This window comes from Metallosphaera sedula DSM 5348 (assembly GCF_000016605.1).
GTDB lineage: Archaea > Thermoproteota > Thermoprotei_A > Sulfolobales > Sulfolobaceae > Metallosphaera > Metallosphaera sedula.
In genome coordinates, this window is record NC_009440.1 from 1,710,001 (window position 1) to 1,767,671 (window position 57,671).

Annotated in this window: 57 protein-coding genes, 2 tRNA genes and 1 rRNA gene (2 of these 60 only partly in view); 37 read left to right on the top strand and 23 right to left on the bottom strand. The window is 48.0% G+C overall.

All coding sequences use genetic code 11. From position 1 onward, the window contains the following. Together MSED_RS09020 and MSED_RS11845 are read left to right on the top strand one after the other, a co-directional pair. Position 1, top strand: a 23S ribosomal RNA gene (locus MSED_RS09020) (it extends 3,057 nt beyond the left edge of the window). Between the two features lie 172 nt (positions 2-173). Continuing rightward, a complete protein-coding gene (locus tag MSED_RS11845; protein ID WP_048806936.1) occupies positions 174-1,298 on the top strand; it encodes a DUF3782 domain-containing protein in 1,125 nt (374 codons plus the stop codon). A gap of 249 nt (positions 1,299-1,547) precedes the next feature. Here MSED_RS11845 and MSED_RS09035 read toward each other — a convergent pair whose 3' ends face one another. Both MSED_RS09035 and MSED_RS09040 read right to left on the bottom strand, forming a co-directional pair. Beyond that, on the bottom strand, positions 1,548-2,000 hold the full coding sequence (locus MSED_RS09035; protein ID WP_012021711.1) for a hypothetical protein: 453 nt from the start codon (positions 1,998-2,000) through the stop codon (positions 1,548-1,550). Between the two features lie 29 nt (positions 2,001-2,029). Next, a complete protein-coding gene (locus MSED_RS09040; RefSeq protein WP_012021712.1) occupies positions 2,030-2,374 on the bottom strand; it encodes a hypothetical protein in 345 nt (114 codons plus the stop codon). A gap of 79 nt (positions 2,375-2,453) precedes the next feature. Between MSED_RS09040 and MSED_RS09045 the strand changes: the two genes are divergently transcribed. From MSED_RS09045 to MSED_RS09075, 7 genes are all read left to right on the top strand, one after another. Next, a complete protein-coding gene (locus MSED_RS09045) occupies positions 2,454-3,797 on the top strand; it encodes a glycosyltransferase family 2 protein (protein ID WP_048060140.1) in 1,344 nt (447 codons plus the stop codon). A 117-nt stretch (positions 3,798-3,914) separates the two neighbouring features. Beyond that, positions 3,915-5,384: an MFS transporter gene (locus MSED_RS09050; RefSeq protein ID WP_012021714.1), complete on the top strand. Its 1,470-nt coding sequence runs from the start codon at positions 3,915-3,917 to the stop codon at positions 5,382-5,384. An 80-nt stretch (positions 5,385-5,464) separates the two neighbouring features. After that, positions 5,465-6,094 (top strand): helix-turn-helix domain-containing protein, encoded by a 630-nt coding sequence (locus MSED_RS09055; protein WP_048060141.1) that lies wholly within the window; start codon positions 5,465-5,467, stop codon positions 6,092-6,094. Between the two features lie 144 nt (positions 6,095-6,238). Continuing rightward, positions 6,239-7,681, top strand: a complete 1,443-nt coding sequence (locus MSED_RS09060) for an aldehyde dehydrogenase family protein (RefSeq protein WP_012021716.1) — start codon at positions 6,239-6,241, stop codon at positions 7,679-7,681. A 67-nt stretch (positions 7,682-7,748) separates the two neighbouring features. Continuing rightward, positions 7,749-8,693 (top strand): 3,4-dihydroxyphenylacetate 2,3-dioxygenase, encoded by a 945-nt coding sequence (hpaD, locus tag MSED_RS09065; RefSeq protein WP_012021717.1) that lies wholly within the window; start codon positions 7,749-7,751, stop codon positions 8,691-8,693. Continuing rightward, on the top strand, positions 8,690-10,171 hold the full coding sequence (locus MSED_RS09070; protein WP_012021718.1) for a 4-hydroxyphenylacetate 3-hydroxylase family protein: 1,482 nt from the start codon (positions 8,690-8,692) through the stop codon (positions 10,169-10,171). The genes hpaD and MSED_RS09070 overlap by 4 nt, the downstream gene beginning before the upstream one ends. 31 nt (positions 10,172-10,202) lie before the next feature. Next, positions 10,203-11,057: a fumarylacetoacetate hydrolase family protein gene (locus tag MSED_RS09075; protein WP_012021719.1), complete on the top strand. Its 855-nt coding sequence runs from the start codon at positions 10,203-10,205 to the stop codon at positions 11,055-11,057. A gap of 336 nt (positions 11,058-11,393) precedes the next feature. Here the strand turns inward: MSED_RS09075 and MSED_RS09080 are convergent, their stop codons facing one another. Both MSED_RS09080 and MSED_RS09085 read right to left on the bottom strand, forming a co-directional pair. Further along, complete coding sequence (locus MSED_RS09080) at positions 11,394-12,125, bottom strand: SDR family NAD(P)-dependent oxidoreductase (protein WP_012021720.1); 732 nt, start codon at positions 12,123-12,125, stop codon at positions 11,394-11,396. Positions 12,126-12,130: 5 nt separating this feature from the next. Beyond that, a complete protein-coding gene (locus MSED_RS09085) occupies positions 12,131-12,817 on the bottom strand; it encodes a TatD family hydrolase (protein WP_012021721.1) in 687 nt (228 codons plus the stop codon). Between the two features lie 78 nt (positions 12,818-12,895). On the opposite strand from MSED_RS09085, the gene MSED_RS09090 reads away from it, so the two are divergent. Both MSED_RS09090 and MSED_RS09095 read left to right on the top strand, forming a co-directional pair. Next, on the top strand, positions 12,896-13,996 hold the full coding sequence (locus MSED_RS09090; RefSeq protein ID WP_012021722.1) for an extracellular solute-binding protein: 1,101 nt from the start codon (positions 12,896-12,898) through the stop codon (positions 13,994-13,996). Next, positions 13,993-14,760: an ABC transporter permease gene (locus tag MSED_RS09095; protein ID WP_012021723.1), complete on the top strand. Its 768-nt coding sequence runs from the start codon at positions 13,993-13,995 to the stop codon at positions 14,758-14,760. The genes MSED_RS09090 and MSED_RS09095 overlap by 4 nt, the downstream gene beginning before the upstream one ends. Before the next feature lie 103 nt (positions 14,761-14,863). On the opposite strand, the gene MSED_RS09100 is transcribed toward MSED_RS09095, so the two are convergent. Next, positions 14,864-14,960 (bottom strand) — tRNA-Pro (locus MSED_RS09100). Between the two features lie 182 nt (positions 14,961-15,142). Between MSED_RS09100 and MSED_RS09105 the strand changes: the two genes are divergently transcribed. Then, entirely contained in the window at positions 15,143-15,349 is a 207-nt protein-coding gene (locus MSED_RS09105; RefSeq protein WP_012021724.1) for a hypothetical protein, read from the top strand. On the opposite strand, the gene MSED_RS09110 is transcribed toward MSED_RS09105, so the two are convergent. The 3 genes from MSED_RS09110 to thpR are packed head-to-tail and all read right to left on the bottom strand — an operon-like array spanning position 15,309 to position 17,707. Continuing rightward, a complete protein-coding gene (locus tag MSED_RS09110) occupies positions 15,309-15,926 on the bottom strand; it encodes a serine/threonine protein kinase (protein ID WP_048060351.1) in 618 nt (205 codons plus the stop codon). The genes MSED_RS09105 and MSED_RS09110 overlap by 41 nt on opposite strands. Further along, entirely contained in the window at positions 15,914-17,152 is a 1,239-nt protein-coding gene (cca, locus tag MSED_RS09115; protein ID WP_012021726.1) for a CCA tRNA nucleotidyltransferase, read from the bottom strand. The genes MSED_RS09110 and cca overlap by 13 nt, the downstream gene beginning before the upstream one ends. A gap of 12 nt (positions 17,153-17,164) precedes the next feature. Beyond that, the gene (gene thpR / locus MSED_RS09120; RefSeq protein ID WP_012021727.1) at positions 17,165-17,707 is read right to left on the bottom strand and encodes an RNA 2',3'-cyclic phosphodiesterase; all 543 of its coding nucleotides are present in this window, start codon (positions 17,705-17,707) and stop codon (positions 17,165-17,167) included. A 39-nt stretch (positions 17,708-17,746) separates the two neighbouring features. Here thpR and MSED_RS09125 point away from each other — a divergent pair, with 39 nt between their 5' ends. Next, the gene (locus tag MSED_RS09125) at positions 17,747-18,274 is read left to right on the top strand and encodes an AAA family ATPase (protein WP_225938925.1); all 528 of its coding nucleotides are present in this window, start codon (positions 17,747-17,749) and stop codon (positions 18,272-18,274) included. After that, positions 18,271-18,702, top strand: coding sequence for an RNA-binding domain-containing protein (locus MSED_RS09130; RefSeq protein WP_012021729.1), 432 nt, complete (start codon positions 18,271-18,273; stop codon positions 18,700-18,702). The genes MSED_RS09125 and MSED_RS09130 overlap by 4 nt, the downstream gene beginning before the upstream one ends. Here MSED_RS09130 and rnz read toward each other — a convergent pair. The 3 genes from rnz to prs are packed head-to-tail and all read right to left on the bottom strand — an operon-like array spanning position 18,686 to position 21,399. Further along, entirely contained in the window at positions 18,686-19,561 is an 876-nt protein-coding gene (gene rnz / locus MSED_RS09135; RefSeq protein ID WP_012021730.1) for a ribonuclease Z, read from the bottom strand. The two genes, MSED_RS09130 and rnz, sit on opposite strands and share 17 nt — an antisense overlap. A gap of 54 nt (positions 19,562-19,615) precedes the next feature. Then, positions 19,616-20,530 carry a TRM11 family SAM-dependent methyltransferase gene (locus tag MSED_RS09140; RefSeq protein WP_012021731.1) on the bottom strand — a complete coding sequence of 305 codons (915 nt, stop codon included), beginning with the start codon at positions 20,528-20,530 and terminating at the stop codon, positions 19,616-19,618. Then, on the bottom strand, positions 20,527-21,399 hold the full coding sequence (gene prs, locus MSED_RS09145) for a ribose-phosphate diphosphokinase (protein WP_012021732.1): 873 nt from the start codon (positions 21,397-21,399) through the stop codon (positions 20,527-20,529). Before prs ends, MSED_RS09140 begins: the two co-directional genes overlap by 4 nt. A gap of 51 nt (positions 21,400-21,450) precedes the next feature. Between prs and MSED_RS09150 the strand changes: the two genes are divergently transcribed. The 6 genes from MSED_RS09150 (at position 21,451) to MSED_RS09175 (ending at position 25,087) form a co-directional block, all read left to right on the top strand. Continuing rightward, a complete protein-coding gene (locus MSED_RS09150) occupies positions 21,451-22,215 on the top strand; it encodes an ATP/GTP-binding protein (protein ID WP_012021733.1) in 765 nt (254 codons plus the stop codon). 46 nt (positions 22,216-22,261) lie between these two features. Continuing rightward, complete coding sequence (locus MSED_RS09155; protein WP_012021734.1) at positions 22,262-22,996, top strand: DNA polymerase sliding clamp; 735 nt, start codon at positions 22,262-22,264, stop codon at positions 22,994-22,996. Continuing rightward, entirely contained in the window at positions 22,965-23,927 is a 963-nt protein-coding gene (priS, locus tag MSED_RS09160; RefSeq protein WP_012021735.1) for a DNA primase small subunit PriS, read from the top strand. Before MSED_RS09155 ends, priS begins: the two co-directional genes overlap by 32 nt. Positions 23,928-23,982: 55 nt before the next feature. Continuing rightward, a complete protein-coding gene (locus MSED_RS09165; protein ID WP_012021736.1) occupies positions 23,983-24,366 on the top strand; it encodes a hypothetical protein in 384 nt (127 codons plus the stop codon). Between the two features lie 209 nt (positions 24,367-24,575). Next, complete coding sequence (locus MSED_RS11850) at positions 24,576-24,785, top strand: hypothetical protein (RefSeq protein WP_012021737.1); 210 nt, start codon at positions 24,576-24,578, stop codon at positions 24,783-24,785. Beyond that, complete coding sequence (locus MSED_RS09175) at positions 24,782-25,087, top strand: hypothetical protein (protein ID WP_012021738.1); 306 nt, start codon at positions 24,782-24,784, stop codon at positions 25,085-25,087. The genes MSED_RS11850 and MSED_RS09175 overlap by 4 nt, the downstream gene beginning before the upstream one ends. Positions 25,088-25,149: 62 nt before the next feature. On the opposite strand, the gene MSED_RS09180 is transcribed toward MSED_RS09175, so the two are convergent. Next, positions 25,150-25,237 (bottom strand) — tRNA-Ile (locus tag MSED_RS09180). A 130-nt stretch (positions 25,238-25,367) separates the two neighbouring features. Here MSED_RS09180 and MSED_RS09185 point away from each other — a divergent pair. From MSED_RS09185 to MSED_RS09195, 3 genes are all read left to right on the top strand, one after another. Next, complete coding sequence (locus MSED_RS09185; RefSeq protein WP_012021739.1) at positions 25,368-27,740, top strand: protein kinase domain-containing protein; 2,373 nt, start codon at positions 25,368-25,370, stop codon at positions 27,738-27,740. A 66-nt stretch (positions 27,741-27,806) separates the two neighbouring features. Further along, entirely contained in the window at positions 27,807-28,310 is a 504-nt protein-coding gene (locus tag MSED_RS09190) for a hypothetical protein (protein WP_012021740.1), read from the top strand. Between the two features lie 30 nt (positions 28,311-28,340). Then, positions 28,341-29,237 carry an ornithine cyclodeaminase family protein gene (locus MSED_RS09195; protein WP_012021741.1) on the top strand — a complete coding sequence of 299 codons (897 nt, stop codon included), beginning with the start codon at positions 28,341-28,343 and terminating at the stop codon, positions 29,235-29,237. A 106-nt stretch (positions 29,238-29,343) separates the two neighbouring features. Here MSED_RS09195 and MSED_RS12525 read toward each other — a convergent pair whose 3' ends face one another. The 7 genes from MSED_RS12525 to MSED_RS09220 all read right to left on the bottom strand — a co-directional run bounded on the left by MSED_RS12525 (position 29,344) and on the right by MSED_RS09220 (position 31,971). After that, the gene (locus MSED_RS12525; protein WP_230842345.1) at positions 29,344-29,805 is read right to left on the bottom strand and encodes an AAA family ATPase; all 462 of its coding nucleotides are present in this window, start codon (positions 29,803-29,805) and stop codon (positions 29,344-29,346) included. 2 nt (positions 29,806-29,807) lie between these two features. Then, positions 29,808-30,005 carry a hypothetical protein gene (locus tag MSED_RS12530; protein ID WP_225938838.1) on the bottom strand — a complete coding sequence of 66 codons (198 nt, stop codon included), beginning with the start codon at positions 30,003-30,005 and terminating at the stop codon, positions 29,808-29,810. 181 nt (positions 30,006-30,186) lie between these two features. Further along, positions 30,187-30,450 (bottom strand): hypothetical protein, encoded by a 264-nt coding sequence (locus tag MSED_RS12535; protein ID WP_225938837.1) that lies wholly within the window; start codon positions 30,448-30,450, stop codon positions 30,187-30,189. A 109-nt stretch (positions 30,451-30,559) separates the two neighbouring features. Beyond that, positions 30,560-30,721 carry an RNA-protein complex protein Nop10 gene (locus MSED_RS09210; RefSeq protein ID WP_012021742.1) on the bottom strand — a complete coding sequence of 54 codons (162 nt, stop codon included), beginning with the start codon at positions 30,719-30,721 and terminating at the stop codon, positions 30,560-30,562. Continuing rightward, complete coding sequence (locus MSED_RS09215) at positions 30,718-31,488, bottom strand: translation initiation factor IF-2 subunit alpha (RefSeq protein WP_012021743.1); 771 nt, start codon at positions 31,486-31,488, stop codon at positions 30,718-30,720. Before MSED_RS09215 ends, MSED_RS09210 begins: the two co-directional genes overlap by 4 nt. 1 nt (position 31,489) lies before the next feature. Next, a complete protein-coding gene (locus tag MSED_RS12045; protein WP_012021744.1) occupies positions 31,490-31,687 on the bottom strand; it encodes a 30S ribosomal protein S27e in 198 nt (65 codons plus the stop codon). After that, positions 31,684-31,971: a 50S ribosomal protein L44e gene (locus MSED_RS09220; protein ID WP_012021745.1), complete on the bottom strand. Its 288-nt coding sequence runs from the start codon at positions 31,969-31,971 to the stop codon at positions 31,684-31,686. The genes MSED_RS12045 and MSED_RS09220 overlap by 4 nt, the downstream gene beginning before the upstream one ends. Before the next feature lie 254 nt (positions 31,972-32,225). Here MSED_RS09220 and MSED_RS09225 point away from each other — a divergent pair, with 254 nt between their 5' ends. The 9 genes from MSED_RS09225 to MSED_RS09265 all read left to right on the top strand — a co-directional run bounded on the left by MSED_RS09225 (position 32,226) and on the right by MSED_RS09265 (position 46,044). After that, the gene (locus MSED_RS09225) at positions 32,226-34,442 is read left to right on the top strand and encodes an STT3 domain-containing protein (RefSeq protein WP_012021746.1); all 2,217 of its coding nucleotides are present in this window, start codon (positions 32,226-32,228) and stop codon (positions 34,440-34,442) included. Positions 34,443-34,545: 103 nt separating this feature from the next. Beyond that, a complete protein-coding gene (slaA, locus tag MSED_RS09230; RefSeq protein WP_012021747.1) occupies positions 34,546-38,628 on the top strand; it encodes an S-layer protein SlaA in 4,083 nt (1,360 codons plus the stop codon). 37 nt (positions 38,629-38,665) lie between these two features. Further along, on the top strand, positions 38,666-39,916 hold the full coding sequence (slaB, locus tag MSED_RS09235; RefSeq protein WP_012021748.1) for an S-layer protein SlaB: 1,251 nt from the start codon (positions 38,666-38,668) through the stop codon (positions 39,914-39,916). 141 nt (positions 39,917-40,057) lie between these two features. Beyond that, complete coding sequence (locus tag MSED_RS09240) at positions 40,058-41,308, top strand: glycosyltransferase family 4 protein (protein ID WP_012021749.1); 1,251 nt, start codon at positions 40,058-40,060, stop codon at positions 41,306-41,308. A gap of 116 nt (positions 41,309-41,424) precedes the next feature. Further along, positions 41,425-42,333 (top strand): NAD-dependent epimerase/dehydratase family protein, encoded by a 909-nt coding sequence (locus MSED_RS09245; protein ID WP_012021750.1) that lies wholly within the window; start codon positions 41,425-41,427, stop codon positions 42,331-42,333. Then, positions 42,330-43,538 carry a UDP-glucose dehydrogenase family protein gene (locus MSED_RS09250; protein WP_012021751.1) on the top strand — a complete coding sequence of 403 codons (1,209 nt, stop codon included), beginning with the start codon at positions 42,330-42,332 and terminating at the stop codon, positions 43,536-43,538. Before MSED_RS09245 ends, MSED_RS09250 begins: the two co-directional genes overlap by 4 nt. Beyond that, positions 43,539-44,306, top strand: coding sequence for a sugar phosphate nucleotidyltransferase (locus tag MSED_RS09255; RefSeq protein WP_012021752.1), 768 nt, complete (start codon positions 43,539-43,541; stop codon positions 44,304-44,306). A 333-nt stretch (positions 44,307-44,639) separates the two neighbouring features. Beyond that, positions 44,640-44,801: a hypothetical protein gene (locus tag MSED_RS12370; protein WP_155464954.1), complete on the top strand. Its 162-nt coding sequence runs from the start codon at positions 44,640-44,642 to the stop codon at positions 44,799-44,801. Between the two features lie 385 nt (positions 44,802-45,186). Continuing rightward, entirely contained in the window at positions 45,187-46,044 is an 858-nt protein-coding gene (locus tag MSED_RS09265) for a hypothetical protein (protein ID WP_225938836.1), read from the top strand. Positions 46,045-47,060: 1,016 nt separating this feature from the next. Here the strand turns inward: MSED_RS09265 and MSED_RS12540 are convergent. Next, positions 47,061-47,195: a hypothetical protein gene (locus tag MSED_RS12540; protein WP_264080538.1), complete on the bottom strand. Its 135-nt coding sequence runs from the start codon at positions 47,193-47,195 to the stop codon at positions 47,061-47,063. Between the two features lie 493 nt (positions 47,196-47,688). Between MSED_RS12540 and MSED_RS12200 the strand changes: the two genes are divergently transcribed. Then, complete coding sequence (locus MSED_RS12200; RefSeq protein WP_144418778.1) at positions 47,689-48,660, top strand: hypothetical protein; 972 nt, start codon at positions 47,689-47,691, stop codon at positions 48,658-48,660. Positions 48,661-48,762: 102 nt separating this feature from the next. Here the strand turns inward: MSED_RS12200 and MSED_RS09275 are convergent, their stop codons facing one another. Together MSED_RS09275 and MSED_RS09280 are read right to left on the bottom strand one after the other, a co-directional pair. Continuing rightward, positions 48,763-49,809, bottom strand: coding sequence for a glycosyltransferase (locus tag MSED_RS09275; RefSeq protein WP_012021755.1), 1,047 nt, complete (start codon positions 49,807-49,809; stop codon positions 48,763-48,765). A gap of 237 nt (positions 49,810-50,046) precedes the next feature. Beyond that, positions 50,047-52,854 carry a hypothetical protein gene (locus tag MSED_RS09280; protein ID WP_144418779.1) on the bottom strand — a complete coding sequence of 936 codons (2,808 nt, stop codon included), beginning with the start codon at positions 52,852-52,854 and terminating at the stop codon, positions 50,047-50,049. Between the two features lie 281 nt (positions 52,855-53,135). Here MSED_RS09280 and MSED_RS09290 point away from each other — a divergent pair, with 281 nt between their 5' ends. Then, positions 53,136-53,840, top strand: a complete 705-nt coding sequence (locus MSED_RS09290; protein WP_012021757.1) for a glycosyltransferase — start codon at positions 53,136-53,138, stop codon at positions 53,838-53,840. A 120-nt stretch (positions 53,841-53,960) separates the two neighbouring features. Here MSED_RS09290 and MSED_RS09295 read toward each other — a convergent pair whose 3' ends face one another. Next, positions 53,961-54,656 (bottom strand): hypothetical protein, encoded by a 696-nt coding sequence (locus tag MSED_RS09295; protein ID WP_012021758.1) that lies wholly within the window; start codon positions 54,654-54,656, stop codon positions 53,961-53,963. Between the two features lie 447 nt (positions 54,657-55,103). Between MSED_RS09295 and MSED_RS09300 the strand changes: the two genes are divergently transcribed. From MSED_RS09300 to MSED_RS09315, 3 genes are all read left to right on the top strand, one after another. Beyond that, positions 55,104-55,715: a helix-turn-helix domain-containing protein gene (locus MSED_RS09300; protein ID WP_012021759.1), complete on the top strand. Its 612-nt coding sequence runs from the start codon at positions 55,104-55,106 to the stop codon at positions 55,713-55,715. Positions 55,716-55,898: 183 nt separating this feature from the next. Beyond that, a complete protein-coding gene (locus tag MSED_RS09305) occupies positions 55,899-57,323 on the top strand; it encodes an APC family permease (RefSeq protein WP_012021760.1) in 1,425 nt (474 codons plus the stop codon). Positions 57,324-57,666: 343 nt separating this feature from the next. Continuing rightward, positions 57,667-57,671, top strand: partial view of an FAD-binding oxidoreductase gene (locus tag MSED_RS09315; RefSeq protein WP_012021762.1) — the 5' end (the start) only. The gene runs 1,225 nt beyond the window's last position; 5 of the gene's 1,230 nt are visible here — the first part of the coding sequence; it begins with the start codon at positions 57,667-57,669; the stop codon falls past the right edge of the window.

Consider the following 57,671-nt stretch of genomic DNA (forward strand, 5'->3'; position numbering starts at 1 on the left):
CGTCTCTAGGTGGCTGGGTGTAATTGGTCACAGCTAGCCTCTTCTCGTTTTCTTGTTTTCTTCTCTTTTACTTCACGTTTTAGTAGCGTGTGTTTGCCTTTTCAAGAGGTACATGCTCGTAGTTCTGTTTGTCGTTCATAATGTTTTATACCCTGCATCTCCAACTAACTTGTATGATATCAAAGGATGAGATACTGAGGCTGTTGAGGGAGGATCCAGACTTTAGGAAGCAGGTAGAGGAGATATTAGGGATTGACGTTATCCGCTCCGAGTATCAGGAGATGAGGAAAACCTTAGCTGAGATTGTGGCCTCACTAAGGGCCCTCACTGAAAGCTCAATGGCACAGGCCGAAGCTCAGAAGAGGATGGCCGATGGGATGACGAAGCTCGAGGAGAAAATGGCGGAACTAGCAGAGGCACAACGCAAGACTCAAGAAGCCCTCCTGAAGCTCGAGGACAGAACCTCTAAACTCGAGGAGAAGATGGCAGAGCTCGCGGAAGCGCAACGCAAGACTCAAGAAGCCCTCCTGAAGCTCGAGGACAGAACCTCTAAACTCGAGGAGAAGATGGCAGAGCTTGTTGAGTCCCAACGCAGAATGCAGGAGGCATTCCTCAAGCTCGAGGACAGAACCTCTAAACTCGAGGAGAAGATGGCAGAGCTCGCGGAAGCGCAACGCAAGACTCAAGAAGCCCTCCTGAAGCTCGAGGACAGAACCTCTAAACTCGAAGACACAACCTCCAAGCTCGAGGCGAAAATGGTCGAGCTCGCTGAGGCACAACGCAAGACTGAGGAGGCCTTAGCTATCATGACTCAATCGTTAACGCAGGTGAAAAAGGGACAGGAGGAACTCGCAATGAAAGTGGAGAGAATGGAGAAAACCGTTAGCAACATTGGGAAAAGATGGGGAGAGGACTACGAGGAACTGGTGAGGGGCTTCTTTAGGGACTTCGTAGATCAGGAGGGGTTAGACTTCAGTTACGTGAACAGGTTTACCTACAAGGACAAGGACGGTAAATATGGTAAGAAGGGAGCGAGGTATGAGGTGGACATCCTGGCTAAGAATGGCAAGGTTTACCTAGTTGAGGTCAAGTCCTTCGCCGAGAATGACGATATAGAGTGGTTTGATGTAAAGACCGACGTGATAATAGATGTCCTAGGGATTAAGAATTTCGTCAAGCTCTTCCTCGCTGTCAGCGTTGATAAGGATGCATTGGAGACTGCGAAGGATCTGGGGATAAGGCTAGTTTACGGCGACGTGTATGAAAGAAAGAAGTCAACCTCAGATAGTGAACTCTAGATTGTACTAGACTCAGGGTGCCTGCGATACACTAGGCCTTAAGGGGGAACGTGTCACAGATGAGAGTTGACTTGATTCAGGCTTACGTTTAACACTTATGTACTGATATGGAGAAAGAAGTTGATTTTAATCTCCACAAAAGAAAGCCTAGGTGAACTCAATGGACTGAAGAACCCTCTGGATCAAAACTCGTTAAGATGAGGGTTCCAATGACAGGGAGGGCTAAGGAAGGTGGGCCTTACCGCGTGGTTAAGGTTCTTCTCGTTTTTCTTTCCTCACTACCCCAACAACAAGGATGACGCCTCCCACTACCCCAATCACCAACCCCAGGAGGCTAAGTATACCTAGGAGGGCGACCGGAGATGCCAGGTTAACCACCACTATCTGCACCTTTACGGGCGTGGTGTAGTTGTTGTTTACCAACACTGTCCCTGGTCCACTGGAAATCGCCACAAACAGGTTGTTAAACACGGACTCAGTTATCACGTTCCCCTGGATCTCAACATTCAAGGGAATAGGCGGTGAGGCGGTCACGGTAATGACTTCTTCCTTGTAGGAGAAGCTCTGTTCCGCAATCTCTCCAGGTTGAAGTGTTCCAGACACCCTTAAGGTATTAAGGGTTATACCCACGGTTGAACCGAAATACATTACCACAGCTACGAGTAGTAGTATTAAACCCGCAAGGACTAGATTTCTTCTCATGTAGTAAGGTTCTATCCAAAGCTAATAACCTAGGATCTTGCACCTCGACCCCGGTCACCTGCTCCCCTCTCCATCCCAAACATCACTGAGAAGTTTGCTAGAACGCCCAGTGCGAGAAATAGGTGTACCAGGAGAATTACCTGGTTTAGGAATATTCCCAAAACCCCATTCACCAGTACAAGCCCCACGTTACCTAGGGACATTCTCCTTTGAACCCCTGAGGTTTTCCAGCTGGAGATCAGGCAGACCAGCAACAATAGCCCCCCAGACACCGCGTGAAGGGGCAAGGTTATGAGCCCTAGTCCAAGGAGGGCCCCATCCATTATCTGCAGTATTGATAGCCCCGCTCCCACGAAGAACAGCCACTGGCCCATTGACTCACGTATGAGATCTGGTTAATAACTTTGTGACTGTTTGGATAAAGGTTAAATCTTTCCCTGCATTCTTCTAACTATGCAGATTTTATCCGAGATATTCGAAAATTTTACTGTTGACGTCTATAATGAAACTATCAAAGAATTGAAAAGAACCTCGAGATGGGAGTTCCTTGGGATGTTGGGCTCATCGCCCCTAATGGCGTCTCTCTTCCCGGGATGGCAGTTCAAGACTGCCCTGGATGCCGTGAAGTTGGGGTGGTACTTCGCCCTGCCCAAAGTGGGAGAATTTGGGGCCTCCAAGCTTGTTCTCGAGAAGGAGAAGCCCTTCATTGACGTGAATGAGCTTAAGGGGTTTAGGTACGACGGGTTAGTTATCAATCAGGTTGTTACCTCGGGCAAGAACTTGAGGACCGTGGAGAGGACCGTGAAGTCCATTCATCATTGGTATGGCGAGGTGGAGAGGAGGTACTCTGTGAGGATACCCCACGAGGTCTGGATTGTGGTTGACGAGGGAAGGGAGGCAGGTTTGAGGGGGTTAGACGCTAGGGTGGAGGTAGTTCCAGCAGAGTATAGGACCAGGAATGGGTCCATGTTCAAGGCCAGGGCACTCCAGTACGCCGTGGAACAGAGGGGAGGCACTGGATCAGGCACGTGGGTTTACTACCACGATGAGGAGACCGTGTTTGGGGAGGACAGCGTCCTAGGAATTGCCGAATTTGTTCAAGGGGACAGGGACGTTGGGGTTCATCCCATAGTTTACCCGGTTAACTGGAGAGGCGACGTGTTATCCACGATTGAGACGTTGAGGACGTCCAATGACGTGGTGAGCCTTTCCCTGTCCCCCAGGGGAATGTGGCACGGCTCTGGTTTCATGGTTAGGGGAGAGGTGGAGAGGGAGATTGGATGGGACTTTGGCCCAGTGAGGGCTGAGGACCTCCTCTTCCACCTGAGGGCATCACGGAGGTTCAGGTACGGAGTCATGAAGGGTTTCGTGTACGAGATACCTCCGCAGAACTTAATGGACTTCATGAGGCAGAGGAGGAGATGGATACTGGGGATACTTGACGGGTTCAAGGACGGAAGGATGGATGTAAGGAATAGGGTGAAGTACCTTCTGGGTTTAACTAGCTGGTACTCCTCCGCGTTGGGTTTCCTGGTGCCCCTATTCGTGTACATGAGGGATGCAAGCGCACCTCTTCCCATTGGACCATATCTAACCGGGCCCATCTGGTTCACCCTGCTCCTCATGTTAAAGGACGGCTTTGTGCTCACTAGGAGGTATGCTGGCCTCAGGGGACGGGACCTTCCAAGTTTCATGGTGAAGGGATTAGTAGGGCTCATGCTTGAGGCCATAGCCCCTTGGTATACCCTGTTTACAGGATGGAGGGATCACGGGTTCCACGTCATAGATAAGGGATAGTTACAAGACAAGTATTTGTAATCTTGAACCGATTCCCACTTTAACTTTAATGGTACTTCATGAAATCGGTTTAATTTACCTGATATTATTTTCCCGTTCAATTCCGCTTGAGTTGGAATGGAGGAGAAGAACGCATCTGAGATTATAGCCAGGCTGGACAGGTTACCAGTCTGGTCTCTTCCCGCCACCTTCATTGCTGTTTTAGGTACAGGTTTCCTTTTCACGTTTTTTGATATCTTTGATATTAACGTCTCATTTATCCAGACAGCTCTTACAACCTTTGGCGTGAGTTCGCCGTCATCTCCCGAGATCCCCCAACTACTTGGACCCGTAGTCCTCTGGAATCTGGTGGGGTATGTAATTGGGGCCCTTGCCTTAACCCCTCTTGCGGACAGATATGGGAGGAAGAGAATGCTCATGATTACCATGGCCATCACAGGGCTGGGGTCACTGTATAACGCGCTCTCCCCAGATTACCTGAACTATTTGCTCGCTAGGACCATTACAGGGATAGGTGTGGGGGCAGATCTGGCCATAGTTAACACGTATATAAACGAGGTATCTCCCGTAAACGGAAGGGCGAAGTTTACATCCTTGGTTTTCCTTTTCGCTACCCTAGGAGCGTTTCTAGGCCTATGGCTTGGTCTCCTGATCACTACTCCGCCAGCACCTTTCCCCCTAGGGCTTCCATTTGCGTTGGGGACAACCGGGATTTTCGCAACCGCTGGTTGGAGAATCATGTACGGAATAGGTTCCCTCCTCGCCCTGATAGGCCTCCTACTCAGGGTGGAGCTACCCGAGTCTCCGAGATGGCTTGCGTCTAAGGGGAGGATTATGGAGGCCTCAAAAATCGTGGAGAGGATGGAGGAGGCAGCTAGAAAGAAGATAGGAGAACTGCCTCCAGTACCGCAACACATTGAGGTCAAGACTATCACAGAGGTTTCATACAAGGAAGCCTTGAGGACAATTCTAGGGAATAGGGTTTACCTGAAGAGATGGATCATTGTAATGTCCATGTGGTTCTTTGGGTATATCACGGTGTATACAAACGCTGCAGGGCTAACCACTATTCTCTCGTCCTTAGGGTATCCATCATCCGAGGCAGGCATGATAGCATCGCTTGGGATACTTGGTTTCGTGGCTGTACCGGTTCTTCTAATCCTGTTTGGGGACAGGCTAGAGAGAAAGGTGTGGGTTCCAATCTCCGCGGTAATCATGTTGTTGGGCGGGGCAATCATGGCTGAGGCTGGGCATAACTTCTTCCTTGAGGTTTTGGGGGCATTTGTTCTCTTCTTCGGGAATAACCTGTGGATTCCCATCTCCTACGCCTGGACTACGGAAAACTTTCCCACAAGAGCTAGGGTTACTGGCTTCGGATTGGCCGATGGAATAGGGCATATTGGAGGAGGAATAGGTGCCTTCCTCGTGGCATTACAGATTGGTAACATAGTCTCTCATGGTGTAACAAGTAACACACCCCTGGAGGTGTTCATGTTAATGATATCGTTCCAGCTCTTATCTGCGTTGATATCCCTGGCAGGAATCAGGACAGCAAAGAGGCGTCTCGACGAGATATCCCCTCACTGATTCTTAACAATTATAATATTTTTAATACATATATAATAAGGAAAAGACTTTTAAAGTTCAAGTAGTTCATATAGTATGATATGGGATCATTAAAGATAATGACCATTTCAGTCCAACATGAGGGTTGTTGGACTAGTAATTTGGGCGATGTTGATGCGAGCACCGTGAACTACCAAGTTTATCCGGAAAGGGATTACCTTAGGTCAAGGATAACGGTTTACCCTAAGGATAAATCCGTGGTCTTGAGAATGAAGAGGTCTAGGGGAGTGCTTAAGATTAACAAGGCAACCTCGTACGGCGATGTGTACTTTGTGGACTTTCTTAACAGGTACAGGGATTCCCTAGCCGGTTGGCTATATGATAAGGAGGTAATGTTCCTGTTTAATAGGATCTGGAGGGGAACTGAAACCTGGGGCTTCGTGATTCCCAGGGACAGGGTATCTGAGATATTGGGTGAAGTTTCCTCCTATGGTAAACTGGTGAACTACACGCTGGAGGACTTCAAGCTCAACCTTGGCCCTAGACTATCTCCCGCGGAAAGGCGGGCGTTAAAGACTGCCTTTTCCAGGGGATACCTAGACTATCCAAGGAAGGCAGATGCGGACACGGTAGCCATGGAGTTGGGTCTCAGCAAGGTCACCTTCCTCCATCACCTGAGGAACGCGTATAGGAAGTTGACGGTACATTACCTTAACTCGGACTTGAGCTAGCGTCTTGCTAGGATATTATTGATGCGATACTACAGTTGATCTTGTTCTAGGCTTGACGTGATAAGACAGGGAAAGGCAAGGTTCAATATGAAATCCGTATCATAAAAATCCTTTAGTTTCCCGGTATAGTATTATTTGGTTTCTATGATTCCAATTATTCTAGGCGGAGAGAAGGTAGTAACTCAGGCAAAGATAACCGTGATGGATCCGGGGAAAGGAAAACCCCTGAACGAGGTTTCCGTTGCTGGAAGGGAAGAAACGAGACACGCCATAGAGCTAGCTGACCAGGCCTTCGATCACTTCTCTAGGCTCGCATTGAAGGAGAGAACAAAGATTCTTGAGAGGGCGGCTGAAATCATGGAGAAGAGGAGCGAGGAACTGGCTAGAACCCTGACAGCCGAGTCCGGGAAGCCCATCAGGGATGCTAGGGTTGAGGTAACTAGGGCAATCCATCTCTTCAGGTCAGCAGCGCAGGAAGTTAGACTAGTTCTTGAGGGAGCTACGTTCAGGGTAGACGGATATGAGTATCCTCCCGGTAACGAGAGGAGAATGGTGATGTCTGTGAGAGAGCCACTGGGAGTGGTTGGGGCAATCCTCCCCTTCAATTTCCCGGCAAATAGTTTCGCACACAAGGTTGCACCGAATTTAGCGGTCGGAAACACCGTGGTAGTAAAGCCCTCAACCTCAACCCCCATTACGGGAGTCCTACTGGGGGAGATCCTGTATGAGGCAGGACTTCCCAAGGGTGTGTTAAGCGTTCTGCCAGGGGGTGGAGATACCGTGGGGGCAGAGATAGTGGAGAACAGGAGGGTGAAAGGAATCACGTTTACCGGCTCAACTCCCGTGGGGACGTCCATTGCCTCAAAGGCCGTGACAACGGGAAAGAGGGTTATGATGGAGATGGGCGGATCTGATCCAATCGTAGTGTTCAAGGATGCCGATCTCGAGAGGGCGGTCTCAATATCCGTGAGGGCCAGGTTTGAGTATGCAGGGCAGAATTGTAATGCCGGGAAGAGGATACTGGTTCAGGAGGAGATTTACGAGAAATTCCTCAAGGAGTACGTGAATAGGGTGAAATCCCTGCGGGTTGGTGATCCCATGGACGAGAGCACTGAGATGGGACCTGTTATCTCGGCGAGCGTGGTTAAGGACCTGGAGAACGCGGTGTTAGACTCCGAGACGAAGGGAGGGGTGATTCACAGGGGTATGGCGGGCACTGGCGGTTATTATTTTGCTCCCACAGTGGTCGAGAACGCTAACTTGGACATGGTCATCATGAAGAGGGAGATCTTTGGTCCCGTTGCACCAATAGCTAAGTTCTCTGATTGGAAGGAGGCCGTGGAATTGGCAAACTCGACCGAATATGGCCTGCAGGCCTCTATCTTCACCTCAGATTTGAAATTGGCACTAAAGATGAGCCGGGAAATCAGGGCCGGAGCAGTGATAGTGAATGACAGTACCAGGTTGAGGTGGGACTCCCTTCCCTTCGGCGGGGTAGGTCTCAGCGGGATAGGGAGCAGGGAGGGGGTGAGAAGTACCATGTTAGCCATGACAGAGGAGAAGCTGATCTCCTTGGACCTCTCCTAGGGCCTGAAGGCGGATAGTGAAACCCCTTTCATCTTGAGTTTAAGAAAAACGTCTTCCCTTTTCACCTATGCTGGACATATTACGCGTCTCCCATGTAGTTTACAGGGTCACTGATCTGGACAGGGCCCTCTTTTTCTATAGGGACCTCCTGGGCTTCGTGGAGACGGAGAGAAATGGAAACGAGGCTTATTTACGCGGAGTTGAGGAGGGACAACATCACAGTCTTGTTTTAAGGAAAGCTGACTCCCCCGGTTTATCCTACGCCTCCTTGAGGGTGAGAAAACCCGAGGTTCTGGATCAGGCCAGGGAGAAGTTCGATGAGATTGGCATAAGGTACAGGAGAATGAAGGAAAGGGGAGTGGAGGAGGCAATCCTCTTTGAGGACCCGCAGGGTCTACCTATTCTCCTGTATCACGACATGGAGTACGTGGGAGATAGAAGGCTCAAGTTCCACGAGTACAGGGGAGTGACCCCCGTAAGGATAGATCACATCAATTTCATGGTAAGGGACCTAGACGTTGAGGTTGAGTTCTACACCAAGGTCTTTGGATTCACTGAGACCGAGACGTTCCTGGATAGGGATGGGAAAAAGATGGTCTCCTGGATGACCAAGATCGGTCACTCGCACGAGATTGCCATCGCCAGAAGTTCCAGGAACGTTCCGGGGTTTCATCACGCAACCTTCTACGTTCATGACGTGAGGGATATCATAAGGGCTGCGGACCTAGTCTCCTCGGCTCAACTTTGGGACAGCCTAGAGAGGGGACCTGGAAGGCACGGGGTTACCCAGGGGTTTTACGTTTACCTCAGGGATCAGGACAGGAATAGGATAGAGTTCTTCACGGGCGATTACTTCGTTCTAGATCCCGATAAGTGGAAACCCATAGCCTGGACCTGGGACCAGCTGAGGTACAGGTCAGACTTCTGGGGAAGGGAGGTGCCAGAGACCTGGCTCAAGGAGTGGGTTCCCGTGGAGGATATCACGGGTAAATTACGGGGGTGGAATAATTGATCCGAAAGGGAATAGATTTCATAAAAAGCATGAAGGAAGGACACCACGGGGAGATATACTATAATGGGGAGAAGGTAAGTGACGTAACAGAGCATCCCGCATTTAGGGCTGCCATACACACGGTCTCAGACTACTACGACCTTCATTGGAAGGATGAATACAAGGAATACCTGAGGGTGTATAACCCTGACGTGGGGGAGGAGACCAGTATAACCTTCTTCAGGCCAAGGAATAAGGAGGAGTTGAGAAGGCTGAGGATGGGGATAAGTAAGATTTACGACTTCTATAGGGGATTCTTCGGTAGGAGTCCAGATTACCTAAACGTATGGACCATGTTATTCTACGCACATGCTGACGACTACTTCGGTAAGGTGTTTGGAAATAAGATGATGGAGAACGTGATAGAGATATATAGGGAGGCAGCTAAACAGGACCTTTTCTACACGCACGCCATTGTCGCCCCGATGTATGATAGATCCAGACCACCCTCACAATGGGAGGACCCCTACATACAGGTGGGCGTGGTCAGGGAAACCACCGAGGGACTCGTGGTGAGGGGCGCCGCGCTACTATCCACTGCAGGTCCCTACTCCGAAAGGTTGTGGTACCTGCCCAACATCAAGAGGGACACCGACCCCAGGTATTCCGTGTTCTTCTCACTTCCCACGGAAAGTAAGGGTGTAAAGTTCATCTCCAGGAGGGGGTTCCATCCCAAGGAGGAGTTCGGCGAGTTTGAGTACCCGATTACCTCTAGATATGAGGAACCTGACGCCATTATGGTATTGGACAACGTTTTGATACCTTGGGATAGGGTGATCTTTTACAAGAAACCTGAGGAGATAGAGGGGTTCATGTGGCATACGGTGAACCTGAGGGGATGGTTCAACTGGCACTTCGTGATTCAGCACTACTCCAGGACGAAGTTCTTGGCAGGCCTGGCCATAGCCATTGCTGAGGCCGTGGGGATTAACAATTTCATCAATGTGCAGGAGAAGTTGGGAGAGATCCTAATCTACCTAGCAATGTATGAAGCTGGGATGGTGGCATCAGAGGAACTAGGGGAGCAATTACCTGGAGTATATAGACCGAATCCGCAGATAGCCATAGCCACTAGCTCCATGGGAATGAAGGCATTACCCAGGATAAACGAGATACTTAGGTCCATAAGTGCTGGATCTTCTATCCCCGTTCCAGCGGGAATTAGGGACTTTGAAAACCCCGAGGAGAGAGCTCTCCTGGACAAGTACCTAGCGTCCAAGGGGTTGCCAGCCCTAGAGAGGGTGAAGCTGTTCAATATTCTCTGGGACACCATAGGTTCTGAGACCGGGATGAGGTATGAGCAGTACGACAGGTTCAGTAGGGGAGATCCCACAATTAGGTGGGCTCAGATGTATACCGAGGTGTATAAGGACAGAAAGCAAGAGTTTGTGAAGATGGTGAGGGACATCATGGATCAGATGCCAAACCCTAAGGCATAATTTTTATCATGACAATCTCTATGTGATGGGGATGAAACTCGTTTCGTTTATTCAGGAAGGAGAAAGGAAGTTCGGTTACCTGAAGGGAGATTCCATTATCCTAACACAGGAACTTGCGGGAAAGGAAACGGGCGAAGAGGTTAAGGTTAACCAGGTTAAGTTAACTGCTCCCCTAGTTCCGTCGGCCATATTTTGCACACTGGTGAACTCGCCCAGGATGCTGGGTGTGGAGAGCAAGGAGGAGGCCAGGGAGATGCTGGGTTCCCCAAAGTTCTTTCTGAAACTTCCGCAGTTGGCCATAGGACCTGGAGATACCATTCTGGCCCCCAAGTCTGGCGTGAGGCCTGAGGTCGAGATAGGGGTAATCGTGAGCAAGCCCCTCAAGATGGCCACCAGAGATGAGGCTAGGAATGCGGTACTAGGTTACACTGTGTTTAATGACGTTACGGCTCCAGGTGAGATGAAGGAGGACATGTATTACGCGTACAGGCGAGATCCCATGGATGGAAAGGTGAAGAAGATGGCCGTGAGGGGATCCCATTTCAGGAACAAGAACAGGGACACCTTTGCCCCAATGGGACCGTGGATTGTGACTCCGGATGAGTTAAGCGACCTATCTGGGTTGACCATGAGGAGCATTTATGGGGATGTGGTGGTCCAGGAGGGGAAGACCGACGAACTAATCTTTGGGGTGGAGGACCTTCTCGTGGAGGTGTCCAAGGTGCTCACGGTCCCCAGGTTAAGCTTGATCTCAACCGGGACCATAGGTTACAGGGGCGCTGAAGAGGCGTCAGAGTACAAGTTTCAGGCCATGGAGGCCAACCTAGTTGTGGAGGTCGAGAAGATAGGGAGGCTGGAGAATCCGGTGAGGGTGGAGAGATCGTGATCTTAGTCGCACTACGCTTCGTATCAACACCCCTGAACTCCTCCCTCACAGGGGATCCGAAATCCTGTACTCAGTCTCTCCACAATCCCAACATAGGATCTAGAAAATTCCCATGATCCAGAGATCATATTCGAAGTCCCTTTCCCATATCTCAAGTCTCTTCTTAGGACGAAGGTCAAATATCAACTGTAGTTACATCAGTTACTGGTGATACACCAGTGAATAGCTTTCACCCGCTCGAGGAAGATCCCGGGTTCTTTTTTATCACGATGATGGAACTCGAGTTATGAAGCAGGTTTGCAGAAGTTAAAACTCCTCGTCTCTTGAGCCGGGAAGCTAAACAGAAAACTTGTCCACGAGCCTATAGGTTAACTCTTGCATTACGTTAGCTAGCTTAAGGAAATAGGGATCTAGCTTGAGTTTAGAGGGAACGTAGATCTCCCTCTTCCCCGTTCTTATTCCCTTTAAAATTGCCTTGGCCACCTTTTCTGGTTCCACAGCGTACTTTGGTGTTATTTCCCTCCCCTTAAAGGACGGGTGAGAGGAGAAGTTGGTCTTGACGGGACCAGGGTAAACTCCAGATACCTTAACTCCGTACTTTCTGGCTTCAGCCCAAAGTCCGTTGGTGAAGCTAGCTAGTCCAGCCTTGGTTGCGGAATACACCAGGAGAACCGGAGAGTTAACGTAAGCTGCCTCAGACACCACATTAACTATGGAGCCCGATCTCCTCTTGACCATCACAGGATAGATACTTTTCGTGACGTAGATCGGGCCTAGGAAATTGGTTTTAACCATGTATTCCTCTTCCTCCAACGAGGTTTCCAGGAAGGAGCCATACACCCCAAAGCCAGCGTTGTTCACCACAGCGTCTATTTCCCCAATCTCGTTCCTCACCTTCGCGATCAGGGACTCGACCTCAGCCCTATTGGATACGTCTAGCCTGAACCTGTAGTCGCCAACCTCTGGCTCGGTCCTAGATGTGGCCACGACCTTGTATCCTTCCCTCATGAGAAGTTGTACCGTGGCCTTCCCTATCCCCTTTGATGCCCCAGTAACTAAAGCTAGCATGTGTCTCACTCTCGCGGGAGGATATTAGAACTTGTCCCAAATGCTTTAACAAAATTTCTCTCTATCACTCTCTCAAGTTCTCCCTCATCGACTCCCTTCCTCTTGGAAATGAATTGCAGTGCATCCTTCACCATGTTGGGCTCTAGAAGTCTTCCTCTGTACACGTAACCTCCGTCGCTTTCGGTGAGGATTATTTCCAGGGGGGCAACGTCGAGAATTTTCTGGTGCTTCTCCTGGAAGGTGACAGACGGGTTAATCGTTATGAAGTAACCTGCTCCCTCAATGTCCTTGAGGAGGGTTTGTGGGCCAGTATACCAGTGAAATATCGCCCTCTTTACCCCATGTCTTAACGCCAGATTGAAGGCATCCTCCCAGGCATCTAGGGCGTGGATGTTCACGGTCTTATCTGGGAGGAGAAACTCCTGGAAATACTTGATCTGAACCTCCCTACTTGCCTTAGATAGTCTGTAATCTAATCCAACTTCTCCTATGAAGTCTGCCCTTTCCACGAGTTCCTTGACCCTCTCGAGTTCACCGTTTCCAGCATTCCATGGATGAATTCCGACACCGCGTAGGACCCCTTTCATGTTAAGGGTCTTCATCGAGGTCTTAAGGTCCATGGAGACCGCAGCGACTACCACGTTATATTTCCCGTCTAGTTCAGAACAGTGACAGTGGGCATCATATAGCATGGGATTTACTCGGTTTTAACCATTTAATCTTAATATGAAAGCTGGAAAATATTTATAAATGGCAATATCTCATTCATTTTGATAGCCTTGAACAAGGGTTTAGTTATTGGTATAGTTGTGTTAGTAATAATTGTAGTAGGAGTTTTAGCATATGTGGAGATTGGAATGCCGAAACACGTAACTCCCTCGCCAACTACCAACACAACTACTACGACCACGACGACTACCACTACCTCTCAAACCCCGCTCTACATATGGGTAGCTGATGCCTACACGGCAGAGGCCCAATATCTAGGTTCGTCGTTCCAGAACGCCACAGGCATAACTGTGCCCACTCCCAAGGGAGGCGGATCCTTCGGGCTAGCGAGGGAGATCGCGTCCGAGGGTCCCAACGCCCAGGTTAGCGTCTTCCTTCCTGTGGCCCTCTCAGCTGCATCTCCCTCATACCTGGGAAATTACTCCTCCGGCTGGGCAATAGCCTTCGTAGCAGACCAGCTCACCATAGCTTACACTAACTCCAGCATAAACAATCCGTACGCACAAGAAGCCCTCAATTACGCCAAGGAGGCAGAGGCCGGAAACACGTCAGCGTGGTACAACTTCTTCCAGATACTGAGTAGCGGTAAGGTTAAGGTTGGTATCTCAGATCCCAACACAGACCCCGCTGGTTTTAGGGCGTGGATTACCCTAGAGTTAGCTGGATATGAATATGCCAACAACACTTTCCTATTCTACAATGAAATGCTGAACAACAAGGGTAACGTGACCGCGTCCAACGCAGCTGAGCTGGTATCGCCGTTGGAGGCGGGACAGATCAACTTCCTATTCATTTACAAGTCGGCTGCCATAGCCAAGGGGTTGGAGTATATACAACTTCCCAATCAGATTAACCAGGGAGATCCTAGTTACTCGAGCCTTTACTCTAAGTTTGAGTACAATCTATCCACAGGACCGGTTTACGGTTCCCCCATCTACCTCTTCATCACTGTACCCAAGAACGCAAATAACCAGGCCGAGGCTCTTGAGTTCGTGACGTACGTGATTGAGAACTCCCAGTCCCTAAGTAAGTTCGGCCTACTTCCGCTGTCTCCTGCAATCCTGTTCAACTCTACGGCAGTTCCTCCTCAGATAGCCTCTTTACTCTCCCAGGGTAAACTGGTTGAAGGAGGTACGCTTTGAACTGGATAAAGGTAATCTCGATTTTTTCTGCTCTTCTCCTCTCAGTTCCGGTTCTCTACATTCTCATTGAAGGTTTCGTGGTTAGATCTCCACAGGCCTTCTCATCCTCTTTTCTGGAGGGAGTGGAGCTCTCGCTCATTTCATCTGTAACGGCAGCCATCATAGACGTGGTGGTCTTCACTCCCCTGGCATACTATCTATCGAGGGGAAGGGATCCAGTAGTGGACACCTTGGCTGACGTCCCGGCCTCGATCCCGCATCCGATCGTTGGAGTCGCGCTTGTGTTCCTGGATGCAAGTTATTCTCCGGTGGGAAAGTTTCTCCAGGCCCTTGGGATAAACTTCTTCGACACTTTTCAAGGCTTGGTGGCAGCCCTAGTGATAGTTTCAGCCCCGATTTACGTTAGGGGAATGAGATCCTACTTTGATGCCTTACCTAGATCCTACGAAAACTACGCCATGAGCTTGGGGGCAGGACCCCTCAGAACCTTCGCGTATGTGGTTCTGCCCGAGTCCCTCAGGGGAGTGGTTTTGTCGGCGTTAACCAGCATGTCCAGGGCATTGAGCGAGTTCGGTTCCATAGCTATTATCGCATATTACGTTCTAGGTCAGCCCTTCAATGGCGTCTCGCCAGCATCAATACAGATCTATAACTATTACGGATATTACGGACCGCAGGTGGCCATCTCCGCCTCCGCGGTAATGATATTGGCAGGCCTGATTCTGCTGATAGGCATAAAGATTCTAGGGTTAAGGTTGAGATAAGAAACCAGTCCTAACCTGAGAAGTTTTAGTAAATGTCGGCTTTGTGGAATTTACTCTGTCCCATGCTGAGAATGAGTTGCCTTAGAGAACAGAATTGTGAAGGTGGGGCCGCCGGGATTTGAACCCGGGACCACCAGCGCTCTGGTGGTTAGGGAGTTATCCCCAGGCTGGCATCCTAATCCAAGCTAGACTACGGCCCCTCTACTTATGTGCTTCTTGCCTCGCTTATAAATCAATCTACTAGTAATACCAAAAAGTTTCAATCAACTCTCCGTGTCTTCCCAACGGTAATTATAGATTAAAATAAGGGACTTCCACCCCGGTATCACGTGCCGATACTTTAAGAGGGATTACGAATATAGAGTAGGATAGGTGGAAAATTTTGGCGATTGTTTATAAATGCAAGGGATGTGATAGCGAACTCTACAAGTTCGAGAAGGTAGGCCAGGACTTTTATGGGGTGAGGACCCCCTCAGAAATAAGCTCAATCTATGGAGGAAAGTGCCCCAAGTGTGGGAAGAAGCTGAACCCTCCATCCGTAGACGACGTTAACCTGAAGTTGAGGGATAGGAAGTCTGGATCCTTTTGAGAACCTCATCTAGATCAATTTCACCTTTCTTGTAAGCCCTAGCTAAGTCGTGAAAACCGAACGCGTTTAAGATCCTGTTCACATTGAAGGGCTTCTCCTTCACGGACACGGAATCGTAGTCGAGGATGTAGGTTCTTCCCTGGGTCACGATCACGTTCTTCCAGGGGTGAACTAGCTCCTTGTGTTCCAGGTTAACACTCTCAAGGTACTTGGCCCTAAGCAGGAGATCCGTAATTACTTCCGTGCTCTCGACGTAGTCCAGATGCCTACCCTGGACATACTCCATGAGAATGAAATTCCTTCCGAATTTCACTACCCTAGGGGCAGATCTCTCAGCCCTCATCTGTAGTCTAGCCTCAAGTTCCAGGCTCTCCTTCGGGGAGTCGGTCCTCCTAATCTTGAGAGCTAGGCCGTCCTCTGTCAGGACCACAACCCCAGTCTTTCCCTTCCCCAGGACCTTGTATTTCCCAAGGGTTGTCCCCCCGATCGAGTATGCCTTGGTTAGTCCAAACGAGACCAGCTCCTCTTCAATCTCGGGAGAGTAGGTAGGGAAAATGAACTTCGCTATTTCAACCAGAGTGGCCTTTTCCTTAAGAAAGCCCTCGTGCAATCGTCGCTGGCCTCCGTGAGTTTATACTGTCTTACCGAGTACTTATACTTGAGAGAGATAGAGTTAAGGATTATCCTCTCAGGGTCGACCTCCTTCCTCCTCTTCAACGCGTAAAGTTTGCCGTCATCACCCACCCAAACGTGCCTGTTAGAGAGGATGAACTCAGTGGAGCTCTCAAGGTAGAAGGGAGGTCCCTGTCCCAGGTGATGATCCCCTATCTGCGTTGACTCCACCTGAACCAATAGCCTTACCCTCTCGTCCTGGCACCACCCCACATCTACTACCCTGAAACCTGCGTTGAGCAGTGAATTCCTGATCTTCTCCACGCTCCTTCTTATCTGTCCCCAAAGAACGTCGTCAACGTAGGGCTCCAGTAGCTTGATCTCTGCAACCAGGACCTCTCCTAGGACGGGTTGCGGTTCAGGCGAGGGAGGATAGAAGAAGTCAAGCGAGGCTTCCTTAAGAAACATCCTAGAGGCAATCGACATTGTTGCTAGACTTTTCATGGATACGGCAGCAGCGGCGTTCCTCCTGGGGTCTACGGGATCTGGGATAACCAGGGGTGAGTTGAATTCCTTGGTTTCCCTCTCCAGAACTATCTCGGTACCGGGTTTCCAGGTTGACGCGCCCTTTAACACGTTCAGGAATGAGCCGTAGTAGATCGTGAGCAACTCAGCAACATATCCAGAGAAACCCATTACTCTTATCTCGGCGCCGTAAACCCCTATCCCCTTCAGGAACCTCTTTAGGAGTCTAACCTGGTCCTTTCCCTCATCGCTTAACCTGCTCGTAACGTACCTTGTGTGAAAGGGGGTTCTATCTACAGCCGTGATGGCCTGATCCCCACTCTCGACCCTGAGCGCAGGAACAACGTCCACTTCAACACCGTCCACTTCAACTATGACATATGGGTGCTCAGCATAAGCCAGCCTCGTCCTTAGTCCCTGAAGTCTGTCCAGGATTTCCCTCAAGGCTTCTCGGGCTAGGTACTCCTTCCCAACGCTTCTAGGGTAGAACACGAATAGGTCCACGTCAGTGTCTCCCTTCAGCCATGTACCCTTCCTGAAGGAGCCGTGAACCTCGGCGTCAAGGTCCTTGAGCCTGGAAATCACCAGGTCCACGGCACTCTGAATCCTGATTGTGTCCTCAGGTCCCGGTTTCACTCTCCTCAAGACTTCCTCGAGTATCTCCAAGGCAAAACCCCATTATGCCGTGATTCTGTGAAGTGGATCGTAGATAGGCCCCTTGGGGGTTAAGGTGCTCTTGAACAGGACTATTTCCTTTACCTCCTGTTCACCAAACTGCTTGTCCGACATCTCCTCCACGAGTTTGGCAAGCTCGAGCACACCTCTCGGTCCCTTTACCCTTCCCAGGGTAAGGTGCGGAACAAATTGTTCCTCTTCCACCCTAACTCTCCTGGAGTTTAGGGCTTTCACCAGGGATGTCCTGATCCTTTTGAGCTCGTTGAAACCTTCAGTTATTCCCATCCACACAACCCTAGGTCTGGACACGCTGGGGAAAGCTCCTAACCCCCTGAACACAACCCTGAAGGCCGTGAACTTCACCTCGTCCAAGCTCTCCCTTACCAGGTTGACCCTGTCCTCCGCAACTTCCCCCAGGAAAGCCAGGGTAATGTGAACGTTTTGGGGTTCCACGAGCTTCACGTCAGCTCCAGTTCTCTCCACCATTCCAAGAGCCTCCCTTAGCCACGGTGCGTCATAAACTGGAATCCCTATGAATAGCCTCACGTTTTTTAACCCCTCAATCCTAAGGAAAGGTGGTCTCCAATTAAAGTCCTTCTAATCACTGGAATGCCCGGTTCCGGAAAGTCCCTCCTCTCCTCAATCTTGAAGGAGAGAGGTTACACGGTGATCGTGATGGGTGACTCGGTGAGGAAGAGGTTCGAGAAGGAGGCAAGACACGGTGAAAGACTCATGGATTACGCAAAGAGGTTAAGGGAGATCTATGGTGAGGGGATAGTTGCCAGGTTAAGCATAGAGGAGTTGAGGGGAAGGGAGGAAAGGGTAGTCTTTGACGGTGTGAGAAATCTTGCTGAGGTTGATGAGTTTTCAAGACTTGGAAAACCTGTGATAGTCGCAGTTCATGCCCCACCTGCTCTCAGATACGAGAGGCTAAAGAAAAGGATGAGGGCTGATGATTCCTTGAGGGAAGAGGACCTAAGGAGAAGGGATCTCGAGGAGATCGCCCTCGGAGTTGGGGGAGTTATAGCCCTGGCCGACGTCATGGTAGTCAACGACTCCACAGAGGAGGAGTTCAGGAAGAGGGCCCTTGAGGCCCTGGGGAAGATAACTTGACTAGGATTGTGGTAACAGCCGAGATTAGGCCATCGGAAGACGAGGATAAGGTTAAGGTGGCAGTGGCAAACTTCTTCTCGTTCAAGTCAAGCAAGGTTGAGGAAGGAAAATACAGGTTGTTCGTGGCGGAATCGGACACGCTATCAAGTCTTTCAAAGTTTCACAGGGTTCTTAGGGAAGAGAGGATACTGGACGCTGCCCGTAAATACCTGAGGAGGGGCATTGAAGGGGACAGGCTGACCTTCATGATCCATAAGCAGGCAGCCTACGTGGGGAAAATCACCTTTGTGGATAGCGAGAACGAGTCGCCCCTGGGTCCCATAACCTACACAGTGTTTCACAGGGATCTGGAGGCCGTGGTGGACTGGCTAGCTCCCAGGACCTCAAGGGGAAGACCCCTCTGGGACAACCCTATGCCCGAAGATTGAGGAAGGAAAGGTCCTCTGGGACGAAGGACATGGGGAAAATTCTCCTGGCCTGCTTCAACATCTCCGACGTGTCCCTGTACCTGGCACTTATGTGAATTAGGGCTAGCCTCTTGACCTCTGCTTCCCTGGCTACGGTAGCAGCCTCGGTTGATGTGGAGTGACCGTACTCTGATGCGTCAATCCCCTGCTCAAAGGTCGAATCGTGGAGGAGAAGATCAACTCCCTTGACCGAGTTGATTACGGTTTCACAGGGCCTTGTGTCTCCTGTGTAAGCTATCCTTATTCCCCTCTTCACGATCAAGTAGTCCTCAGGTTTCAGAACCCTGTCACCCCAGGGGACCTCCTTCCCCTCCTTAAGCATCCTCATTACCCTCCAGTCGGTAACCCCTTCCCTCCTCAACCTCTCTGCATCAAGGTTTGCGGTGTCCTTCTCCTCCACAAGGTAACCCTGGGAGGGAACCACGTGGCAGGTTCTAAAGGGCCTCACCCTAATGCCCTGGCTCTCGTAGCTTGAGACAAACTCTATGGGAAAATTGGGCGAAAAGTAGGTTCTCTCAAAGGTCTCGGTAAGCAAGTCCTTAAGCCCTTCTGGACCAAGGATATATAGTCTCTCCTTCCTATCGTACATCCCCATGGTCTGGATCAGTGACGGTAACCCAAGTACGTGGTCTGCGTGGAGGTGGGTTATGGCAATTACGTTAACGTTCATGATGTTCAAGGAGTTCCTTATCATGGTTATTTGTGTTCCCTCACCGCAGTCCATGAGTATGGAGAGGCCTTCCCTCCTCACCAGGTAAGCTGGGAGTCCTCTCCTAGATGGTGCTCCCCCACCTGTACCAATGAAGTAAACCTTCATCATACGCTGGAACTCCACGAAAATGATGTCGGATGGGTAAAAAGGTTGAGGAGACGCTCATCTCTCCACAACGTATATGGCCCTTGACAGGCTCTTGTGTTGATAGAGGAAGTGGGTGTACACGGTCCTCAGCCCAACTGACCTTATGACATCCCTCCAGTCCACGTTGGAGTCTGCGGCGAAAACTAACCTCCCCTCCAGGATTTCCGCCACCTCCGAGAGAAAACCTTGGTACAGCTCCTCCAGCTTCATTCCCTTCGCGTTACTTGACCTACCGTAAGGCGGATCAGTAACCACGGAGAACCCCCGCGTGTAGGGGAGAGCCGTGGCCGATCCCTGGATCAGTTCACTGGAGTATCCAAAGTACTCCAGGTTAACCTTGGCTTTCCCTATCATCTTGAGATCCACATCCAGTCCCACTGCTCTATAACCTAGCCACTCAGCTTCAATCAGGATTGAACCCAGTCCCGCAAAGGGATCCAGAACCCTCCTGGGCCTAGCCAAGTTCACCATTAGCCTGGAGGTGTAGGGATCCATGGTTCCAGACTGGGAAAAGGGCTTCCTCGAGTGCTCAACCAGGCTCTTGCTATCCCTCTCCTCTTCTCTGAGCCCAGCCAGGAGGACCCCATCCGTGAAGATTAGGTCAAGTTTCCGACATGACCTAGACGTCTTAACCCCGCGAATCGCCTCAGAGTATAGGGCGTGAAACCTCTCCTTTTCCCTTCCTAGGATGACGTCGGGATAGATCGAGAAGCAATTTCCCTTGAGGCTCTCGTTTATCTCTCCTGGATCGTGGGAGATGGTCAGGACCTGTCCCACAGCCTTTATCGTGGACGACCTTCTCGCAACCCCCTTCACTTCACGATCGTAAAGGCCAACCCCAGTTAGGAAATGAACCTCCTCCCCAACTAACGCCCTGAGTTCAGCCATGGAGGCAAAGGCTTCGTCATTGCTTAGCTTAGCGTATTTCATAGCTTCACGGCTATCTGATCCGATATATCCACTAGGTTAACCTTTTCCCTTGGAACCACGGTGTTAACTCCGACGATCTCCTTGATCCCTGCCTCCCTTAACCTGTTGTATGCCCCGTTAACCAGCAGGAGGTGAACGGCAGCGGCACTCACGGTTTCAGCACCCAGAGATTGGGCTATCTTGGTTGCCTCTACCAGCGTTCCACCGGTGCTGATTATGTCGTCCACGAGGACAACGTCGTAACCCTTCAGCGACCCTAGGTTTCCTGCTCTAACCCTAATCTCCCCGGTGTGCCTATCCCTCTCCTTTTCCAGAAAGGAGTACCTGCATCCTAGTTCCTTAGCGAGTCTCTCGGCCCTCCCCATGGCTCCCCTATCTGGGCCTAGGACAAAGGGGTTCTTAACGAACCTTCTCACCTCCTTCGCCAAGGAGGGGATGGGATCCACCACCCTCACCTCTCCCCCAAAATAGTCCAGGGACTCTTGATGATGTGGTTCCACTGTGACCAGGGTTGAGACACCCAGGGAACGCATGACGTTGAGCACTGTCTTTATGCTTATTGCCTCTCCATCAAGGAATCTCCTGTCTTGCCTGGAATAGGCTATGTAGGGCACAACGGCCGTCACCCTGGATGCCCCCACGTCCCTTAGGGCCTCGACCATTAAGAAAAGTTCCATGAGGTTCTTATCCTGCGGTGGTTGAGTTGTCTGGACTAGGACAACCTCCTCACCTGAGAGGGAGGAAGGAATCCTAACGTAGGACTCCCCGTCTGGGAAAACCTTGTGTTCAACCTTGATCAGCCTGGCTCCCAGTAACTTGGATAGCCTTTCGTCGATCCCGTTCGTCGCAGTACCTCCTACAATGATCATTGTAGTGAATGTAAGGGTGAAGTTTTAAAGGTTAAGCAACGACGTAAACCCATGTATTACGTGTTCTTCACAGGAACTGCCGGCTCAGGGAAGACCACCATGGTGAAGGAGTTCCAGGAATACCTCCTTGACCAGGAAATGGACGTTGCCGTGGTCAACATGGACCCTGCAGTGGAGAGGCTTCCCTACACCCCGGACTTTGACGTAAGGGATTACGTTGATGCCATGGAGGTAATGGAGAGATATGGCCTGGGTCCCAACTCATCCCTCATAGTCTCCGTGGACCTCCTCCTCACCAAGGCAACGGAGATAAAGAACGACATTGGGAACATAGAGGCCAATTACGTTCTCGTGGACACCCCAGGTCAGGTAGAACTCTTCGCGTACAGGGACACCGGGAGGACCTTCTCGTCCCTACTGGTGGGGGACAGCAAAAGCGTCAACGTGTTCCTCCTGGATGCGTTTCTGGCCAGGGATGCCAGGAGTTACGTGTCTCTCCTTCTTCTCTCCAGTTCAGTTAGGTTCAAGTTGGGAATTCCACAGCTGAACGTTCTCTCCAAGATTGACTTGATCTCCAAGGATGAATTGAATAACCTCCTTGAGTGGGGCCAGGGAGAGGGACTCATGGACAGCCTGGGAGTCATAGATGATTATTCCTTTGAGCTAGTGAAGACACTCGTGGAGAGCCTGGAGGTACCCCCCATACCCGTTTCCTCACCAAGTAGGCAGGGATTCGATGAGTTATACGCTGAACTCCAGAGGGTTCTAGCTGGAGGAGAGGACTACGCCACAGAGGAGAACAATAGCAGACTGTAGGGAAGGGACCTCTTCTTTTTTAACCTGAACCCTTAATGATTCATCCATGAAATTCAAGGTTATTGACGCTAACTCGATGGCCACGATCTTCAGGACCATAGGCGAGTTCATGCCCGAGATTACCTTGATAGGAACCAAGGAAGGCGTCAGGCTCAGCGGTGTTGATCCAGCCAGGGTTGCACTCATAGATATCTTTATTCCGCAGGCCTATTTCCACGAGTATGAGAGCGCGGAGAAGGAGACCGTTACTGTTAAGCTTGAGGAAATAATAGCTTCCCTCAAGAACGTTAAGAAGAACGATAGCTTAACTTTCCAGTCAGGGGAGGACAGGCTCATGATAACCTTGGACGGTGACTTTGAGAGGACCTTTTACCTACCCATCCTCATGGGTGAGGAGCCGAGTCTACCATCGATCAAGCTGGAGTTCGCCTTTAAGGCCAAGATGCTCACCTCGACCTTCTCCAACGTCATGCAGATACTTGGAGACCTAGGCGATGCCCTAACCCTGTCCGCAGAGGGAGGAAAGCTCACGTTCATGGTTGAGGGCGATGTGGGCAGTTCCAAGGTGGAGTTGTCTGAGGAGTCTGGGACCCTGCTTGAGGCCACCGGTGCAGACGCGAAGGGGACTTACGGCATGGATTACCTGGTGAAGACCGCGAAGATGAGGAACTCTTCTGACATAGTGGAGCTCATGTTCGGTTCCCAACTACCCATAAAGTTGAGGTTTGAGTTACCTCAGGAGGGTTACGGTGACTTCTATATTGCCCCCAGGGCAGAATAGGATAGTCAGGTCTCTGATCAGGAGCTATTACGAGAGGGCAGAGCTATATCTCCCCTTCGACATGGAGTTGAGGGAGTTCGCCTTTCAACCGCTCTCAGGAGGCAGTTACGTTAGGCATCTCTCCTTCCAAACTGCCCAGGAGTTGAGGGAGGTGTTGTTGAGGGAGGTCCCAGGTCACGTCTTCTACTCCTCTGCCAAGTATCAGAGACCCTCAGCCAGGGACATGGAGGAGAAGGGTTGGATGGGGTCAGATCTCCAGTTCGATCTAGATGCTGACCATCTATGCGAGCCCAGGAAGATCACCTTCTGTCCCGTCTGCGGAAAGGAGGTTATGGGCGAAAGGTGTCCAGATCACGACGTGGAGGCGAGGGAGTACGTGGAGATTCCCTTGGACTGTCTAAGGAAGACCTGGGACCAGGCTGTGCTTCTCTCCAGGATATTGAAGGAGGACTTTGACCTGAGCCCCAGGATCTTCTTCTCAGGGAACAGGGGCTTTCACGTGCTCGTGGAGTGCAGTGGAGATTGCGCACTCATGGACTCAGACGACAGGAAGGAGATTGTGAGGTACGTCATGAGGGACCAGGTTCCCTTCAGGGGTGTTGAGGGGGATCCTGGGTGGGCCGGAAGGCAGGAAGGAGGGGTTAGCGTGGACGAACAGGTTACCGTGGATGTGCACAGGCTCGTGAGAATTCCAGGGTCAATCCACGGAAAGAGTTCCCTCCTCGTTAAGGAGATGAACGATTTCCTCTACGATATATCCCTTTCCCCCTTCTCGGGAAAGGCGGTCCTCCTCCCCTTCATTACAGGGGACTTCCTCCTAGTGGACAGGCAGTTTCACCTGAACAAGGGGGAGCCAGTTTCCATGGAGGCCGGTTACGCGGTCTTCGCATACCTCAAGGGCTTGGGTGAGGTGACCTATTACGTTAGATGAGTTCCTATCAAGGGAATTGAAGGGAGAGGACCCCCAGAGTATCCCAGGGGTCGAAGTGGAGCAGATTATCTCCACCTTCAAGAGACTAAGGTATAAGTACAAGGACAAGATACACGATGCTGAGCTGAAGATCTATTCCGAGATCGCAGAGTCGCTATTCGAGATGAGGCTCATAAAGGTCGTGGAGAACAGGGAGATCAAGGACAGCTTTGACTCCTGGCATAACGAGGCGGTCAACAAGATGAGGGACCTCTACGTTAACTATCTCACCGGGGCCTACGTCAACAGGGATGGGAAAGTTCTGTGTGAGGTGAGGTCGAACCTGAAAATGGACGGGATCGAGCTCAAGCAGGGAGATTACGTGATGCTAGGCCTGAAGAGGGCCTTCTCCCTCTGGCTGGCAGGTTACGTTGAACCGTGTAGGGTGGAGAGAAGGTAGTTCTAGTTGCAACTAGGGATTCCCGGGATACCATAGGGCAGTTGTAGAAAGTCTCATCGCAGGTAAACCACTTTCCCTCGCGTTTCTTGTAAATTTTTATTCTCGCGTTTCCTTTTTATCCAGTATATAGACTCGTCAATAACGAGTGGAACTTAGCTCTCCATGAGTTCTCTAGCCTTCTAATAGAGTCCCTTGGACCCAACCTATCCATGGTCCTAGGGCTGGACGAAGACTCTTGGATTAGGGACAGTAACGTCCTCGTAGTCGTGAAAAAGATTGATGACCAGGTGAGGAGGAAAGTAGCTAGATCGGCACTCTTGGTCAACGACAAACACGACTGCACCATTAGTTACTACCTTGTTGAAGAAGGAGAGGAGCTGATACATGAATTCCAGAAAATCGGAAATACTGTTGAATGAAGCTAAAATCGATATCCAAGCGGGTAGCCTTAACAAAGCTGTCAGCCCTGTACTTCTCGGTAAGAAGAGAGTTAGAATCTATTCTGGAGGCGATGAATTTAGAGGTACCCCGTCGCGACGACAAGCTGGCAAATGTGTTGAAGCACATGGGTTTCAGCTCGGAGGCAGAAGATTTACTACACCTCTACACGCTCAGGAAAAAGGCGGATTACGATGAAAGGTCGGTCACCGAAGAGGAGAGTAGGGAGGCTCTCGTGATAGCCACGCGACTTCTTGATGCATTAAGGAAAGTGAAACCGTGAGCCTCTTGATGTGGGACTAGTCATCTCTTTATCCTGATCATAACCAAGTTTTCACAGGAAGGTGGGCCCGGAGGGATTTGAACCCTCGACCTCCCGGTCTCTGACAGAAGTTATCAGCCGGGCGCTCTAACCATGCTAAGCTACGGGCCCCTCGAGGCTTATCCCTCGACATCATAAAATCGCCCCAACGTTCATTTAAAGCTTTTGCTTTGGATTGGGGTATCCTACCCTCATAGGGGCTCTCAACGTTTATTACCTCTGAAAATTCTAGATTCCAAGGATGAAATTTAGTTATGGTTTACTGGCGAAGTGGTCATCTGCCCTTAAGATAGCCGGATCCCTTGAAGCCATTGCCATAGCCTTCCTCTACCTCTCTAGAGAGATAGGAATCAACCCAACCCTATCCAGTTTATCTGTGCCCATCACCTCAGTTCTACCCCTGCTCTTCCTCCTCTTCGTGTCCTTGGCATCTATTCTCAAGCATAGCACGAAGGCTTACGGCCTCGCGATCTCGGTCTGGCTTGGACTAGCCCTGATCATGCTCAACCTAGGGATGAAGGGCGGAGAGCTAGGAACGGTCACAGGGTACGCTCTGTCTTTCCTTGCTACTCTCATTCTTGTCATCTCGTCAATAGTTCTCTTCACTCACAAGGGGAAATGGAAGACCTTTGTTTTCTCCTTTCTTCTCTATGTGATCCTGGTCCTACCCCTGATCTCCTACCTTTTCCTGGGCAATCAGTTTATTTCTCTCCTGATCTCCTTGGAGGGAGGTCAACTCTCGGTCATACCCAATACCCTGATCTCGGAACTTCACTCCTCGACAGGCTTAATCTCCGTGTTTCTCTCCTCACTTGGTCTTGTGGGTTTCCTCATGTTGAGTTACTCTCCAGATACGAAACCCTTCCAGGCCTTCAGGTCAGTGGGACTCACGTATCCCTCAATTCCCATATTTGGCTCCCTGTGGCTTCTCGCCTTCAGTCAAGTTCTAGGAGGAGACTTCTCCCTTCCCTTCGTGATACTGGCCTTGGCTTCCCTGATCATGGTCCCCATCAGTCTCGTTCCCAAGGTAAGGGTCAACGCAGTTCCGCTGGGTCTCATCACGTCTACTATCTCCCTAGCCCTAGGGGGACTCATGTTCCTCCTCACCTCTAGTCCTCTACTCCCCCTTCTCCTTACGGGCGCAGGTGGTTCAGTGATACCGAGGGGGTTAACTGATCCAGATAAGGTTAAGGCTAAGCTCGTGGAGTCAGTGAGGCTCAAGAGATATAGCACCGCAAAGAGGTACGTGGGCTTCCTCAACTCACTGGGGATCTCCACCAGTTCCTTGGCCTGCCAGTTCTCAAGGGACAAGAACTGTACAGTTCTCCTCTGGTTGATTTCTAACTACAACGTTGACTACAATTCATGTCAGGACCTGAAGGGCTTCGTTCAATGTATCCTGTCCTCAGGCAACCTTCCCAACAACGTTGATCCTCTCCTTCTAGCCCTGGAGAAGAGGGATAGGGAGAACGCCGAGAAATTGGCTGGGCTGGTCCTGGCCAAGGGAGTCAACGAGAGGACCAGGGAGACGGCGAGGAGGATAATATCTCCCTCAACACCCGCCCCAGCGCAGGAGAAACTGAACCTTCCACCCCTAAGTCAGTGGGACCCCTCACTCTGGGTTAACAGGGAGATTTACGGTTATCAAGTTAAGAGAGTAGTGGGTAAGGGAGGCACCGCCTACGTCCTTCTGGGGGAGAGGGGAGGACAGGCCTATGCCATAAAGATCCCCTTCATATCCCCCGCCTCCGCTGGGGAGAGGACCAGACTGAGCAAGACCACCTTCGCCGATATGGCCGGGGAATCATCAAAGTTACAGGAGATCTCAACCAAGACCGAGGACATGGTAACCCTGTACGGCATCTTTGTGGATAGGACCGCGATCACTGAGATACTCTCGGGAAAGGTAGAGGTCTACCTTAAGTCTCCCCCAGCCATGGTCATGGAGTTCATGGGCGGAGGGGACGTGGATTCCCTTCTCAAGGAACAGGCAGTTTTCTACTCCGAGAAGTGGGAGAGGATAGTAACCTTCATCCTCATGAGGGTTGCGAGGGCACTCAATATGGTTCACACCGAAGGTTACGTTCACCTCGACGTCAAGACCAAGAACATCTTCTTTTCCTCCTTTCCAGGGAGGAGCGGGGATGAGGTGTTTGAGAACCTAGTCACGGGGAGAGTTAAGGCCAAGCTGGGTGATCTAGGGGCGTCCAAGAAGGTGGGAGGGGTTCTGGACCAGTACACGGCAGAGTACTGTCCCGTGGATCAGGTTCAGGCGCTCCTCATGAGGAGTGGGGCCCATCCAAGGATGGACATTTACGCACTAGGGGCCACGGGTTACAAGATGCTGACTGGACAAATCCTGAATCCTGCGGAGGTTGTTAAGCTCATGGACGGTGCTGTGGACGAGTACCTCAACAGGGGTAACTACAGCGTCTTAATCGACCAGGCATTCAGGGAGTACCAGAAGTTTTACGCTGGGTTAAGCCTACCAGGCGTTGATCCAGAGCTGGCAAACGTGATAAAGGCCATGGTAAACCCAGACCCCGTGAGAAGGCCTACGGCAGGGCAAGTGGCGACTAACCTGGAGAGAATTTTGAACAGGATGGGGAAATGAGGGGAAGATAGAAAGAAGAGGAGCCCCTGCGAAAAACGTTTAATAGGGTATTTCCACTCCACCATCATGAATCGCGTTCTAGTTCCCGCAGTGATCGCTGTAGTCGTTGTGGTGGTATTGGTTGCGTTTCTCCTGCTACATCCTGGAACGCCTCCTCTCCCTCTCAATGAGACCGTTATAAACTCGACCCTGGGCCCCGGAAAAATACTTCCCACTAGTGGGTCTTACCAGGTGAAGGGCAGTTACGTCATAGTTCACCAGCTCAACGGGGAAACAACAAATCAGAGCTTCTCGGTCCTCGTGAACGGGGTCTATCAACCCTCCGAGGTGAAGTCCGGCGTCCTGGAGTACGTGAACGGGAGCAACTACCACGCGACAGTGGTCGTGTTCCAACTTGTTAACGTGGTCAGCTCCAATTACACCCAGATCATTAACGGTAGTGGGACCACGATAATCCTGGTTCACAGGGGCTACGCCGAGGCTGACCTATACTATTTTGGAGGTCACCTCACCTCGTCGCAGGAACAGACACTGGTCTCAGTTCTGTCCAGGTATCTGGAAACCCTCTAAGTTTTTAGCCATTCCCTCTCACAGGAAGACATGAAAGTTCTCACGGATCAAGATCTCCTAGACCTCCTCACTCCAGAGAGGGCAGTATCAGCCATGAAGGAGGCCTTCTCCCTCCTGTACAGGGGAGAGGTCCTCTCACCGCAGAGAACAGTCCTCACGGTCAAGGAAGATTGGTGGGGCGTTATGCCCTGCAGGACCAAGTACCTCTTCACAGTGAAGGTTATCGCGGTTATACCAGGGAACAGGGATAGGGGTCTTCCAGCCGTGAACGGTGCAATCCTGGCCATGTCACCGGATACAGCTGAGCCCTTGGCACTCCTTCCTGGGGCAACCCTAACCGCAATCAGAACCTCAGCCACCTCGATTCTGTCCACAGAACTCGCCGTTGGGAGGAAGGTGGGAGTTCTTGGGGTGATCGGTGCAGGCCAGGAGGCCGAGTTCCACATTAGGATGGCCCAGGGGTATCTATCTCCCTCGAGGATTCTCGTGACCTCGAGGAAAAGTCACGTGGAGCTGGCAAGGAGGACAGGTGCAGAGGCAGTGGACTTGGATACCCTCCTGAGGGAGAGCGACGTGATCTTTGCGACCACGTCGTCAACTACCCCCGTGGTGAAGGGTAAACTCCTCAAGGAAGGTTTCCACGTGGCAAGCATAGGGGCTCATACCCCTGAGGCTCGCGAACTCGATGACGAGACTGTCGGGAGGGCAAGGACATACATGGTCGATTCGCTTGAGGCAGTTTCCAAGGAGAGCGGGGACTACATACAACCAGCAAGGAGTGGCGTTCTCAGGGGTAAGGTGGTGGAGCTAGGAGAGGTTCTGGAGAGGGGAGTGAAAGTGGAGAGGCCCTCAATTTTCAAGAGTGTTGGGGTAGCAGTTCAGGACAACTTGGCGAGTTACTACGCAATTAGGCAGGTCTCACTCTAGACGAGTCATGGAAACTTCGGGGGCCATCGGTCAAAAGCTCCTTCTACGCTCTCGTAACGTTTTCTCCCCGTCTCTCACTCGAGATTCCCTAGCAATCAACACGGGCTCAGCTCGAGAACGTTATCCCAATCAAGGGCTCTGCGGGGTAATATTTCCCGTTCTCCTTCACTATCCACGACGATCTCATCAACTGCCTCAAGTAGTTTGAGATCTCGGTGTCACTAATCTCAACTCCTTCCCTCGCCTCCAACGAGTCCTTTATCTCTCCCCACGAGGCACATCTGGACACAGCTCTCATCACGGTGAAGTATCTCTCCCGAGCCAAGCTCTTATCCCTCAGGAAGTTCTCGAACTCTTGCGTTATTAACCTAGTGGCAGTGTCAAGGGTCCTCTGTAGGGAGGCGTTAAGATCAAGCTCCTGCAGGTAATAATAACCAAAGTAGGTTAGCCACCCTGGTATGCCTCCTATTCTCTCGTATACCTCCTCAGGTTTATTGAACTGTATGGAGTGCTCCTCAAAATCCCTTCTTAAGAACTCGATTGACTCTTCCCTGGAGAAGGGTTGCAACTTCACCTCGAGGAAAGCCCTCCCGTAGAGCGGTGCCCCTGGATCCTCAACCCTAAGGTATCGTGAAGGAGCCCCATCTCTGAACCTCCCAGGATAAACTTTACGTTCCTAAGGTTGTCGTAAGCGTAAGCAAGAGAGGGCAACAGGTTCACTCCCCTCACCTTCCTGAGCTCCTGGGCCTCATCAATGACCACCACCACTCTAGTCCCGTGATTCTCGGCCCACTCCTCAAGTACCTCAAGAAGGGATGAGAAGGAGACCCTCTCCCTTCTACCCCAGCTGAACTTTACCTCGTTTCCTAGGATCGAGACACCCTGAACGTGCTTCAGGAAGTTGAGGAGAGAATTATCAGCCCTTGTGAGCTTGTCTCCCTCTGTATCTCTAGAAGGAAGTCCCTGTACGGGACGTAAGCCTCTTGAAACTTTCTAAAGTGAGGTACGAGTTGGGGAGACCCAATTCTCCCAGAGCTATCCTTATGAGAGAGGATTTTCCGGTCCTTCTCAAACCCAGGGTTAAGGCTATGGGAGATGACAAGGTCTTTAGCCTCTCCAGTTCACCCTCTCTGTCAAAGAAGTCCTTCCTATCCCGTTTCGGCGAAGGGTCAAATAACACTTCTACCCCCAGAAGTAAAAACTTGAGCAACATGTTCACGCGGACTAGCGTGAAGTGGGCTCAGTGCTGCAGTGTATCATCACTGATCTAGCCGCCCATCGCTCTTCATGGCCCCGTCTAAATGGTAGGGCCAGATAAAAAGTCAGCAGACTTTCCCTCTCCTGGCCAGGATCCTATACTTCACCATTCTGTCCACAGGAGAGAACCTGGGAGGGTGAGCGGGCTTCGTCTCGCCTCCGCAGGCGGGACACCTCTCGTGAAGGGTGTAAACCTTGTCCTTGGGACACTTCCTGATTAGCCTCACTTGGCAACCTCCGCTGAAACGCCCTCCTCCTTTGCCCTCTCTAGTATCCTCTGTACGACCTCCTCGAGCCTCTGTGCTACAGCCTTCGGGTCGGTCCCTGAAACCTCAACCCTATACCTTGGGGCACCAATCGTGAATATCCTTATGTCCCCCTCATCCTCGAGGTCGAACACCTTCCTGATCTTGTCCACACCATCAGGGTCCAGGCTCTTCACCAGGACCACTTTGCTCTCCTTAACCTTCTTCTCTTCCCCGTGTTTGCTGGCCTCCTCAAGGATGGGCTTAATCCAGATCTCTGGCACCCCCGCATCCAGGAGGACCTTCTCCCCTTCCTTAGATGCCTTCTGGAGGGCCTCGTACACGTCGCCGTACTTCTCCTCGAGCTTCCAGGCCACCTGCTCCCATGCTTCCTTCTCGCTCTTCTTGAGCTTCTGCGCCACTATCTCCAGGATCTTGTCGATCTTCTGTATCCTCTTCCACTGGGCGTTCTTCTTCCTCCTATCGTCGTCATTGACCTTCTTCAGGGAAACGTCAACTGACCCCTTCTTGCGGTCAACTCTAATCACCTTGACGATGATCTTCCTTCCCTCCTTTACCACGTCCCTTATGTTCTTAACCCACCTGGTACTTATCTCACTCCAGGGAAGGAAGGCCTGAAGCCCACCATACTCGTCTAGCGTGACGTAACTACCGTAATCAAAAACCTGCTTCACGGTCGCAATTAGAATGTCCCCCTCACGGGGGAGAGGGTACCTGTTGTAGATCATTTTAACCTAGCTGTCTTAGTTCTTCTCCGACTATTTTTGCTTTCCCGCCCCTCGGGTAAACGAGCTGTGTCCCGCAGGCGAGGCAACGCGCAGGGAACGTGGAGTGGGAGAAGATTACCTGCTCGTTGTTGCAGTTGGTGCACTTGACGCGAACGAAGTGGGATGCAGGTTCTGGGATTAGTATCCTAGTCTTCCTCATTTGATCACCTCAACTAGTTCGAGCTTCTTTACCCTCATCCCTAGCTTGGAGTAGGTGTAACCGCACTTCTGGCACTTAAACATCAGGGTCTGCTTCTTCGTGACCTTGGCGAACCTCTTGGGAACTGGCTTCCTTGTGCTTCCGTAACCTAGGTTCTTCCTGTTGTACCTGCGCTGTCCCTCTGCGATCTCCCTCCTCTTTCCACCCTTGTAAAGGGAGATGGAGTGGTCAGTGTGAGTCTTACACTTGGGGCAGTAAGCCTTGACTAGCTTAGGGAATTTCATGGGAGGAAAGAGAAGTCCAAGTTTAAAAGTCCATCTCCAGCGTGTTGGTGCCCTGGTTAGAGGGTGTTATGAGGATGAACGATTGTGGTAAGGTTAAATTCCTGATCAGCCTCAAGTCGTCATGCCACCTAAGTTCCTGTCGTGATGGGAATCTGTTCAGGGATGAATGTTAAGGGACCTAGGAGGCGATTTAGACGGGGGAACTAGCCTTAGTCTGGATTAAGCTTAATTATGTCCCACTCCTTATTCCCGCAATGGCTCTTAAGGAAGTCTCCAACGTTCTCAGGAAGACAACCCTTGTGGATCTAGTAGTTGTGATAGGAATCTCCATTATCTCGATCGCTATACGTGGCCTTAGTGCCACCTATCCTCTCTCGATCAATGGTTTTGACTCATGGTACCTCTTCTACAACGCGGTACTGATAGCTCAAGCCCACGGGAATTGGTACGCCGTCCCTCCAGACGTTCACTCTTGGTTTCCATCGGGTTACTTCATCGAACTCGGTGACACCATAGGGCTCCCCTTCATCTCAGCCCTACTTGCCCTACCCTTCTACTCTTCCTTTGGAGCAAACGCAGTCTACACGGTAGTCCTCTTCCTGGACATGGCTCTAGCAGGGCTAGGCGTTGCATCTGCTTACCTAGCTGTTGATGGCCTTACCAAGAGCAGGGTTGGGGCCGTGATCGCGGGACTAGTGATAGCGGTCTCGCCTGCGCTAACTTACAAGAATCTGGTGGGTGGCCTCCCCAAGACCTCCTGGGGAGGGGTCTTCGTCCTCTTCTCAATCTACCTCCTGAACCTGGCCATAGAGAGGAAAAAGCCGTGGTACGGCGCAGTTGCCGCGGTGCCCCTCTTCCTAGCAGAGATATCCTGGGGAGGTTACACCTACATCGACATAAGCCTTCTGGCAGCTGCCTTTCTGGCCATCCTCCTGAACAGGAACGATGAGGTCACAGTGAAGTCCTTCACGTTAATGGGCGTCATAACAGCCTTCTTGACCTCCTTCGCCCCCAATAACATAGGATTTCTATCAGGTGCAGCTCACGGTCTCTCTCTCCTCCTTGTTTCGCTTCTCCTGTTTGTGGACCTTTACCTAAGGAAGATACTGCCGAAGGAGAGCTCGTTAACCAGGTCCTTAATACTCACCTCGTTCCTAGTCTTGATCTTCGTCCTCGCCATAGGCGGTCTATCAGCTTTGAGGGCTACCCCTATTCCCTCTAGATATTACGCAATCGTGGATCCCTTCTACCAGTTCACCGTGCCCATAGACAGGACGGTGGCGGAGTATATACCTCAGCCGTTGACTTCAATGCTCACTGACTTCGGCGTTGCCATATTTCTATCGGTGATTGGGATGTACTACTTCCTCAGGGAGGGTAACCTCTCCGGGCTGTGGCTCCTCGTCTTGGGAGTGGCGAGCATATACGGGACCTCGGAGCAACCCTATCTCTTCAACTACACGGTGTACATGGTCGCTCCCCTGGCAGGGGCAGGGATCTACTTCGTGGTGTCTAGGCTGAAACAGGCCAGGGTGAGGGTTGCTCCCATCCTTCTCTTGGCGGTGGTTGGGATCTCCCTCGTGGCAGATGCCGGTTCAGCCATCATGGCTAGCAATACACCTAATGCCATCATCACCTCCGCTTCGCCCTACCCCGTGCCCAACTATGCCTGGGTCACTACGCTTAACTGGCTTAGGACGCAAACCTCACCTCACGCCTTCGTCCTGAGTTGGTGGGACTACGGTTACTGGATTGAGGTGGTGGGAAATAAAACCGTGATTGACGAGAATAACACGCTTAATAATACGCAGATCAAGTTAATGGCTGAGATCTTCCTGAATAACGAGACCTACGCGGCCCAGATCCTCGAGAGGGACTTTCACGTCTACCCCTACGGAAACCCCAACTACACAATCCCCACTTACATCGTGGCATATGACGCGGTTACCATCTACAGGGGACAGGAGGCCTTCCTTGGTTATCCCACGAACTTGGGCGGTCAGTTCCTAGGCTATACCTCGAGCCTCGGGGACATTGGGAAAGCCATGGGAGCAATGACCGTGATTGCGGGTTACCCAGTGAATGAGTACGTGAATATTACACTTCTAAACCAGACTGAGACGCAGATTGCCAGCGAATTCTCATCAAATCCCACGCTGGCTCAGGAACTTGTAAGCCTAGTGGGTAACTCGTTCCCGTTTGCGTGGACCCATCGCGCGTATCAGTCGCTGATAGCCAACATGTTCATTGAAGGACTGCAGAGCCAGGGTTACCCCGTGATCGCCCCATTCAGTACCCAAATCTCGACCTCTGGAGTCAGCCTTGGCACTCCTCTACCGCAAGTCAGAATGGAGTACTTCCAACCAGTGCAGATATCAATGGACCCACTTTACGGAAATGGAGAGTACCAGGTTTACATTATGGTAGTGGTGTATCAGTTCGTCCAGCCCGGATATGTGGCACCTAACTGACCAGACTCTACTCCCTTTTCTTGCGCCCTTTCTTGTTTGTATACATCAGTAGTCAATCGCTTTTTATATTATTACACCTTATCCGACTTTCAGTGAAATTAGTATGAATAAGAGTGCGATAAGATATCTATCGCTCCTCCTGGTTTTCTTAATGGGAGGTTCATTCCTAGCAGGAATAACAACATTTGGTCAAACAAGTTCCACAGCTGGCGGAGTTACCATATCAGTGAGCAATGAGTGGGTAGGCAATGATACAGTGGTACTTGTAGCAATTTACAATCCCAATGTTCCTCAAAGTGCACAGGGTGCCAAGTATGTAGCGGGTAACGTAACAATTTCCGCTGGAGGCGTTACAGTACCTCTAATAAGCAATGATACATCAAATGCCTCAGTGGTATATTACCTGAATAACGGGCAGCATTACTTCTGGTTCTTCATAACAATGACCCCAGTTCCTACTACCTCTGCTTCATCCCTATCCATGACTGAGACCCTTACAATAAACAGTACATCTACTAATGTTCAATTAACCAATCCCTATCTTAGCTTCACTACTCCAGTTGGAAATGTCCAAACTGACGGAAAAGCTGGCGTATTTCAGCTTACACTACCCTCATCCTTCCCCAATCAGTTGATAGGAGAGTATGGTCAAACAGTATATGGAGGCCATAAAGTAAATATTACTGACTTGTACTTCTTTAGTGGCGATAAAACAATTACGATCTCATATAGCACAGGTGCATCTGTAACAATTAACAATTACTTGGCAGACTCAAGCAATTACGCAGCCACCCTCCAGACTACCGAATCCACAGTGCCCCTTAACTCCACTTGGCAAGTATACTTCGTGGACAATATCATGCAAGCTAATCCACTTGTTGGAGGAAATGGTGGCTTCATGATCACGGCAAACGGAACGCAGGTATCTCCGGTTATCCAAAATGTATCCTACCTAGCGGTAAAGAACGGAGTTTACGTGAACACAACTGTGTTTGCTAATAACCCTGTTCCAAACGCACAGGCAATGTTTGGCTATGGAAATGTTTACTACGGAAACTTCACCATGTACACCAGCTCCATTGTTACTAACAAGACTTATGCAACACTACTATCTGGGAACAACTACACCCCAGCTAATGTGTCCTTTAGCCAATACAAGATGCTAATAACCAGTGGTCTATTTACCACAAATACGCCTATAACCATATACCTATCCGATTGGATTGGAAATAATGCCTCGGTATCCATAAAGGGCACCATAAAGGAGACCACTCTACAATCAATTACTCTCTCAGTTCAGAAGGGAGAAAACTTAACGGTGAACGATTTCAATAACATATCAAACTATAGCGTCAGAAGGAACATAATGGTGTATGTGGCTCTCCAGAATATTACAGGATCTACTTATAAGACTGCTATGGTTTCTCTTCCTGAGACCTATGCAGGTTCAGGCGTATTCAGTTTGCCTACGGTTCTAAGAATTGGCTCATCACCAAGTATTACTTACTCAACCTCTCAAGTTACAATAACCCTACCACCTTATGATTTCAGCAATACTTCTCTATTGATAACAGCTACTAACGATATAGGTGCCTCCTACTATTACCTTGGTAGCAATACGGTTAAGAATATCTCTACTCCCGGTACCATATCAGTTGGTACTCCAACACTTGTTCCTATCCCCAACGTTGTGTCTGTAGCCAATGTGACTCCTGTGATAGAGCTGGCGTATACTGAGCCCAATCTAGCCTTCGGAACTGCTACTACGTTAACAGTTAGTGGTACCAGTGTAAAATATAATGGCGTGCAAGTGGCAACTGATAGCGTAACTGCGGTTCTTCCAAACGGAACAGTAATTAGCGGAAATCTTAATGGATTGAGTATTACCAGTTTAACATCCGCTAACGGTAATGGTACGTTCTTTATCGTAGTGCCAAGCACTGTTATAAAGACTTTCTTGGGAACTCACACTTACATACCTTCAGGAACAGAGCTAACATTCAAGATTTATGATGAGTTCGCTGCGCAAACTCTTAGCGTGACCTACAAGTTTACGACAGTTGCACCAGTAATAGCCATTAAGACTCCAACCTCCACGTCGTTCTCCTCAGCTGAGACCGCATACTTACCACCATTGCCCTATAACGTAGTTCCAGAGAAACACTACATCTCAGTTAATGTTACTGACACTCTGTATGCCCAAAGCGTTCCATCATCAGCTCTTCAAACTACACTCAAGATAATAGTTGAGAATCCAGCGGGACAAAAAGTAGGTAACGTGGTAACCACGGTAGTTTCCGAGACTGCTGCCAATAGTGGACTCTTTACAGGCAAGATATACTACACAGTCTATGAAAATAGCAGTGGATATTGGTTAAATATAAATGGCCAAAATATTACTAACTTGAAAAACGTGGTTAATGGTGGGCTCATAGTATTCGAGTACACTTCCCCATCATCTCAGTCAACTGTTAACGCTACTGCCTTGCTCGAGCCATCTCCATTCACCCTAAGCGTAAGCCAAACTTCAGCCAATCCTGGACAACATGTTAATGTCTCAGTGAACAGTCCTGGACTTGTTGAATCCAGCAACATGAAGTTTACAGGTTCCCTGATAATTTACGCCCAATTTGCCGAATGGAACGGACCGGGTTCTCAACCAACCATTGCTGTATCTCCAATCACCTTGAAGGAAGTTTCTGCCGGGTCTCCAGTATTCGGAGGAACCATAGTATTAGGTAATTCAAGTGTTGTCTCTTCGGGCAACCTTACCTCCTTGATAACTACCCCAGGATATACGGTTGCTCCTGGATCAGTGGTCCTTGTGAATGCAAATGCGACCATAGGACCAACAAGCACTTCCAGCTCCATTACTCCATATTATCAGCAGCAATCAATATCTATCAATGTTGTAGATATCAATGTCTCGATACTCAATCCATCTCCAGCTTCACCCTTCGCTAAGCTTGAGATTGAACTCCAATCTCCACTATTCAACCTGCTTACGCATCCTGCGGCAGGAAACTACACCTCTGCAGGGACTAGCGCCGGAATATTAGAGGGAATACTTTCAACAATCACCACCCAGCAGTCCCAGCAACTTGTTACCTCAACCCAGCTCGTAACTTCACCAAAGACCTCATTCTACTACAACAATACCATATGGGTCATAGAGACGCCAATGACCTTATGGAGTGGCACTCCTGGAAGCTATGGAATACCCATAGAAGTGAATCTAACTGATCTATTGACTGTAACTCACAATGTCTATGCAATTCATGTAGTTGAAGTTCCCAATGTCACCACAGGCACCGTTTCTCTGGTATCCGCCTATGCTGTTCCCAGCGTCTCCAGTAATGTTGCCCAGCTACAGATTAATGGATTAGTGCCTCCAGTGATCTCCGTGTTCTTCAACGGTAACAACATAACGCAGTCAGCAAGCGCGGCAATTCCGTTCCCCAATACAACTGCAGGCGAACTAGTAAACGTCACGGTATACGCGCCTGATGCTGTGAATAATCTTAATGTGCCAGGCTCAGGTACTACATTCAACGTTACCATAGTGAACACTGCAAATGGTGAGACGACAACCCTCACACTAACACAGATGACTAAGATAATCGGCGGTGTAGCTGTTCCTACTCCATACTATACAGGGTTATTGAAGGTAGTTGAACCAACAGTGTACACTCCTGGTACACCAGGTGTAATCTCAGCTTCCTCAGGAGTTGTTAATAAGGTACTGGTCAACATGAACCTTGTAGAAGGTCAGTACTACAATACACAGGGATTACTGCAACAGTTAAGGATGAAGGCCAGCTCCTACTTCTATGTGGGAGTTATCAAGTTGAGCGTCTTAGTATCTCACTTCACCATATTGAGCAATGGAACTCCCGTAACTGGCATGCAAGTTGGAAAGTCTTACAGCCTATTATTCAATGTAACCAACAATGGTAATGTAAACGAGACAATATATGGTACACTAGAGGTACTATTGAATGGTACTCCAGTTCAACCAGAGATTGTGGCCCAAATAACCTTAGCGCCAGGGCAGAGCACCCAGATAGGAACACTATTTACTCCCACAATGCCAGGTAGCTATACCATAACCTTCATACCATTCCAGAACAACCTGTTAAGTATACCCTACAACCAAGGATTGACCGAGGTTGTTACGGCAAGTTAATTTTTTTCCTTCCTTTATAAGTTAAGGGTGATTAAATATGAAGTATAATCTTCTTCCCTTGATTCTTTTATCCCTACTAGTAGCACCATTGTTGGCCATGGGTTCAGCTCCAGCTATTACAGTAACTACTCAACCAGTATATCATCCTGGACAGACTGTATTCATTTCAGGAGTTACTTCTCCTAACACTCTTGTGGGCATAACAATCTATAATCCGCAGGGGAAGGCAGTTTACTCCAACACCACCACAAGCGGACCTAATGGAGATTACTCATTGAAAGCCTTCACATTCCCGCTACAGGAGAGCACAACGTTCCCATTCGGGACTTATACCGTTCAGGTTGGGACCCAGACTGGGTTCACCAACTCCACAACGTTCCAATTCCTACCTCTAACCGCTACGGTAAATGTATTAGTGGTTAATCCACAGGGTGTACCAATTCAGGGAGCCACTGTTACTGCAGATAGTGTGACTGCCACTACCAACGCTTCAGGTCAGGCAGTTTTGAACCTTCCCACGGGGACATATACCTTGAAGGTAGTTCCCCCATCTCCATACTCGCCTGCCAGCGAGAACATAACAGTAACAGCACCTAATACATACTCATTCAAGATAACTGTACAGATCCAGGAACTGGCTCTCCAGGTAGTTAGCGCTACTTCACCCAACGTTAATCTGAAGGATTTGACAAGCGGGACAAGCATAACAATGATTGGTGGCACTACACTCACATTGATGAGCATGGTAACATTCGCAGGTCAGCCAATAAGTACGGCTACTGTGACTGCTATGTATAACGGGACCATGTATAATGCAACCTATATGAACGGTTACTACGTTATCACCATATCAGTTCCAAACACGCAGTATGAGACTGACTTAGTAATACAGGCGACTTACTCTGGGATGCAATCCAACACCGTAACCCTTCCGTTAACCGTGAATGTTAATGAACAGGCTATAATAGCAAGTCTTAACTCGACAATACAGTCTCTCGAATCTCAAATAAGCTCACTAAGTAGCACTGTCTCCACTCTCAGTAGCTCAGTCACAAGTTTGAGCAATACTGTCTCTAGTTTGAGTAGCACAGTCTCTAAGCTCAACGGCACTGTGGCAAGTCTACAGAGTTCCGTGTCCACACTGTCTAGCGAATACAGTACTCTAAATAGCAGGGTTAATGCACTTTCAGGTCTCTCTGGCACAGTGGATATTGCTCTAGCTGTCAGCATTATAGCCATAATCATCTCCATAGTAGTCCTTATCCTTGTCTTTAGAAAGATAAGTTAATTTTTTTCTTAAAACCTCTTATAAATCGATTCTTCTGCTTGTGCTGTGACATATATATTTTTCTATTTTTATGCAATAAATAGTATACAGTTAGCTAGAGACTAACACTTAGCTTAAAATGTGGTGCTTGGATCTGATTTCATGAGAGTAGGCCTAGTTACTTTTTCCTTGATGAACCTACGGGAAGGCGGAGCAGAGAGGCATGTTAGAGAATTTGTTAATATTGCTAAGACTAGATTTGAACTTGTTCTCTTTCCCACTTTAAACACGTATTTACAAGTTGAAAACGAGGAAGATAAAAATGCCCTAATCAAGAGAGCTCAGGAGCTAGAGAAGGAGGGTATTACACTAGCCTCAGAGTTTTACTCCTTGGTTGACCGCTCGATTACCAGGAAAGAGCGTCTCTTGAATTTTGTGGACTTTCGTTTACTGCGCGAGTTAAGTAAGGCCTACTATTCCGATCTAAACAAGATTGATTTTCTTTTCTCCCCGAACTTTATATCTCCAGACGTAGTTCTCATGGCTAGCCACTCAGGAAAAGGTTATGGAATTCTGATAAACGGGTATATAGCGCCCCTTCACATGGATCCCCTCTTATATTCCATTTATAAGTTTAGGATTGGTCAGGAGAGCTTTCTTAGCTCATTGCCTAAAAACCTTCTAATTTCTAATTATTGGGCTAAAGCCATTAAGATAATGAAAAATAATCCACCTAAGTTCGTGGCAGGCGTAAATAGGGTAGCTATTGAAGGAGTGATAGGTAAATTGCCAACTAATCACGTCATTCTGGATCCTGGATTTGCAATTGATCCATCTATCGTGAAGTATAGGTCTGAAGCTAAGGATAACTATGCAATCTTCGCTGCAGCTAGAGTAGAGCCCAGTAAGGGGATGCTAGATCTGTTGAGGATCATGAAGCTCCTTAAAAGTGCAGACGTGAAACTAAAGATCATGGGAAGGTTAAAATCAGATTCTTCCAATTTTTATCGATTAGCGGAACGTTATGGTGTAAGGGATAAGATAGAATACCTAGGATTTCTATCTGGAGAGGAAAAGTACAAGGTCATGAGCTCTGCAAGGGTCATGGTTTACCCGTCTCATGACGATACCAATGCACTGGTTGTGATGGAATCCCTTGCAGTTGGGACTCCTGTCGTTACCTATGCTATTCCTGGCATTAAGTACGTGTATGATGGTGTTCCTGGTGTAACGCTAGTGAAAGAGTTTAACTATGACGGAATGGCGAAAGAGATCAACAAGATCATGCATACTCAATATTCGTTAAATGATGAGAAGCTACAGAAATTACTCTCCCATCATAGTTCTTGGGCCAAGGTAGTCGAACAAGAGGTTAACCTGATACTTAAATATGGTATTAAAGATATGAAATAATGTCATGCGTGATTTAATATAGCTAAAGAGAAGTTTGCTATTATTGAAGGACTAAAATACCCTTTTCTGTTCTGATCCGCTCAAAGTTTTTTAGATAGGAAGTCTACAGCCATTCCATGAAATATCTAGTAATAGGCGGAGCCGGTTTCCTGGGCTCCCATCTGATTGAGTCCCTTAGTGGGGATATAACGGTTGTTGACGACCTCTCCACCGCGAAATACTTTCAAGGGAACGCGAAACTTATCAGGGAGAAAATAGAGAACTTCTCCACAGACGAGAAATATGATTATGTTATACACTTGGCTGCTAGGCCCTCCCCGGAGGATTACATCAACCATCCGGTTGAGACTGCCTTGTCCAACTCCGTGGGAACTTACAAAGCCCTCGAAATAGCCAGGAGAAGCGACGCCGTATTTCTCTATACCTCCTCCTCCGAAATTTACGGTCACGCAGAGGTAATTCCAACACCTGAGAGCTACTGGGGTAAGGTAAATCCGACCGGGGTCAGGAGCTGTTACGACGAGAGTAAGAGGTTCTCCGAGGCCCTAATCATGTCCTTTTACAGGGAGTATGGACTAGACGTGAGGATACAGAGGCCCTTCAACGTGTATGGACCTAGGCTCAGGGAGGATGGCTCGTATGGAAGGGTGATCTCGAGGTTCGTGTATCAGGCATTGAGGGGTGAGGACTTGACGATATTTGGGGATGGGAATCAGACGAGGGCTTTCCTTTACGTGAGCGACTGGGTTGAGGCAACCAAGAGGATGCTGGGCCCAGGGCTCAAGGGAGTTATCCTGAATGTGGGATCTGACAAGGAAACGAAAATAATTGACCTAGCGAAAACAATAATATCCATGACTGGAAGCAAGTCCGGTCTCAAGTTCCTACCTCCAAGGCAGGACGATCCTCCAAGGAGAGCAGCAGACATAACCAAGGCTAAGGAGGTCCTGGGCTGGGAGCCTAAGGTTTCCTTGTTCGAGGGATTGAAGATGACTATAGAGTGGTTCAGGGGTGTACTCAGTTGAGGATAGGGATTGTGGGACTAGGAGTCGTGGGTTTATCCACAGGAGTTGTGCTCGCTGAGCAGGGACATGAAATAGTTGGAGTCGATATTGATCAGGGGAGAGTTCATGGACTTCAGTGTAGGAGGCCTCCCATATATGAGCCCGGTCTGGAGGAGGCACTGAACAGGAACTTTGAGAGGATGAAGTTTTCAACCGACTACTCGTCGCTCTCGGACGCTGAGGTCATCTTTATCACTGTTTCTACCCCAACCGTTGATGGAAGGATATACCTTGGCTACGTGTTCGACGCCGCGAGGAAGATAAAGGAAGTGGCGAGGGGCGTGATTGCCATAAAGAGCACCGTAGTCCCAGGGACTGCAAGGAAGGTCAAGGAAATCACGAACCTTAAGGTTGTATCCAACCCAGAGTTCTTGAGGGAGGGAAACGCCCTGCACGACACTGAAAGCCCGGACAGGGTTGTGATAGGTAGTGACGACAAGGAGGCAGGCGACCTGATCCAGGAGCTGTGGTCCTTCACGAAAGCCCCAGTGATCAGAACCACCACAGACGAGGCTGAGCTAATAAAGTACGCTGCGAACTCCTTCCTAGCAGTTAAGGTGTCCTTCATAAACGAAATAGCTAACTTATGCGAAAGGCTAAACTGCGACGTTAACGTTATAGCCAGGGCAATTGGACTTGATAAGAGGATCTCCCCTTATTTCCTGTCAGCAGGACTAGGCTGGGGAGGATCGTGTTTCCCGAAGGATACCCTGGCGATAACCTCGTTCGCGAGAGACGTTGGGGAGAAGCTCAGAATAGTTGAGGCAGCCATAGAGGTTAACCAGGAAAGACCCTTCAGGGCTCTCAAGCTTCTTAAGGAAGTCATGGGCGAGGTTAGGGGTAAAACTGTTTGTGTCCTAGGACTGGCCTTCAAGCCTAATACCGATGACACCAGAGAGAGCGTGGCACTCAAGGTGGTTAACCTGCTGAGACAGGAGGGAGCCATGGTTATAGCCTACGATCCAAAGGCTAGATCTGACGTCGAAATGGTGACTCTTGACGAGTGCATAACTCGGGCAGATGGTGTCATCATTGCTACTGAGTGGGACGAGTTCAGGGGACTTGAGCCCAAGTTAAGGGGTAAACCAGTGGTTGACGGCAGAAGAGTTCTAGATCCAGCGAAGATGGGACAGGAATTTAGGGCCATTGGGCTTGGTGTTAGGTGAATGCAGGCCGTAATTACCGCGGCTGGTCTCGGAACCCGGATGCTTCCTGCCTCCAAGGAGATCCCAAAGGAGATGTTTCCAGTTCCCTTCAGGGGCTCGTTCAAGCCCATAATCCAGGTTATATTCGAGCAGTTATATGACGCTGGCGTTAGGGATTTCGTCATTGTTGTGGGAAGGGGAAAAAGGGTAATTGAGGATCACTTTACTCCCGATCAGGACTTTGTGTATTACCTCGAGAAGATGGGTAAGAGCAGGCAAGCCAAGGACCTGAACGCGTTTTATGAGAAAATCGAGAAAAGTAATATAGCCTTTGTGAATCAGGCTTCACCTGAAGGCTTCGGAGACGCGGTATTGAGGGCTAAACCTTTCATCAAGTCGGACTTCTTGGTTTCAGCTGCTGATACCATACTCGAGGAGATCCCCAGGATGGAGGTTAACTCCTTTCTGGTGACCCAAGTTGACGACCCTAAGCCTTATGGGGTTGTCTTACTGGACGGGGAACTAGTCGTAGATGTTGAGGAGAAGCCTAGGGAACCCAAATCGAACTGGGTCATAGCTCCATATTACCACTTTGATTACATGATTTTCGAGGCACTTGAGAAAACCAAGAGAAGTGGAAAGGAGTTACAGCTCACAGACGCAATCAAATACCTGATGAATAATGGGGTAGCCTTTCGTGCAGTGAAAGTTGCCAAGATGTATGACCTTGGTAACGTCGAGAATTACATCTCATCATTGAGGGCTATACTGTTGCGAGGGGATATATAGTCCTTTTTAGGGCTAGTTAAGGCATTGTAGTGAATCAGAACATCTCTATCCGGTACTCCAAAACTCACACCTCCGATAATGATAACGTTCCAAAAGTTGTTTCATGACAAGATAAATCATAGTGTCGCCATGAAGTTACAAATTCCTGGATCAGGCCATGTTCCCACAGGACGATCCCAACGGAGTACTTCATCTACTCAAGAGAGTGGCTGGATTACGCAAGATTCGGCATGTTTCGATATGAAGCATAAAATTAATCCTGCATCTCAAGTTCTTACCTTGATCTAGGGTTAAATTGACTAACTAGGTTTGTATCTCTTAATAGAAATTAATATGTCAAGAATAGCCGGGTCTAATCCCTCGTCCCACGTATGCGTTAAGGGAGCTGGTTCGCGCGTAACTCGCGCGGGGTCCTTCGCTGCACTGAGACGAAGTGTCATGTTATACGTGGTCGTGCACAAGAAGGTCTCGATCCTCACCTTCATCTCGGCATAGTGCCTCCAGTGTTAGGAAGATTCCAAAGTGCTCCACAAATGGACGTAGGTACTTGAAGTTCCCATGGGGATGGACTAAGGTTCCTCCCTGAACCCGCGATCCACAGGCTTTAAGCCCTTCCTTGACAGCCTGCACCTCGCGTTAGAGAAGCCCTATCAGTAGGTTAAACTAGATCCTCACACTAATTTGGATAAAAATCTAGGAGAAGCATGAATGTATGAAGCCTTGGGAATTACATTCCCATAGAAGCATTTTTAAACGTCATCGAATTAAATGTCTTTTGATGGATCACAGAATTGTGTGTTTTATGCCATCTTACAATCTTTTTAGTCAGGGCTATCCATTTCTGGAAGTCATATACTCAAGTCTCTTCGTTTGTGATAAGATGTATATTTTCGATGGATCTTCAGATGAAACTAGTAAGATTCTCTCTATGTTGAGAAATGAGAGAATAAAGATAGCAAGAATGGAGTGGAATTTCACACAACGCAATACGCGAAGAGGTGAAGTTATAGCAGAGATGAGCAACAGGATGATTGATCAAATTATTAGAATAGAGAAAGAAAATATTTCTAAGACATTTATATACTATATTCAGGCGAATGAAGTATTTCATGAGGATACCTATGCTCAAATTCGTTCAATTCCAGACGCATACCCTGGATATAGGGGATATCTTCTCTACTATTATGGTTTTTATGGGCACATTCTTAGAGGAGAACAATTTAGATTAAGAATGGCACCTCTTTCAAAGAATGTGAGAGCCATCCATGATGGATGGACTCTAAATGTCTTTGGTGGGTTCCTCGAATCATTAAAGAGAACCATTAGACATGAGGCAGGAATGTTACTCAGATATGGTAAACTAAACGATTTTCTTTGGATAGGCAATGCCATGTACAGGTATGTTTATACTAAGAAACCAATTTTTAGATACAGCCTAATATTTAGGAATATAGTAGCCAAGAAAATACAAACTCACAAAATCATGTTTAAGAGCGGAGCATTTGAACAACTTCTGGACGTTTCTACACTAGACAGTATTTCAGATGATCAGTTTTGGATGGAACTAGTTAAAATTAGCACTAAAGTTCAAGGAAAGGGAAAGAAAGAATTTCCTCAACTCAATGTTTCTCTCGATGAGCATCCAAAAATAATGAGAGATATATTAGGGCAAAGAGAATACAAAATAAGAGAGGAAATAGTTAAGGAAATTAATACTTTATCTGATATTAGCAATTAAACTAGACTGCTAATGCTTATATTATGTTTTAGTTTCCTTGATCAATCTCTAATTTATTCATTTAAACACTGATTACTAGGCTACGTCCAAAGGGATGACTTTAGTTTATTAAATAAATATTAAATTCTCTGCACCTGATTGGAATGAGGGAAATGACAAAGGTTCAGCATAAACATCATTTAGACATGTAGTAAAATCTACTAAATGGGAAGCTTACCTAAACTTTTCCTTTAATTACCGCGCAATCGCGATGAAGTGTACCCGCTCTAATATACGATACCCAAGTTTACAGGTACTTAATCGATTTGTTGTATATTCTAGGAATTTAGAACGCCAATATATAAATGGTATTAGGTATCCAGTTTACACGTTACAGAGCTACAGAGTTTTTAGAGCAAGGAGATTCACGTTAAATCTACAATTATTTCATAAGTAGTTATAAATTACTAGATATTTGGAAAATACTTTATGAGGATTCATGTGTCCTAGAACAAATAATTTATCCTTACATTATGGCTATTAATATGCTCAGTAATGAACCTAAACGGGCATCATAATATAGTAACTGCATCTAGCAAATATTCCAATTACATAGACATTATAATTATAGTCATTACATTCTTAGTCTTTCACGGATTATTACTTAACGGATATATAGGTTATCTTGATACGGCAACCTATCCTCCCTTCGTTCATGCCACATTTCAACTCTCCTCTCTCTTAGGCATCTCCTCCTCTCCACCCATTTTCACTATAGAACTAAATCCAGGGTTGACACTACTTGAGTCGGTCCTGATTCTTCTCTTTCATAACTTTGGTCTGAATCTTTTCCTTTTTATCTACATATTGATTTGGATGTTAGGGATAAGGCAACTAGCCTCTGTCTTTACTAGGAATAAAATCTTGGTAATATTATCAACATTAGCGGGAGGACTTAATCCAGCAACTATAGCGGTGATCATGGATTCTCCAATCACATTATATGTAGCTCCTTTACCATGGTTCATCGCGTTTTACTACAGATACCGTATTATCACGGCTTCGAGGAAGGATCTGTTATACTCTCTAGTTCCGTTGACCATTCTAGGAGTATATGGACCACCTATCCCCTCCTTAATGGGGTCCCTTCTCTCGATTGAGATATTTTCCATTGTAAAAAACAAAGGAATGTTCAATAAAGGTATTAGATACGTAACTCCCCCCCTTATAGTGCTTCTATTCTTCTCTCTAGTTCATATCAACACACTTTATCTTATATTATCTCATGGATCTCAGGTTTCCACGTATGTCTCCGCTGTGAACATGTTCTTTCATGGAAATTTTCCTCATTCCTTCAATTTGGTCCAGGAGCTAGAGCTCTCCTTTGATATGATTAGAAGTGGTCCTATTTTCTATAACCTGTTATCCTCTTGGGCACCTCCCATTGTATCTGAGCTATATATCCTTGTCCTGATAGGGTTTATTATTCTAGGATTAATCTACCTAATTAAAAGTAAAATATACTTTCCTGTAATTTTCTCGAGTATAATCTTAGCGCTCGCAAGTTATGAGAGCAATTATCTTGGAATCTTCTCACTACTACATGAAACTTTACCAATCTTTTCAGGAGTAGACCCGTATGAGTATGGCCCAATGGTAGGTTTATTGTTTCCCTTAATTATAGCTAACCTATCTGGATCAAAACATAGAATAGAGAAGAATCTCTCCCACATTCTGGTTCTCTTCTCTATCTTTATGATAGGTGTAGCTAGCGTTGTGGCCGGAATCGATTTCTCCATTATATGGCATCCCATTTCGGTTCCAAGCAGTTTTGCTACAGCATACGAGAAACTCTATGCTGGGAGTAATGGAAAGGAAATACTCATTTTGCCACCTAATACTAAATTTCCCTTCTCCATGTATACGTATAACTTTTCCCCAGATTTTAGCCAGGCTATCCCGTATTATCCTCCACCAAACTTCTTTTCTGTCCCAAAGGGAGATACTATAGTTATTGCAAATATCCCAGCCACTGATAACCCTTACACACTATTGTACATAGCATTAATATCAGGAAACTTGTCAGGAATTATACACTACTCCAAGGAATTAGACGTAGGTAAATTGCTCGTGGTTAATCCTTCAGTGTTCTCTGGGTATGAAGATGTCAATTACGGCCCCAACGCAAGCTCTCTCAACATTTCATCGCTTTCCACCGCCTTTAGTAGCTATATATTTTATGTTCCTAGATTGGAATTTTTTAATAATTCCAATTTTACGGTATTATATAGTAATAATCAACTCGAGGTTATAGGAATAAATCAAACTTCAGTGTACAGTTTTAGGATATTGTGGTATGGAATAGAGATCATGCCTCTCACCAATACCACAACGGTAGTAACACCAGTGGGAGCTGGTACGTCTAGCGTAATTATGGCACCCTATAAGCAAGCCAATTATGGTGGGCAACTGGAAGTAATGTCCGAATCCCCCATGAAAAGTTTTGTTATATCATCATATTATGTTATTTTTAATGCAATCAGCTATATAGTTATAATTGTTCTATACCTCTATTTAATTTTCCCTGTTCTAGGGCATCTAGTAAAGAGGATTAGATTTTCATTGAGACTCAAGTAGGGAGATATTCCTTGCATACCTACGCTATCACGGAAGTTAATACATGAAATAGTTTTCACTGAAAGGGATTTAATCAGCAAACGAGCTCCTCAAGGAAGCCCACTAGGTTATGGCTCTCTCAATTACATTCCACATTCTCTCCTTAAATATCCTCCTGTCAAAACCTAGCGCCTTCTCCCTTAGATCTCTCCTGACGGAACTAGGAGCCTTAAGGTTATTTTTCACTAGTTCAGATGCCTCCTCAAGGCTATCATAACTAAACTCGGGTACTATCTCAAATCCTCCGCTCTCCCTGGGAACTATGGGAACAAGGCCTGCAGCCATGGCCTCAACAATGGGTATACCGAAGTGTTCCCCAAGGGTGGGATGGAAGTAGATAGAGGCCCTTTTCATCACCTCTATGAGGTGTTCCCTTTTCGCGTTAGGAAGGAATTGAACGTCTGCCTTAAGCTCCTTACTTAACTTAACCAGCCTTTTCAGATAACTATCGCTTTCCATGGAACCCACAATCACCCCCCTTATCCCTGTCATAGCGGATAGGCGCACCGCGAGGTCTAGTCTCTTCCCGGGCTCAAATCTTCCGATAGTCAGGAAGAAGGGTTCTCCCTCCTCATGATACGCCTTAAGGAAATCTGTAACATCCACCGGAGGATACACCACCTCAGAATCTACTCCATAGATTTCTCTTATTGCCTTGGAGGAGTAACGGGAATTAGCTATGAACACAGATCTTTGAGCCTCTTCCCTGAATCTTTTAAGGAGACCACGCAAAGGTAGAATATAAAGCTTCCAAACTAGGGAGCTATTATACTTAGACGGAACAGAGGAGAATTCAGGCGCTACGCCATAGATTATATGTTTGGCTATGTCCGAAAGAGGGATGGGAATTGCTGTTATATTCAGGAAGAAATCTGGTCTAGTTTTCCTGGCAGAGATATAGGTGAAAGCCCTCTGATACTTGTCAAATAGCCTGAGTTTAAACGGAACTACCGAAAAATAGGGTAGGCCCAAATCATCCAAGGGAGGAGAGAATGTGGCCAATGTGGTGTCCACTTTTTTCTCCTTGAGTAACTCTGCCGATGCCCTGACCACGTTCCCTTCTCCGCTCACCGACTTCGTCACTCTATGAATTACTAGGGTAGATTTCATTCTCGCTATGAAACGAAGCTTCTATAAAATTTTAAGTTTATTTGGTGACAGATTTTCATGTCTTTACCTGAAAACTGTTCAGGCCATGAATCTAGAATTGAGACTAGACAACTTGAGGCTCCTTTAACCTCAACGTTGTGTATTTGATATTGGACAGGCCTAGAATACACAAGACGGCTGAAGCCTAAAACCGGCTTAGATCAACAGCTTCCTTTTAACTTAAAGGGTAACTTTAAACTAACTTTCAATTTTATCGAGAATTATCCCAACGAAACGTCTTATTTCGTTAAGCCCCTCTCCTACCCTCTCAGATAGCAAGGCTATGACGAAGGACAGAATGGACACATAAAGACTTGGGATTAGAAAAACCTCACCTGGATAGACTAACTGGATCACATGTGTACCTGGACTTAGCTCCGTAATAAGACCCTTAAACGGAGAACCGTCAACCTTGTACCCAATCCCCTTTATGGGTATTATAGTCATGTTCAGGGGAAGATGGGAAGAGACGATTAGCTCCTCCCCGCCAATTAATTGCTTTGTCTTCACTTGGTACGTGGTGTTTATGGGAAGGGCCCCAACCACGTAAGTAGCTGACTTATTATAAGTAAAGTAAAGAGCAGAGACATTAACAGGTCCAGGACCCGAGATTAAGGTGATGTTACTCACTTTAGTAAAGGAGGATCCATTCTCTGCGCGAACTCCATTAATCTCTACTGATATTGAACCACTAGACTTATAATAGACTGTGCCGTTTAGTGCGGTACTAGGATAAAAGGCAACTTGGAACTGCTTTGAGGAGTTCCAGTAAATCCAGTTTTGAGTAATGTTGACAGGAACAAAGGATGATACCTGAATCTGGGTAAAATTTAGTTCGTTTTTAAGGGGGAGAATTAAACCCAATGAGCCGATCTCATTCCAGGGCAAGGTAGTGTTGATATCGAGGGGATGAAATTCTCCATCTATCGTCTCACCAGTGAGGAATGTGAAGTTACCCTGTTTCTCTAGGTAGAAGTTCAGGCTGAACTGCCCTGACGTGGGAATTGGATATCCACTCGGTAGCTTATGGACGCCCTTCGAGTATAGCAATACCTGCCCGTTATTAGTCAACCAAAGGGTAAGCGCAGTGAAATTTATAGGGGTTACGGAACTTTGATTCGAGACGTTATAGCCTAGGAATAAGATAGGGTTTCCAAAATACGAGATCCAACTCCCGTTAAGGCTCACCAGCAAACTGGATTCGTTGTTGGGGATCCTCCACGCTATAAACTGTACACCAATTTCGCTTTTGATTAGAACACCCTTTGAAACATTCACGAGAAGTCCATCGGACTTATAGTTCCAGAGGAAATGTGATGAGTTGAGAGTTAGTAATGGATAAACTCCAGGGACCCATGTTCCGTTTGCTCTTGATAAATTATCTGGAAGAATCACCTTAAAGAACGCTGGGAATCCTATGTATTTAGGGTTAGGCAATACCTCCCCCTGGCTGTTTACTACGTATTGAACTCCCTGCGTAACTACTGGAGACGTATTGAAGGGAACTGGAGATAGGAGTGGATAGGAATAGTTCCACCAGACCAAGGTTGCATTCTCCACTTCCTTGCTGATCTTCTGTATAGTGGGTGGGATAGTCAATGGATGATAACTTCCGACCTGAAACACTGCAGTCACCAGGAGTAGAGATATTGTAACTCCAGCCAACACCTTCTTCACTCCTTCCCCGCTCACAAGGAGAAGAGAGGACATTATGGCTACGGGGTAGGCCAATTCCGAGTAGGGAAGCCCCGACACTAGATATGCCAGCGAAACAAGCGCAGTTAACACCTTCACCTTATCCTCCAGTTTGGCAGTTACCACAAGCACAGGAAGCAGGAGAGCTAGGGTTAAGGAGGACGAAATCTCGCCGAGACTGGGCCCACCTAGCACCAGGTAGGGTATTATCCAGAACGCATTAGCCCCCACGATTGCAACCCCAATCCAGGGTAACTCCTTCCTTCTAAGGAAGGCTCCCATGACGATCGCGGACACTGGGAAAAGAGGGAAGGACGAACCAACTACGCTGGTCAACATTATTGCAGAGTACTTTACGCTTTTCCTCGCGTTAAGGCTCATGAGGTATACCGTGAACGGAAGTATAGCGTATCCCAGAAGAAGGTAAGGATGAGGAAAGGGCGACAGAACCTGATACACAAGGGAAAAGAGAGTCGCTTGCCTAACTCCCAGCTTCTTGAACATCAAGTAACTTCCCACACCTGAGATGTAGGTAAGCAATGCCATGTAGACGTTAACTCCGAGGGGTAAATGTACAAACAAGTGGGCCAGGGGCCATGATCCAAGTATTTGGTTCACCTGTGGGAAATAAATGACAGGAACCCAGAGGGAGAGAGGGTTCGCCCTGAACACAAAGGAGCTTTCGCTCCACCAGTAGTACTCGGGAGGGATACCAAGCCCGAGAGTCACAAGCGCGTAGGGAACGAAAAGTAGAGGAATTCTAGGAAATCTCCTAGGCAATCTAGAGTTCTCGATCACTAGACCAAGCACACCAAAGAAAAGCGAATAATAGGCCCCATCAGACAGAGCGTTTACCGTGGCAGAGTCAATTCCCTGCCCAATGGCAACAGCCGAAGCTACCAAGAGTAAAAAGATCCCGTTAGCTACAATTCCCCTAAGATCTACCTTAAGATATGCCAGGACCCCCACAAGGATAATGAACCCCAACACCTGATATCCTGCGTTAAGGTCAAACACTAGAAGCGAGACGCCCAGGGCCAAAAGAAACGCTGTTGCCTTATCCCTCAAATAAAAGGAAAGAGCAACTGAAAGGGAGGAGATAGCAAGGAAGAAGTAAGAGTGGGAGAGAAGGGTAAAGGGCACAAGGGATGCAGGCAATGATATCGATAGGTCAGTTAGAATGAGGGAATAAATCGCAGATCCTAGTAAGATAATGGCCAGGGTCTCATATGTCGAGAGCCCCAGGAAAGGCGAAGAACCAACAACAACGTCAATGATAATGGCAACAAGATAGCTGATCGTTCTATCCATGACATTTAGAGGGAGAGTCATACTTTTAAATTCTTTGATATTATAAAGTGGAAAATTATATAGGGAATGGTAAAATATATCTCCTGTCTAAATGCAAGGCAGAGATAAAATGTGAGATTTATTTCATGGGGATATTTTGAAAAATGAGTTAAATTCATTTGTCCTCCCTTCAACACGTAAAATTGACGATTTTTGTGATAAAGTTCAAATTCCTTCAAGAACACTATAGGAGGCTTTACTAGATTTAGAAACTCTTATAAATATCTTTTCGTATCTTAGTTATGCCCCTTTCCATTGTGATTCCAGCTTATAATGAGGAAAAGAGGATTGAAAGGACTCTCTCCGAGCTTGTTTCCTTGTTTCATGATGACCAGATACTTGTAATATTTGATGGTAACGATAAGACCCCAGACGTGGTTAGAAAGTACCCCGTCGAGCTTGTGGTGAGCACTCGAAGGCTGGGGAAGGGAGGGGCACTAAGGGAAGGGTTACTGAGAAGCAAGGGAGACTACGTGGTTTTCCTAGACGCTGATCTACCAGTGGGAAAGGAGGACCTCATGCGGGTGATCCAAGAGGCAAGGGATCACGACCTAGTGATCACCACTAGAATATTCAGGAATATGCCCACGAATAGGAGCTTTCTCCATAGGGCCTTCGTTTCTGTAGCCAAGGTGTTTTTCCCCTCGCTTTCCTTCGTAAGGGACTTCCAGTCAGGACTGAAGGTGGCAAGGAGGGAGAAGCTTCTTCAGGTTAAGGACGAGCTAGTGATGAGTGATTGGCTCTTCGACGTCAATCTAATCTACTCCTTCGTAAGGAGGGGCTTTTCAGTCAAGGAGGTCGAGGTTAAGTGGGATCACGAGGATCAGGGAAGTAAGATCTCAAGGAAGGTGATGAAGGTGTCCCTGATGATGTTCCTCTCCCTCGTGAAGTTAAGGACCTTCTATTCCCCCTTCAGGGGGATCCTGCAAACTGGGGCGTACAGGTAAACTGGGGCGTACAGGTGGGCCGAGTCCAGGATAGTGGACGCGTTAAGATGAGCGCTACTCGCACATTGACTGAGGGGAGATGCAAAAACTTCGCGGAAATTTGTTCGTTAAGTCCCTAGCTTACTCTCCCTTCCTACTACTCAAGAGTTTTATTAACTCGTCAAATCTGGCGTTCATATCACTTCGTAGGTCATCGATCCGCTTCTCCGTCTGAGTAAACCCGGTTTCCATTTCCTTCTTTAACTCGTCAATCTTTTTGTTAGTATCAGCCTTGAACCCCTCCATCTCCCTCCTGGTATCATTCCTGAACTCATCAAACTTCTTACCCATATCAGCCTTGAACTCGTCGAACCTTACATCCACATGCTTGAACTGCACATCCGTGTACTCCTTCATCTTGACGAATTCCATATCCACATACTCCTTCAGTTCCTCAAATGTCTTATCCGTGTACTCCCTCGATTCCTTGAATTTGCTCTCAGTGAACTGCCTCGACTCCTCAAACTTCTTGTCCACATGGTCCCTCAATACGTCGACCCTGCCATCCACGTGATACCTGAGCGTGTCGAACCTCTTGTCCACGTAGTCTCTCATGGTATCAAACTTCTTGTCCACATGGTCCCTCAACCCCTTCACGTCCTCCTTTACCTCCCTCATCTCCGAGGACAGATCATCAATTCTCTTGTTGACTAGATAGGATAGTAACACTTGGTAATCCTGCTCTGAAAGCTTCCTTCCCTGTTTCGACTTGTCCAGGATGTTCTTTACATATTCTACGACTAGCTCAGATACCATTGACGAGATGTCTGTGGCCATATCTATCTACTTCTCTTTTTGGTACAAATAAATCTTGGAGATAGGTGAAAGTACTCTTGCTACCTGTTGGGAAAGGAGGATGATAGCTCAAACAAGAAAATCGGGGAATCAGGGCGCTATGTCCTTCACACATGCATAATATCATTTTTCGCTAAATAGCTTTTCTTTCCTGTTTCATGAATGATGAGAGCGAGCCAGCTTTCTGGTGAATTTAGCCAAATAAGTTTAGATCATCTAAATTAATTTATGATCCTGAGTAATATCTATCCCCGATGTATCTCATCTATTACCTTCTTTACTTGGTAAACTTTCCTAGAATTTCAAATCGTTTTAAACACTTTTTAGTCACAGTAATCTTACCAGTCAAGTTTTACGTGAACTCTTAACCTTTTTTAATAAACTTAACATGTGAGTTTATTAAACAATGTAACATTCTATGAAGATGGAATGAAGAAGCTTTACAGGGTCAAGTTTTCACTAATACATGAGGGGTGTTGGACAAGCAAGATAAGAGATGACAGGGTCGTCACGTTAAGGCTTTCACAGTACAACAGAAGGAAGGTCCACGTTCTCGTGGCTTCATCGAAATTGATTGTTCGCGATCTAAAGACCTCAGATAACGTGGACGACATCCTAAAATACAGGAAAATGAAGGGAGGATACGTCATCGAATTCCTTGAGGATTTAGATACCACCATATCAGGGGCTATTCTAGAGTCCGGAAGTAACGTGTTGGAGTATAGCAACACTGTTAAGGCCGGTATGGAAAAGTGGGAGGTAATAACAACAAGTAAAGCCCTCGTAAACCAATTCGCTGAAAGGTTCAAGGTTAACGACCTCACGGTTCACGAAATGAAGTTTCCCGAGCTGTTTGGCTCTGGGTTAACGGAAAAGGAGATGCTCACCCTGAAAACTGCCCTATCCATGGGCTACTTTAACTATCCTAGATCTGTTAAGGCCAAGGACATAGCTGAAAGCCTAGGTGTCTCTAAACAAGATTTCCTATACCATCTGAGGAATTCCATTAACAAGATCGTGTCGTCCTACGACCTCGGTTAGGTGGAATCATCTGTCCTACTTAAACCCATGAAACGAATCCATTTTAGAAATGTTAACTACCTTTAAGCACCTTACTTATACTATAAAAGCTTCCCCTTTAACTATGTTAAACGTTTAATCTTGAAACTCAATGAATAATTATTTGTAGTAAAGTAAAAAATCCCCATAATTGCATTTGTATTGATGGATGAGAAAAAGAAACTGGAAAATGAGGCTCAACCAAGCCTGAAGAAGGACGTGTTGGGGACGTGGTTAGTGGCAAGTTACGGTATAGCTGCAAACGCTCCCATTGCAGTTGCCACGCTGTATTTCGTGGGGATTGCTGGTATAGCTGGAGGTGCCATGCCCCTAGTGGTTCTGCTTTCCTACCTGATTTACGCTACCACACTGATCGTGATATACGAGTGGAGCAAGGACGTGGCTTCATCTTACGGCTACGTGGCCATCATGAAGAAGGGTCTTAACAGCAGTTTAGCTGCTTTCACCGTGGGATACGGTTACATTTATCAGTACCTGGTCGCAGGGACTGCCGGTTTCGGCATACTCGGCCTAGCTTCCTTCCTTTACTTAATATCGCCAAGTATAGCCTCAACGATGCCGTGGCTGTGGGCCCTGATCACGGTGATCCTGACGCTCGAGGTTACCCTTGTAATGTGGTTGGGCGTGAAGCCCGGTGGTCTGCTCAACCTCGTGATAGGTCTATTTTCCATTGGATTTCTCGTGGTAACGTCTATCTCTCTCATAGCCGTTGCGGGAAGTCACAACACCGTAAGCGTGTTCACCGCATCCCCGGTGAACAACAACTGGGTTCTAATACTGGTTTCAATGATCTTTGCGATCACGACGTTTGGAGGAGCCACGACTCCCATAGGCGTTGCCGAAGAGGCCAAGGTACCAAAGAGAACCATGCCCAGGGCACTCCTCCTCGGGTTTGGACTACTTGGAGTGGGGCTAATTCTCAACTCCTATGCGCAGACCGTGATCTACGGAGTGTCCAACATGTTCAACTACGCCTCTCTCCCTGATCCCATGGTGATCATCTACAGCAAGTATTTCAGTCCCGTGATTGTGGATCTACTAATAGTACTGGTTGCATTCATGTTCAACTCCTCTATCATTTCCTTTGCGACCAGCGGTAGCAGAATGATATACGGGATGGCAAGGGACGGAATACTCTATCCAAGCAACTTCTCGAAGGTGAACAGGCACGGGGCTCCCGGTAACGCAATAATATTGACTGGAGTTATCGCTGGGGCACTTTGCCTGCTAACCGGTTACCTTCTAGGTCCCCTGGAGGCCAGCATCTTCCTAATAACCTTCGGCTCATTTTACGTTTCTCTCGGGCACCTGTTTGCTGCCTTGGCTCTCATTAGAAGAAAGGTGAAGCTGGGGAGGCCAGACATCGCCAAGCACGTGTTAATCCCCATAATCTCCATGGGCGCTTACGTGGCTACGATATACTTCGGAACCTATCCGGCACCAGCGTTTCCCTTGAACATAGCAGTGTATTCGGCCTGGGCCGTGTTGGCGGTTCACGTCGTAGTGTATTATTTGATGAAGAGAAGATATCCGGAAAGGCTAAGCAAGTTCGGGGATCACAGTCTATAGTACGTAAAGACAATGTTTTTCAAGCTCGGGTTTCTCCCCGTCTGAGTTTGCGTCTCGCTTCCCTTAGAGGAGTAGGATCTCGCTTTCTTGTACCACCAGTGAGTAATGACCAACCTAGGCTCAATTCCTGAAAAACTAGGCTTGACGTGGAAATCGCCTTGAACAAGCGTACGTGTCCTCTTTGCTGGTAGCAATTGGTTGTGAGCTGAATCAGCCAACAAACCCCTTTCTAAGATCGTCACCTCACTTGCCTGAGACTGCTCAGGGTAACGCGTTTTCACCTCATTAGAACTTTAACATAGTTAAAGGGAATCCATTAATACAAACTTCACCCTATTAAACCATGGA

Excerpts from the sequence above, each read along its gene's own strand:
- MSED_RS09045 (WP_048060140.1), top strand. The coding sequence starts at position 2,454 with ATGCAGATTTTATCCGAGATATTCGAAAATTTTACTGTTGACGTCTAT.
- MSED_RS09275 (WP_012021755.1), bottom strand. The coding sequence starts at position 49,809 with ATGAAATCTACCCTAGTAATTCATAGAGTGACGAAGTCGGTGAGCGGA.
- MSED_RS12535 (WP_225938837.1), bottom strand. The coding sequence starts at position 30,450 with ATGTTGCTCAAGTTTTTACTTCTGGGGGTAGAAGTGTTATTTGACCCT.
- MSED_RS12540 (WP_264080538.1), bottom strand. The coding sequence starts at position 47,195 with ATGGAAAATATCTCAATCGAGAGAAGGGACCCCATTAAGGAGGGGATA.
- MSED_RS09150 (WP_012021733.1), top strand. The coding sequence starts at position 21,451 with ATGTATTACGTGTTCTTCACAGGAACTGCCGGCTCAGGGAAGACCACC.
- MSED_RS09185 (WP_012021739.1), top strand. The coding sequence starts at position 25,368 with ATGAAATTTAGTTATGGTTTACTGGCGAAGTGGTCATCTGCCCTTAAG.
- MSED_RS12370 (WP_155464954.1), top strand. The coding sequence starts at position 44,640 with ATGTCAAGAATAGCCGGGTCTAATCCCTCGTCCCACGTATGCGTTAAG.
- prs (WP_012021732.1), bottom strand. The coding sequence starts at position 21,399 with ATGATCATTGTAGGAGGTACTGCGACGAACGGGATCGACGAAAGGCTA.
- MSED_RS09085 (WP_012021721.1), bottom strand. The coding sequence starts at position 12,817 with ATGCTATATGATGCCCACTGTCACTGTTCTGAACTAGACGGGAAATAT.
- slaB (WP_012021748.1), top strand. The coding sequence starts at position 38,666 with ATGAAGTATAATCTTCTTCCCTTGATTCTTTTATCCCTACTAGTAGCA.
- MSED_RS09245 (WP_012021750.1), top strand. The coding sequence starts at position 41,425 with ATGAAATATCTAGTAATAGGCGGAGCCGGTTTCCTGGGCTCCCATCTG.
- MSED_RS09040 (WP_012021712.1), bottom strand. The coding sequence starts at position 2,374 with ATGGGCCAGTGGCTGTTCTTCGTGGGAGCGGGGCTATCAATACTGCAG.
- MSED_RS09055 (WP_048060141.1), top strand. The coding sequence starts at position 5,465 with ATGGGATCATTAAAGATAATGACCATTTCAGTCCAACATGAGGGTTGT.
- MSED_RS09225 (WP_012021746.1), top strand. The coding sequence starts at position 32,226 with ATGGCTCTTAAGGAAGTCTCCAACGTTCTCAGGAAGACAACCCTTGTG.
- MSED_RS09265 (WP_225938836.1), top strand. The coding sequence starts at position 45,187 with ATGTATATTTTCGATGGATCTTCAGATGAAACTAGTAAGATTCTCTCT.
- MSED_RS09075 (WP_012021719.1), top strand. The coding sequence starts at position 10,203 with ATGAAACTCGTTTCGTTTATTCAGGAAGGAGAAAGGAAGTTCGGTTAC.
- MSED_RS09050 (WP_012021714.1), top strand. The coding sequence starts at position 3,915 with ATGGAGGAGAAGAACGCATCTGAGATTATAGCCAGGCTGGACAGGTTA.
- MSED_RS09080 (WP_012021720.1), bottom strand. The coding sequence starts at position 12,125 with ATGCTAGCTTTAGTTACTGGGGCATCAAAGGGGATAGGGAAGGCCACG.
- MSED_RS09060 (WP_012021716.1), top strand. The coding sequence starts at position 6,239 with ATGATTCCAATTATTCTAGGCGGAGAGAAGGTAGTAACTCAGGCAAAG.
- MSED_RS09280 (WP_144418779.1), bottom strand. The coding sequence starts at position 52,854 with ATGGATAGAACGATCAGCTATCTTGTTGCCATTATCATTGACGTTGTT.
- slaA (WP_012021747.1), top strand. The coding sequence starts at position 34,546 with ATGAATAAGAGTGCGATAAGATATCTATCGCTCCTCCTGGTTTTCTTA.
- MSED_RS09195 (WP_012021741.1), top strand. The coding sequence starts at position 28,341 with ATGAAAGTTCTCACGGATCAAGATCTCCTAGACCTCCTCACTCCAGAG.
- MSED_RS09140 (WP_012021731.1), bottom strand. The coding sequence starts at position 20,530 with ATGAAATACGCTAAGCTAAGCAATGACGAAGCCTTTGCCTCCATGGCT.
- MSED_RS09220 (WP_012021745.1), bottom strand. The coding sequence starts at position 31,971 with ATGAAATTCCCTAAGCTAGTCAAGGCTTACTGCCCCAAGTGTAAGACT.
- MSED_RS09300 (WP_012021759.1), top strand. The coding sequence starts at position 55,104 with ATGAAGAAGCTTTACAGGGTCAAGTTTTCACTAATACATGAGGGGTGT.
- MSED_RS12045 (WP_012021744.1), bottom strand. The coding sequence starts at position 31,687 with ATGAGGAAGACTAGGATACTAATCCCAGAACCTGCATCCCACTTCGTT.
- hpaD (WP_012021717.1), top strand. The coding sequence starts at position 7,749 with ATGCTGGACATATTACGCGTCTCCCATGTAGTTTACAGGGTCACTGAT.
- MSED_RS09295 (WP_012021758.1), bottom strand. The coding sequence starts at position 54,656 with ATGGCCACAGACATCTCGTCAATGGTATCTGAGCTAGTCGTAGAATAT.
- MSED_RS09290 (WP_012021757.1), top strand. The coding sequence starts at position 53,136 with ATGCCCCTTTCCATTGTGATTCCAGCTTATAATGAGGAAAAGAGGATT.
- MSED_RS09255 (WP_012021752.1), top strand. The coding sequence starts at position 43,539 with ATGCAGGCCGTAATTACCGCGGCTGGTCTCGGAACCCGGATGCTTCCT.
- MSED_RS09035 (WP_012021711.1), bottom strand. The coding sequence starts at position 2,000 with ATGAGAAGAAATCTAGTCCTTGCGGGTTTAATACTACTACTCGTAGCT.
- MSED_RS09175 (WP_012021738.1), top strand. The coding sequence starts at position 24,782 with ATGAAGCTAAAATCGATATCCAAGCGGGTAGCCTTAACAAAGCTGTCA.
- MSED_RS11845 (WP_048806936.1), top strand. The coding sequence starts at position 174 with ATGATATCAAAGGATGAGATACTGAGGCTGTTGAGGGAGGATCCAGAC.
- MSED_RS09190 (WP_012021740.1), top strand. The coding sequence starts at position 27,807 with ATGAATCGCGTTCTAGTTCCCGCAGTGATCGCTGTAGTCGTTGTGGTG.
- MSED_RS11850 (WP_012021737.1), top strand. The coding sequence starts at position 24,576 with ATGGTCCTAGGGCTGGACGAAGACTCTTGGATTAGGGACAGTAACGTC.
- MSED_RS09305 (WP_012021760.1), top strand. The coding sequence starts at position 55,899 with ATGGATGAGAAAAAGAAACTGGAAAATGAGGCTCAACCAAGCCTGAAG.
- MSED_RS09155 (WP_012021734.1), top strand. The coding sequence starts at position 22,262 with ATGAAATTCAAGGTTATTGACGCTAACTCGATGGCCACGATCTTCAGG.
- MSED_RS09240 (WP_012021749.1), top strand. The coding sequence starts at position 40,058 with ATGAGAGTAGGCCTAGTTACTTTTTCCTTGATGAACCTACGGGAAGGC.
- MSED_RS09215 (WP_012021743.1), bottom strand. The coding sequence starts at position 31,488 with ATGATCTACAACAGGTACCCTCTCCCCCGTGAGGGGGACATTCTAATT.
- rnz (WP_012021730.1), bottom strand. The coding sequence starts at position 19,561 with ATGATGAAGGTTTACTTCATTGGTACAGGTGGGGGAGCACCATCTAGG.